Source organism: Microvirga calopogonii, from assembly GCF_003347665.1.
Lineage (GTDB): Bacteria > Pseudomonadota > Alphaproteobacteria > Rhizobiales > Beijerinckiaceae > Microvirga > Microvirga calopogonii.
On record NZ_QDGA01000036.1, the window covers coordinates 1 to 48,621 of the forward strand.

Below are 48,621 nucleotides of genomic sequence, written 5' to 3' on the forward strand. Positions count from 1 at the left end.
AGCGCTCCAGGCACATGGCCACGCCCATGCCGCCGCCGATGCAGAGGGTCGCGAGCCCCTTCTTGGCGTTGCGCCGGCCCATCTCGTGCAGCAGGGTCACGAGCACGCGGGCGCCCGATGCTCCGATCGGGTGGCCGATGGCGATGGCGCCGCCGTTCACGTTCACGATGGACGGATCCCAGCCCATGTCCTTGTTGACCGCGAGCGCCTGGGCGGCGAAGGCCTCGTTGGCCTCGACGAGTTCGAGGTCGGACACCTTCCAGCCGGCCTTTTCCAGCGCCTTGCGCGAGGACGGGATCGGACCCGTGCCCATGATGGCCGGATCGACGCCGGCGGTCGCCCAGGAGGCGATGCGGGCGAGCGGGGTCAGGCCGCGTTTCTCGGCTTCGGCTTCCGTCATCAGCACGACGGCGGCGGCGCCGTCATTGATGCCCGAGGCATTGCCGGCCGTGACCGTGCCCTCCTTCGAAAAGGCGGGGCGCAGCTTGGCGAGCGCTTCGAGCGTGGTGCCGGCGCGGATGTACTCGTCCTGGTCCACGATGATGTCGCCCTTGCGGGAGGCAATCGTCACGGGCGTGATCTCGTCCTTGAACCGGCCTTCCTTCTGAGCGGCCTCGGCCTTGTTCTGGGAGCTCGTGGCGAACTGGTCCTGCTCCTCGCGGGTGAGCTGCCAGCGCTGGGCCACGTTCTCGGCGGTGGTGCCCATGTGGTAGCCGTGGAACGCGTCCATCAGGCCGTCCTTGAGCATGGTGTCCGTGAGCTTGAAGTCGCCCATCTTGGTGCCGGACCTCATATGGGCCGCGTGGGGTGCGAGCGACATGGATTCCTGGCCGCCCGCCACGATGATGGCGGCATCGCCGTTGGCGATCTGCTGCATGCCGATGGCGACCGTGCGCAGGCCGGAGCCGCAGAGCTGGTTGAGGCCCCAGGCGGTCTTTTCCTGCGGCACGCCCGCCGCCATGGCGGCCTGGCGGGCCGGGTTCTGGCCCTGGGCCGCGGTGAGGATCTGGCCGAGGATCACCTCGTCCACCTCTCCGCCTTCCACCTTGGCGCGCTCGAGGGCCGCCTTGATGGCGATGGCGCCGAGCTCATGAGCCGGGGTATTGGCGAAGGCGCCGTTGAACGAGCCGACGGGGGTGCGCGCCGCGCCGACAATGACGATGCTGTCTCGGGCCATTCCTCTCTCCTCATGCTGATTATCTGATCGCAGAATGAATGTAGTGCCGGCTCGATCAAATCCCCAGGGGGTGGGATGTCAAGGACCGGATCGCGCAACCCTGCTCCGACGTGCCTTAGACTTTTGGCGCTTTGATCGTCCGGCATAAGACTTATAATCATGAATGGCTGGCAGCCCGCGGATCGGGATCGGGGATGTCGGCCATGGTGGTTTTCCCGGGAGCGTATCGGGCGAAATGGCGACGGACAAACAACCGACGGTCATCAAGAAATATGCCAACCGCCGCCTCTACCACACAGGCACCTCCACCTACGTGACGCTGGAAGATCTGGCCGGCATGGTGCGCAAGGGCGAGGACTTCGTGGTCTATGACGCGAAATCCGGCGAGGAGATCACCCGCTCGGTCCTGGCGCAGATCATCTTCGAGCAGGAAAACAAGGAGGGGCCGAACCTCCTGCCGGTCACGGTCCTCCGCCAGCTGATCCGCTTCTACGGCGACAGCATGCAGGCCCTGGTGCCGAGCTACCTCGAATTTTCCATGAACAACCTGTCCCAGGAGCAGCAGAAGCTCAGGGAGCAGATGGCTCAGGCCTTCGGTCCGGGAGCCTTCCAGGCCATGGAAGAGCAGGTGCGCAAGAACATGGGCTTCTTCACCGAAGCGATGCGCATGTTCTCGCCTTTCCCTCAACCCTCCTCGGGAACGCCCGAGACGAAACCGGCTGCCAAGAATGATGCTAAGGGCGGGGAGGCGAACGATCTCGACAGCCTGAAGCAGCAGATGGCCGACATGCAGGCCAAACTCGACAAGCTGGCGAGCAAGTAGGCAATTATTTCGATGTCATGGCCGGGCTTGTCCCGGCCATCGCGCTTCGGAAGAGCGCCGTATCTCATTCCATCGGGATCTCCGGCACAAAGCCGGCGATGACGTGGTGGTGAAGCTAGTAAGAACTCAGGCCCTGACTTTCTTCAGCATCCGCTGCAGATTCGAAGCCTGCAGCACGGCCTCAGGCTTCCCGAACAATCCGCCCTGCAGATAATCCACGCCCCACGACGTCAGAAGGCGTGCGGTAACCTCGTCCTCGACCCATTCCGCCGCCGTGGCAATGCCGAGATACTGGGCCCGGTCGATCAGGGTCCTGACGATGAGACGGTCGTCGGTCGAGCGCTTGAGCGGCTGGATGAAGACGCCGTCGATCTTGAGAAGATCGACGGGCAGCATCCGCAATTGGCCCGGCGTCACATAGCCTGCCCCGAACCCGGTGAGCGCGAGCCCGACGCCTAATGCCTTCATGGCATGGAGACGGCCCAGAATCGTCCGGCACTCGGCCAGGGCCGCCTCGGGAACCTCGAGGATGAGCCGCGACTCGATGCCGGGCCGGGCACCGAGATGGGCCGCCAGCATGGGCAGCCATTCGACATCCTGCAGGGTCCTGGCCGAGACCGGCAGCGTCAGACGCAGGCCGGGATGGTCTTTCAGGTGATCGGCCGCCAGCTCCAGCATGCGCCCGTCGACGAGGAGGGCGAGGTTCGTGTCCTTGAGCCTCGGCACCGGGCCGAGCAGGAGCGGGCGGCCTCCAGGACCCGCCAGGGAGGCACAGGCCTGCATCAGGGCCGGAGCACGGCTTTGGGCCTCTACCATCGGCTCGCAGGCGAGAATCAGGCTTCGGCTGTTGAGGGCGTCGACCCAGTCGAACGGGGCCTGATCGGCGGCCGGGGAGGGGAGCTTCGGGCGCGGGTCGTAGAGCTTGCAGGCATCGCCGTGCTCAAGACCCGAGGCCAATGCATGCTCGGCGAAGCGCAGCAGCTTGGTGGCCTTGAAGGTATGGTCCGGCGCGCAGGCCGCCCCCAGGTTCAGCGCGGCGACGGCCGGGTGATCCTTGATCAGCCCGGCGAGACGCCTCATGGCGCTCGGAGCATCGGCGGCTGGGCAGCATGTCAGGGTGAGGGCGAAGCGGTGGGGCCCAAAAACGGTGAAAAGGTCGTGGCGACGCATCATCGGGCGCACCTTCCGGGCGATCTCCGCCGTGACATCCGCCTCCCCATCGTCGAGGGTGCCGACGATCAGGGTGCAGGTCTGGGACACCCTCAGGGCTTCATTGATGCCGGTCTGGATGCTGCACAGAAGCTCCGAGCGCTGCTTCAGCATCGCGGGCAACAGGTCATGGGCTCCCGGAACCGGATCGAGCCGCAGCTGGCCGCGGGCGAAGGCCGGGCGCCCCTGGATGTCCGGCTGCCAGCGGCCCGCATCCTCGACCATCACCACCCGGTCGGGCTCGAAGCGCAGGGCGTACCGGGTTTCGTAGGGGCCGCTCGCAGCTTCCGCAGACGCGATGGCATCACGGGGGGATAGGCCGCAGCCGGGTTCGACCAGGTGAGCCAAGGCCTGGCCGGTCTTCGGCAGGTCTCTCGCCGGCAGGCCAAGGGTCTCGGCAGCGCCCGGGCCCCAGGTCAGGGCATCGGACACCATGTCCCAGGCATAGATGACGCTGACCGTCGGGCCGAGAGGGCTCCGCGAGGCTCGGCGTCGCGACCGGGAAACGCCCTTGAAAAGCCCGGTCCGGCCCTGCCCCTTCGTCGCCATCACACTCACCCTCGGAATTCGCACAACCCGGGGATGGCCCTTAGCGCCTTCACGCGCCCGACCACCCGGAAAATCAAGGGATACAGGATCCGCCCTCAGGCTTAATGAAGGGTAAAAAGCGCAGGAAATTCAGTCCCCTTGGGGATTGCGGGCATAAAAAAACCGGCGCTTGGGGCGCCGGTTCGGATCGTCGCATGTCGCGTCGATTACGCGTCGGTCTTCACCTTGAGGACCTGACGGCCACGGTACATGCCGGTCTTCAGGTCAACATGGTGAGGGCGGCGCAGCTCGCCGGAATCCTTGTCCTCGATGTAGGTCGGGGCCTGCAAGGCATCGGCGGAGCGACGCATTCCGCGCCGCGAAGGCGACGTTTTTCTTTTTGGAACGGCCATTTCTCGTCTCCGGTTAAAATAGCGGAGCGCCCGCTCAACCGGGGAACGCTCACATCTCAAACTTGATGAGGTTGCGCCTCATACAAGGTCTTTGGGGAAATATCTAGCCCTTTGACGCAATCGGAGGGGTTTTCGTTGCCGCAGGGATGTCTTCACGGCTTGAGACAATCGCTGAAGGGCGCGGCTCGCTCCATACGGGCCTGGAGCTGACCCGCCAGGGCCCGATGACCGGGCCGCGGGCGGGCCGGATTGCGCACCAGGGGATTGGGTAGGGCCCGTGCCAGAAGCGCCGCCTCCTGACGGGTCAGGCTCTTGGCCGGCTTGCGGAAATACTTTTGGGCGGCCGCCTCGGCACCGAAGACGCCGTCGCCCCATTCGGCCACGTTGAGGTAGACCTCCATCATCTTCCGCTTCGACCAGATCAGGTCGAGGTAGAGAGCGACCGGGATCTCCAGCCCCTTGCGGAAATACGAACGACTTGGCCACAGGAAGAGGTTCTTTGCCACCTGCATGGGAATGGTCGAGGCGCCACGGGACGGTCCGTCCTCATCGGCGGCCTCCACCACGTCCCAGAGTGCGTCCCAATCCACGCCGCCATGGTCGCAGAAGCGGCTGTCCTCGGAGGTCATGACGGCGAGCGGCAGGTTCGGCGAGATTTCGTTCAGGTTCACGAAGGTCCTCTCGACCGGCTGCAGGGTGAGCCAGCGGCCGAGCATCAGGGTCGAGACCGGCGGCACGGCCCAGTACAAAAGGCCTAGCCAAAAGACCGCCCCGACCCATAAGAGAATGAGACCAAGGCCGATCTGAACGAGTCGGCGGAAAAAGCGGGCGACCGTCATCGGCTTCCGCAGCCGCCCCGACCGCAGCGTCCATTTCGGCCTCGCTCGTTCATCAACGCTCCCCTCGGGCGGAGCGGCGGCTCCATCCGAATTCAGGCTCATCATGACGCCATCCACCAGCACTTTCACCACACGGCTCTCCGACGCCGCGAGGGTTGTCGAAGCAAGTCTCGAAGCCTTGCTATCAGACAAAGCCGCTCCCTGCGAGCTTGCCCGTCCGCCCCGCCTCATGGCCGCCATGCGTCACGCGGTCCTGGGAGGCGGCAAGCGCCTGCGTCCGTTCCTGACCATCGAGGCGGCACGCCTCTTCGGGGTGGAAGGGCAGGGCCCGCTCAGGGCAGGCTGCGCGGTCGAGCTCCTGCATTGCTATTCCCTGGTTCATGACGATCTGCCGTCCATGGATGACGACGACCTGCGCCGAGGGCGTCCGACCGTGCACAAGGCCTATGACGAAGCCACCGCCATCCTGGTGGGCGATGCCTTGCAGACCCTCGCCTTCGAGGTTCTCGCCGATCCGGCGACGGCCGGGGATGCGGCGGTCCGTTCCGATCTCGTGCTCGGCCTCGCCCGCGCCTCGGGGCTCGGCGGCATGGTCGGGGGACAGTTGCTCGACTTGACCGCGGAGGGGCGTTACGGGTCCGTCGCGATGGGCGAGGCCGATGTGCGGCTGCTCCAGATGATGAAGACCGGCGCCATCCTCACCTTCTCGGTCGAGGCGGGGGCTATCCTGGGCCGGGCCGATGCGGCGGCGCGCCGGAACCTCGTCGAATACGGACGGGCGCTCGGCGCGGCCTTCCAGGTCGCGGACGACATCCTCGACCGGGAAGCGACCCCGGAAGCGCTCGGCAAACGCACCGGCAAGGACCTCGAAAAGGGCAAGGCCACCCTCGTCGACCTCCTGGGGATGGAAGGCGCGCATCGCGAGTGCCGGCAGCTCGTGGAGAAGGCTGAAAGCGCTCTCGACGGGTTCGGCCCACAGGCTCAGACCCTGCGTGAAGCCGTGCGTTTCGTCGTCGAGCGGCAGGTCTAAGCAGCATGCCTCGATAGACGGACACGCGGCGGCGGATCCGAACAGAACAGGATTCGCCCACCGCTCTCCCGAGCTTATCGGTGTGCAAAGACGCCGTCGTCGTCCATCGAAGCTAAGCCGTTGAACTATTATGGATAATCGCGCGAACGCACGTTGAAAGCGTTGCAGTTGAGAGGATTGTCCAAGCTGCGATCGGGCGGACGGTTTCTGCAGTTTGTCGAGGAATCAATCCTGGCGTGTGATCACGTTCATGAATGCGGCGGATCCACAGAAATCGCTTGTGCTATGAGCGACTTCCGCTCTTCCGGCATGCCGATCGAGCATGCGAAACAATTTGGTCTCAGCAAAATGCCGCAACCGGCACCCTGCGGCTTCGCACCCGAAGATCACGCTACTCGATTACTTGCGACGAAGGCGTAACCCGGAAGCTACCGGGCCCTTTATTCCTGGGAAAATCGCGCGAGTTGCTTCACACTCTTCTCAGCCCGGCACCACCAGACGATGCAGTCACGAGGTGCATCCGATCATCGACGGAGCGCGTCAATCGGAGACAATGGGCGGGGCTTCTTACCCGGGGGTATGGATCAACGGGAGGAATAGATGGCCACAGCGTTCCGCGTAAACATGACCGGCGATCAAGTCGTGCTGCCGACGGATTCACCAGCGACCGCTGTCGGCACGGTGATCTATGACAGTCTTACTGTCACGGCAGCCTACACGTTCACCGTGACGGGACTCGACTTCGGGTCCGTCACGGGCACCGCGCCTCAGACGGACGATCCGAATGACGACGTCACGGGCTTTCACTTCCACATCGGCCCGACAGGCTTCAATGCGGATCTCGTCTTCGGTCAGATCAATCCCGACCAGGATCCCGATCTGCAGATTACCACCAACAGCGACGGATCCACGACCTTGAGCGGCGTTTGGAGCCCGACCGATCAGTCCAGCTTCTGGATCGTCGGGCTCGGCAGCATCCTCAACCTGAGCCCTCCTGGATCCGAAGCGCCCCTCTATACGGACGCCACGACCTCGGGCTTTCCGGATGGCGCGATCCGGGGGCAATGGGTCACGATCGCCAACGACAGCAGCAATACGATCAGGGGCACGGCCAGCGCCGATTTCCTGCCGGGGCTCGGTGGCGATGATCGCATCTTCGGCCAGGAGGGCGACGATCGCCTGGACGGCGGATCAGGCAACGACCGGCTGTTCGGTGAGATCGGCAACGATACCCTGATCGGTGGTTCCGGAAATGATCGGCTCGACGGAGGGATCGGCAACGATCGCCTGTCCGGAGGCAGCGGCAACGATGTCCTGAGGGGTCGCAGCGGCGATGACGTGCTCAACGGTGGCCCCGGCAACGACACCCTCAACGGCGGCCTCGGCAACGATGTGCTGATCGGCGGCAGCGGAGCCGATGCTTTCGTCTTCAACACCGCTCTGGGCAGCACCAACGTCGATACCATCCGGGGCTATAGCAGCGCTGCCGACACGATCCGGCTCGACAATGCCATCTTCGCCGGGTTGCCGACAGGCGTTCTATCGGCCGATGCGTTCCATATCGGAACGGCCGCCGCCGATGCCACCGACCGCATCATCTACGACAATGCGACGGGAGCCCTTTATTTCGATGCCGACGGCATCGGGACGGCCTCGGCGCCGATACAATTTGCGTTGATCCAGGGGGCTCCGGCCCTGACGCATTCCGACTTTCTCATCGTCTGAAACATCAGGCAGAACCTGCCGCGGGGTTGTCTCGACCCCGCGGCTTATCGCATCGTGCAGATCCGATTTTCCGCAAGGACGAGCGCTGCCCATTCTCAGGTCGTCGGCACCCAGAACTTCAGCTTGACGTGACCGGGGCGGCGGTTGTGCGCAACGGAGCCTGCAGGCACTCCGCCATTGACGAGAATGACCTTTCGCGAAGCCTCGTTGTCGTCGTCGCAGGTGATCAGCACCCGCGAGAAGCCCTCCGAGCGGCAGACCGGCAGGATCATGCGAAGCGCCTGTGTGGCGTAGCCGCGCCGCTGTTTCCAGGGCACGATTGTGTAGCCGATATGGCCGTAGATCGCGACGGGGAGATCTTCCGTTCCACGCTGGAAGCGAAAGCCGATCCTGCCGCAGAATTCCCCGTCGCTGATCCAGAAATCATGGGCCGGTAGACGCGGCACCTCGCGCCCGTCCGGCAGCAGGACCATGGGGCTGTGGTAAAGGTCGCGGAGAAAGCGCTCGGGATTGCGCCGGAGCTGGAGAAGCTGCTCGCGGCTGACATCCTGGTCCGTGTTGGGCGACCAGCCCCGCGCGAGGGCGTCAGCGTAGAATGGAAGCCAGTTCAGGCTCGGGCGGACGAGGGTGAGGTCGGTCATGGACCGACCAGACTGACATCACCCAATTGCAAGGGCAACAGGCCTACACGGTCACCTGCGTGCCGACTTCCACCACGCGTCCGGTCGGGATCTGGAAGAAGTCCGTGGCGTCGCTCGCCGACTTCGCCAGGCTGATGAAGAGCTTGTCCTGCCAGAGCGGCATGCCCGACTGGCTGGCGGGGCGGATCGAGCGGCGCGACAGGAAGAACGACGTCGCCATGATGTCGAACTTGAAGCCCTGCTTGCGCAGGATCGCAAGGCCGCGCGGGATGTTGGGCGTTTCCATGTAGCCGTAGCTCAGGCGGATGCGCCAGAACGAATCGCCCACATGCTCGAGGGTGACGCGGTCCTCGTCCTCGACACGGGGAACGTCCGCGCTGTTGACGGTGAGGATCACGTTCTTCTCGTGCAGAACCTTGTTGTGCTTGAGGTTGTGCAGGAGGGCGGCCGGTGCCGTGTCCGGGTCGCTGGTCAGGAACACGGCCGTGCCCTTCACCCGGTGCGGCGGGCTCTTCTCCAGCATCTGCACCAGCTCGAGGAACGGCACGTCGATCTTGCGGGTCTTGTCGAACAGGATCCGGGTTCCCTTCACCCAGGTCCACATGACCACGAAGAAGATGCCCGCGATGATCAGGGGGACATAGCCGCCGTCGAGAAGCTTGACCAGGTTCGACGACAGGAAGGTGAGGTCGATCAGCAGCAGGGGAATCATGACGAGACCGGTCTTCACAGGACCCCAGCCCCAGCTCCGGCTCATCACCAAACAAGCGAGCAGGGTGGTGACGACCATGGTGCCGAAGACCGCGATGCCGTAGGCGCTGGCGAGGCTGCTGGAGGAGCCGAAGAGCATCACGAGGCCGACGACGGCGGCCAGGAGAAGCCAGTTCACCCGTGGCAGGTAGATCTGCCCCTGGTGCGTCTCCGAGGTGAAGCGGACTTCCAGGCGCGGCAGCAGGCCGAGCTGCACGGCCTGCCGGGTCAAGGAAAAGGCGCCGGTGATCACGGCTTGGCTCGCCACGATGGTTGCGAGCGTCGCGAGGATCACGAGGGGCAGGAGCAGCCAGGGCGGAGCCAGCAGGAAGAACGGGTTGGTGATGGCCTCCGGGTTGGACAGGACCAGAGCGCCCTGGCCGAGGTAGTTCAGCGCCAGCGCGGGGAAGACGACGGTGCCCCAGGCCACCCGGATCGGACTACGGCCGAAATGGCCGAGATCCGCATAGAGCGCTTCGGCTCCGGTCACGGCAAGGCAGACGCTGCCGAGGATGGCGAAGGCTGTGCCCGGATGCGTCAGGAGGAACGACACGCCGTAATACGGGTTGAAGGCCAGTAACACTTCCCAATCATCGGCGATATGGATCAGGCCGAGGCCCGCCATGGAGATGAACCACAGGAGCGTGAGCGGGCCGAAGAAAGCCGCCACCTTGCCGGTGCCGCGGCTCTGGACGGTAAAGAGGGCGATGAGGATCACCAGGGCGCCGGGCAGGACATACGCGTCGAAGGCGGGCGTGACGAGCTTCAGGCCTTCGAGGGCCGACAGCACCGAAATCGCCGGCGTGATGGCGGCGTCGCCATAGAACAGGGCCGCTCCCGCCATACCCATCATGAGCACCGGCAGGCTTCGCCGTCCGAGGGCGCGCTGCGCCAAGGCCACAAGGGTCAGCGAACCGCCTTCACCCTTGTTGTCGGCCCGCAGCAGCAGACCCACGTACTTGACGGAAACCGTGAGGATCAATGCCCACAGCAGGAGTGACAGGATGCTGATCACCAGTTCGCGGGTCAGGGGAACGGGCGTTCCATGGTGCCCGCCGGTGGCGGCCATCACCGTCTCCCGCATGGCGTAAAGCGGGCTCGTGCCGATGTCGCCGTACACGACGCCGATGGCGCCAAGGGTCAGGGTCCAGAAGCTCGCCTTGGAATGGCTGTCCGGTAAGGTGGCCTCGGGGGCTGCGGAATCTGCATGTCCCGCGGCAACGGCGTGCTGTTCTGCCATGTGTGCTTTTCTTCGCGGACGTGCCCGCAGACGGCCCTTGTTGAAACACCCTGCAATCGACGAAGGGCGGCTTGATCTCCGCCCATTTCTCCAAAGAGCGCAGCGGCCGTCATTGCCGGCGCGGCGCGCTCTCTAGCACATCGCGCTTTAGCTTAAAAACGGAATTTCGCCTGAGGTTCCATGGCCCCGCTTGCTACCTCATTCGGCGGCATCGCGTCCCGGCTGGCCGTAGTTCTTCTCGATATAGTCGAGAACGATCTTCTGGAAGTCCTGAGCAAGCGTCGGACCGCGCAGGGTCATGGCCTTGCGGCCGTCGATGAAGACCGGGGCGGCCGGCTGCTCGCCGGTGCCGGGCAGCGAGATGCCGATATTGGCGTGCTTCGACTCGCCCGGCCCGTTCACGATGCAGCCCATCACGGCCACGTTCAGGTTCTCGACACCGGGATAGGTCCGGCGCCACTCGGGCATGGAGGTCGAGATCCAGCTCTGGATGTCCCGCGCCAGCTCCTGGAACACGGAAGAGGTGGTGCGTCCACAGCCAGGACAGGCGGCGACCAGCGGCACGAAGGTGCGGAACCCCATGGTCTGGAGCAGTTCCTGGGCCGTCTTGACCTCCAGGGTCCGGTCACCGCCGGGCTCCGGAGTCAGGGAATAGCGGATCGTGTCGCCGATGCCCTGCTGGAGCAGGATGCCCATGGCGGCGGACGAGGCCACGATGCCCTTCGTGCCCATGCCGGCCTCGGTCAGGCCGAGGTGGATGGCGTAATCGGACCGGCGGGCGAGATCCTGATAGACGGCGATCAGGTCCTGCACGGCCGAGACCTTTGCCGAGAGGATGATCCGATCCTTCCCCAACCCGATCTCCTCCGCGCGGGCGGCGGAGAGCAGGGCGGACTGGATCATGGCCTCGCGGGTCACCCAGCGCATGTCGCGAGGGTTCGCCGAGGCCGCGTTCTCGTTCATGAGATGGGTCAGCAATTCCTGGTCGAGCGAACCCCAGTTGGCCCCGATACGCACCGCCTTGCCGTACCGGATCGCCTGCTCGACGATGGCCCCGAATTGCCGGTCCTTCTTCTCCTTGAAGCCGACATTGCCGGGGTTGATCCGGTACTTGGCCAGCGCTTCGGCGCAGGCGGGGTGATCGGCAAGGAGCTGATGGCCGATATAGTGGAAGTCGCCGACGAGCGGCACGTCGATTCCCAGTCGGTCGAGCCTCTCGCGGATCTTGGGAACGGCAGCCGCGGCCTCGTCCCGGTCCACGGTGATCCGCACGATCTCCGAGCCGGCCCGGGCGAGCGCCGCGACCTGCTTCACGGTCGCGTCCACATCCGCCGTATCGGTGTTGGTCATCGACTGGACGACGATGGGCGCACCGCCTCCGACCACGACGGAGCCCACGCGCACGCCCACCGTGCGGTGGCGCGGGGCGGGACCGGCAAGGCTCTCAGGGGGCGAGGAGGTCTCGGGAGACGAGATGAAGGACATGCTGCAATCCACGACGGCAGCTCCGGGCTGCCGCCGTTTAGCTGATGCCAAAAGCCTTCTTCGTCAAGCGCGGCTTAATGGAGCGGAGGAGGCGCCGCTCAATGAACGTCCTGGCACTGGGTGCAGCGCCCGGTGATCTCCAGGATCCGCGTGCGGGGCTGGTAGCCCTGCTCCTGCAGGACCTTGAGCACGGTCTCGGCCACGTCCGGAGCCGTGATTTCGTTGACGTCTCCGCAGCCTTCGCAGATCAGAAAGGCCGAGGTGCCTCGACTCGCGGAGACTCCGGAGCTGGCGATGTAGGCGTTCAGGCTGGCCAGCCGATGGACCAGACCCTGCCCGATGAGGAAATCCAGGGCGCGATAGACGGTAATCGGAGCCATGCGCCTTCCATGCGATCCGAGGAGATCCACCAGATCGTAGGCGCCGAGGGGCTTGTCGGCGCCATGGAGCACTTCGAGGACACGGCGGCGGATCGGCGTCAGGCGCGCTCCCTTGGCCCGGCAGAGATCCTCCGACAGGGCCAAGGCCTGTTTCGTCTTCTCGGAAGTTCCGGAAGCGTGAACCGGTGCACTACCATAGGGGAGTTCCTGCGGGAGAGACGGTGAATGAGCCATCGGGTCGATCCTTGGTAAATCGCTGAAGTATTTCTCGCGGGCTCCGCATCCGGGACGCGGATCCACTTCATTCATATAGGTTATAACACTACTTGTTTGAAGAGGCAATCCGCTCGAGGAACCTATCGGCCCGCAGGCCCGCGATCAGGGCTGCCGGAAGCGCCAGACGTTGGATTTCTTGATATCAGCATCCTCGAGGGTACGGGTCACCGGAACTTCATAGGCGGCGAGACTCTCCAGCCGGCCCTTGGGAAGATAGCTGCGTCCCGGATCGCCGATCAGGACCGTGGCGCCCCTCCCGCTCAGGTCCGACAACCAACGGATGACCCGGTCTGCAAGATCGCGCTCGTAGCAGATGTCGCCTGCCAGCACCGTATCCCAGCCTCCGTCCTGTCCGACGATGTCCGACTGAAGCGGCGTGATCGAAACTGCATTGGCCGCGGCATTGATGCCCATGGCCGCGACGGCGAAGGGATCGATGTCGCAGGCGGTCACCTCCGCGGCGCCTGCCTTCATGGCCGCAATGGCGACGAGGCCCGAACCCGAGGCGAAATCCAGGACGCGCCGCCCTCGCACCATCTCCGGATGATCGAGGATGTAGCGGGCGAGCGCCTGTCCGCCCGCCCATGCGAACGCCCAGAAGGGCGGCGGCAGGCCGATCTCCCCCAGCTCCTCTTCGGTCTTCTGCCAAAGCTCCGTCGCCTCGTCGGCCACATGCAGGGAGATTTCCGGCGCGTGGGGTACGGGGCGGAGGCGGGTCTCGGACCGAATGAAGGCGACGGGATCGGGAATCATGAGGCCAGCATGGAGACGTAAAGCCGTTTGACGCTTTCGATCACGTCCCGTTCCGTGAAGCCGTCGAGAACCCGGGCGCGGGCAGCTTCGCCCATGCGGGCAACGCGGTCAGGCTCCCGAGCCAGGGCGACGAGCGCCTCGGCGAGGCTCCCGGCATTGCCGGGCGGGACGAGGCGTCCTTCGACACCATCCCGCACCAGGGTACGGCATCCGGAGACGTCCGTGGTGACGATGGCGCGGCCGCAGGCGGCCGCTTCCAGAAGAGTCCTCGGCAGGCCCTCGCCGCCCCGCGAGGGCAGACAGGCGACGTGGTGTTCGCGCCAGACGGAGGCCACGTCCTGCGTTGCCCCATGCCAGGAGATGCCGGGTTCGGCACTCCACTTGTTCAGGGTCTCCTCCGGGATCGCCTTCGGGTTCGAGGGGTCGGGAGCGCCGTAGAGGGAGAGTTCGACGGCCGCGCCCTGTGCCCTTGCGGCTCGCACCGCTTCCACCGCCACGTCGATCCCCTTGGACCAGAGCATGCGGGCCACCACCGCGACCTTGAGCGGCGGTTGCGGGGGGAGGGGACTGGGCCTGAGAAGGTCCGGATCGATGCCCGCACCGCCGAGGATGGTGATGCGGTCGCTCGCCGGGTCGAGGCCGAGGAGCTTGGGATCGTCCGTGTTCTCGAAGACGTAGCGGGTCTTGCCCGTCTCCAGGCCGCGCACGAGCAGGCGCACGGCCCGTTGCGACAGGCGCGCGACCATGTCCGCTCGCGCGCCCAGGAAGCCTGACCCGGTCAGCGCATAGACCCGGCGCGGGATGCCCGCCATGGCGGCGGCAAAGCCCCCGACCAGGATGCCTTTGAGAGCGATGCAATGGACGAGATCCGCCTTCTCGCTTTTGAGGATCGCTGCCAGCTGCCCGGCGGCATAGCCTGCCGCCATGGGGTTGAGGCTGCGCCGTTCGGCTTCGAGCGGGATCACCTTGGCGCCCGTGGCCTCGATCACATCCCGATGCGAGCGCACCCGGGCCACGACCGTGACGTCGAGCCCGAGCTCGCGCGCGGCCCTGGCCATGGGCAGGAAATGGGAGGCGAAGAACCAGTCCTCGGTGATCACGAAGACGAGCTTGCGGCCCTGGACGTCAGGCTTGGACAAGGAAGACAAGGTAGCATCCGGTTGAAACGGTTGCGCCCTTCTACCCTCCGCAAGGGCCAAAAGGGAACTCCCTCCATCGCGACCCGTTGCCGTCATCTTGAAACAGGGAGAAAAACAGACATGCCGGATTGGCTGCCAAATTTTCTGGCGACGATTGCGGGCATTCTCTCCACATCGAGCTTCGTCCCGCAGGTCGTCAAAGCGTGGCGGGAGCGGGATACGCGGGCGATCTCCAAGCATATGTACATCGTCACGGTCACCGCCTTCGTTCTCTGGTCGGCCTACGGGTTCATGATCGGCAGCTGGCCCATGATGGTCTTCAACCTGCTGAGCTTAGGGTTGAGCGCCACCATCCTGGTCTTCAAGATCCGCAACGACCGGCGCAGATCCCAGGGCACGCGGACGCACAGGGAACCCGAACTGGCGCGGCCCGGTTGACATCTTGCACCTGAATCAAGGCTTCCCATGCTGGACCCGAACGCCACCACCGAGAACATCGTCGATCCTCGCGATGCCGCCGAAACGGCGGGACTGCTTTACGTCTCCGACGAGGAGCCCGGCATAAGGCGCAAGAAGTCCGGCAAGGGTTTCACCTATACCAGGCCGGACGGCAAGAAGGTCGAGGACAAGGCGACGCTCGATCGCATCAGGTCGCTGGCGATCCCGCCCGCCTACACGGATGTATGGATCTGCGCGAAGGCCAACGGCCATATCCAGGCGACGGGCCGCGACGCGAAGGGCCGCAAGCAGTACCGCTACCATCCCGCCTTCCGCGAAGTCCGCGAGAGCACGAAATACGAGCACATGCTCGAATTCGCCAAGGGCCTGCCGGCAATCCGCAAGACCATCGACGAGCATATGAGCCTGCGCGGCCTGCCGCGTGAAAAGGTTCTGGCGACGGTCGTGCATCTGCTCGAGAACACGCTCATCCGCGTCGGCAATTCCGATTACGTCAAGCAGAACAAGAGCTATGGCCTCACCACCCTGCGCGACCCGCATGTGAAGGTGGAGGGCAGCGAGCTGCGCTTTCAGTTCAAGGGCAAGAGCGGCAAGACGTGGCGCCTGCAGGTCAAGGACAGGCGTATCGCCAGGATCGTGAAGGCCTGCCAGGACCTGCCCGGGCAGGATCTGTTCCAGTATCTCGACGAGACCGGCGAGCAGCAATCGATCGCCTCGGCCGATGTGAACGCCTACCTGAAGGAAATCACCGGACGCGACATCACGGCGAAGGATTTCCGCACCTGGGCCGGAACGGTGCTTGCGGCGCTCGCCCTCGCCGAATTCGAGGAATTCGACAGCGATGCGAAGGCCAAGAAGAACATCCGCGCCGCCATCGAGAAGGTCTCCTCGCGCCTCGGCAACACACCGAGCATCTGCCGCAAATGCTACGTGCACCCGGAAATCTTCGCGTCCTATCTCGACGGAGGCCTGCTTCTGGATGTCAAGGAAAAGATCGAGACGCAGCTGCGCGAGGATCTCTCCAGCCTCAAGCCCGAGGAGGCCGCCGTCCTGGCCCTGCTGGAGCAGCGCCTCTCCCGGGAAATCGAGAAGCACGAGGAGAAGAAGCCCTCGAAGAAGCGTCGGGTTTCTTCGGGACGAAAGCACAAGGCTCAGCCCGAGATGCGGGTTTGAGGAACCGGACGACTGAATGAGACCCACCCGTCATGGCCGGCCTTGTGCCGGCCATCCCGCTTTTGTGAAGCGCCGCGCCTTTCCCATCGAGATCACCGGCACGAGGTTGGTGATGACGAAGAGGGTGTTGGGCGCAGTTGTCGTGGCCTCCAAGTGACTGAAGGCAAATATACCCCAAGGCACGCACGGCCTTGACCCTTCGCGACGCGCGTGGTTGACCGCGTGACATGAGTCTACCATTGAAAACGATTGCCGCCACCGTGGCCCTCCTAGCCGGCTTTATTGCGGGCGGAGCGACACTGTCGGTCGCACAGGAGCCGCAACCTCAAAGCTGGCCCGAGGTGAAGTGCACCCGCTACCGGAAAGCGTGGTCGGATGCCCTGGCCCATCGCGGCACGAAGGGCTTGAGCCGGGAGTTCATCGATCGTCACGAAGCCTTCCTGGCTTCGGGCTGCACGGCGCAGGGCGATGTCTGCCCGCGCTCGGCGGAGGAACTCGAACTCGCCAACATGATGGTGGTGGCCGCCATGAATGCCGGGACGGCGAGCACGTTCCCGCCCTTCTCATGTCGCAAGTGACGGGAATGTCTGTCGGGATAAGCGGCGCGAACATTTCCCTGTCTCGCCCGTTAGGGCTTCGCCACCTTGATTCCAGCGAGGCCTCGCCATGCGCATCCATCACCTCAATTGCGGTTGCATGTGTCCTGTCGGGGGAAAGCTCTGGGATGGTGTCAGCCCTGGTCTCACGGGACATTTGATCTGCCATTGCCTGCTCGTCGAGACGGACAACAGCGGTCTCGTTCTTGTCGATACGGGCTTCGGCTCCAGGGACGTGGAGGATCCCTATGAGCGCATCAGCCCGCTCTTCATCCACACCAACCGGATTCAGCTGGAACATCGCTATACGGCGCTGGAACAGGTGAGGAGCCTGGGCTTCTCGCCCCGCGACGTGCGCCACATCGTGCTGACCCATCTCGATTTCGACCATGCCGGCGGCCTCGAAGATTTTCCGGAGGCGACCGTTCACATCCTGCGCGCGGAGATCGAAGAGGCGGAGGTGAGGCACGGCTTCATCCACCGCCGTCGCTACAGCCCTCGGCAATGGGATGAGGTGCGGGACTGGCGTTTCTACGACCCGACGGGTGAGGGGTGGTTCGGCTTCCGTTCCGTGCGCGACCTCGATGGATTGCCGCCCGAGATCCTGATGATCCCGCTTCCCGGTCACACCATGGGTCATGCGGGCATCGCCATCGAGACGCCGGAAGGGTGGCTTCTCAACGCGGGCGATGCCTACTTTCATCGGCACGAGATGGATGAGGACCCGTCCTGCACGCCGGGGCTTCGAGCCTATCAGAAGTTGATGGAGGAGGATCGGCCGCTGCGCCTTCACAATCAGGACCGACTGCGGGCTTTGGCAAACGACGGGCGCAGCAACGTCAAGATCTTCTGCAGCCATGATCCGGTCGAGCTTGAGGCTCTCCAGCGTCTGAGCACGGGCTGGCGGCCGATTTCCGGCCAATATCACCCCAATCTGCGGGCTCACTGAGCCACGGGAGCTTCTCGGCGAAGAGGTTCCGGCTCTCCGTTGAAGGTACGACAAGCCGAAAGGACAGCTGCTTCCGCGCCCGTGGAAAAAGCTTCTCCCTCTGGTCGCTGCCGACCATCGCCCTAAAAGCAGGCTGGTAGGCCGACGAGGGGAAGCGGAAAATGGAATTCGATGCCCTGTTGCTCTCGCGCATCCAGTTCGCGTTCACAATCGCCTTTCACATCATCTTCCCGGCCTTCACCATTGGTCTTGCCAGCTGGCTCGCGGCGCTGGAATTCAATTGGCTCCGTACGGGCGACCCGCTCTATCGCAATCTCTTCCGCTTCTGGGTCAAGGTCTTCGCCGTGTCCTTTGGGCTCGGCGTCGTGTCCGGGATCGTGATGAGCTATCAGTTCGGGACGAACTGGTCGCGCTTCTCCGAATTCACCGGCAACGTGCTCGGTCCCGTCATCGCCTACGAGGTGATCACCGCTTTCTTTCTCGAGGCGGCCTTCCTGGGCATCATGCTCTTCGGTTGGGAAAGAGTCGGCGACCGCCTGCACTTCTTCGCCACCTGCATGGTGGCCCTAGGCACCCTGATCTCGGCCTTCTGGATTCTGTCCGCCAATTCCTGGATGCAGACGCCCGACGGGTTTGCCATCGAGAACGGCAAGGCGGTGCCGGTCGACTGGTTCAAGGTCGTCTTCAACCCGTCCTTCCCGCTTCGCTATGCACATATGGTGATGGGCTGCTACCTGACCACGGCTTTCGCGGTTGCCGGCATGTCCGCCTGGATGCTGCTCCGGCATCCCCACGATGCGCCGGCCGCGAAGCTCGCCGCCTCGCGACGCTCCATGTCCATGGCGCTATGGTTTGCCACCATCTTCGTGCCCGTGCAGATCCTGATCGGGGATCTACACGGCCTCGGCGTGCTTAAATATCAGCCGACGAAACTGGCGGCCATCGAGGGTAACTGGGACAGGATGGCGAACATGCCGCTTCGCCTGTTCGCCTTGCCTGACGAGGTGGCGGAAACGAACCACTACGAAATCGCCATTCCGAAGGTCGGCAGTTGGGTTCTGACCCACGCCTTCGACGGCGTCGTGCCCGGCCTGAAGGAGGTGCCGCCGGACGAGCGCCCGCCGGTCTGGCCGGTCTTCTTCTCCTTCCGCATCATGGTCGCCATCGGTTTCGCGATGCTCGGCATCGGGCTGTGGAGCCTCTATCTGCGCTGGAAGGGCACGCTCTTCACCAACAGGACCTTCCTGACCGCAGCCATGATCATGACGCCGTCCGGATTCGGTGCCGTGCTGTTCGGCTGGTTCGTCGCGGAGATCGGCCGCCAGCCCTATGTGGTCTACGGCCATCTGCGCACGGCCGATGCGGTATCTCCCATCGCGGCCGGAGCCGTGACCGCGTCGCTCCTGATCTTCATCGTGGTCTATGCCTTCGTGTTCGGCTTCGGATCCTATTATCTCGCGAAGCTCCTTCGGCGCGGACCCGATCCCGTCGAGGACATTCGCGGAGACGATCTCAGCAAGAAGCCGAAACGTCCGTTCTCGGTGCCGGACGAGGCAGTCGAGGGACGGCCCGGCTACCGCGCGCAGCCGGCGGAATAGGAGGGCAGGGCATGTTCGGTTTCGGGACGGAACACGAAGGATTGGCTTTCTGGCTGCCGCTGATCTGGGCGGGGCTGATCGCGGTCGCCGTCGCCATGTACGTGATCGTCGACGGGTTCGATCTCGGCGTCGGCATCCTCTTCAAGGCGGCGGGCAGCGAGAACTGGCGCGACCGGATGATGTTTTCGGTGGCACCCATCTGGGACGGTAACGAGACCTGGCTCATTCTCGGCGGCGGCGGACTCTTCGCCGTGTTTCACATCGCCTATGCGGTGCTCATGCCGGCGCTCTACATTCCGATCATTCTCATGCTGATCGCGCTGATCTTTCGCGGCGTCGCCTTCGAGTTCCGATTCAAGGCGGATCGCTCCAAATTCCTGTGGGACAATGCCTTCTTCTTCGGCTCGCTGCTCGCGACCTTCTTCCAGGGCATGGTGCTGGGAGCCTTCGTGCAGGGCTTCCCCACCGATGGCCGCCAGTTCACCGGCGGCACCTTCGATTTCCTGACGCCGTTCAGCGTGCTCACCGGCATCAGCCTGATCTGCGGCTACGGGCTTCTCGGCGCGACCTGGTGCGTGATGAAGACCACGGGAGAGCTGGAGATCTGGGCGCGGCGCATGGCGGTGCGCTTTCTCCTCGCCACCATTCTCGCCATGGCCGTCGTGTCGGTGTGGGTGCCGTTCTTAGGGCGGCAGATCGAAACGCGTTGGTTCACCTGGCCGAACATCGCCCTCCTCGCGCCGATTCCGCTGATCACGGCTTATATCGCCTACAGGCTCTTCCGTGACCTTGAGGAGGGTCGGCACGTCAGGCCATTCTTCCTGTCGATTTCGCTCTTTCTGCTGGGCTATCTCGGCCTCGGCGTCAGCCTCTTTCCCTTCATCGTGCCGCCGAGCCTCACGATCTGGGACACCGCCAACACGGTTCATTCCCAGCTTTTCGCGCTGGTGGGCTTCGCCATCGTGCTGCCGATAACCTTCGCCTATACGGCCTATGCCTATTACGTCTTCCGGGGCAAAGTCGCCGAGGAGATCTCGGGCGGCGGCTACGGGTATCATTGATGCAGGTCGGAATGCAGCGCCCGCCGGAATCGCGCTCGAAACGCCTTCTCTGGTTCGTCTTCCTGTATGTCGCGAGCCTCGCGGTCTTCGCGGGACTCGTCTATGGCCTGAGGGGCATCATTCCCCATTAACGGTATGTGCCGATAAAGCCCTTGTCGGTGACGACGACCCAACGGGTGCCGCGACGCTCGATGGCCTCGATGCGGCCGACGCCGGGCAACATGCCGCCGGGCATGACCTCGTAGAGGCGTCGGCTGCGGTTCTCGACGAGGGCCGCGCCGTCATAGACTTCCCGGAGCACCCAGCCGTCGACGGGCTCGCTCTTCGCGGGCTTGGGCGCAGGGACTTCCTTGGGCGCAGGGACTTCCTTGGGCGCGGGGGCTTCCTCGCGCAAGGCCGCTTCTGTCACCGGAGGCGCGGCGGGAGCCGCCGGTTTCGTGTTCAGTTCCGCCAGGGCCGTCATGATCTGGCTTTCCATGCGCCCGAGTCTTTCCTCAAGAGAGGAGAGTTTCTTACCTGGCTCCTGCAGGCCGATGGTCAGGCGCTCGACCTTGTTCGACAATTCCGTCCGCTCCGAGGCCGACGATATGGATGCGGTGTGCTCGACGTCCTTGGACGCGACGACCGTTTCCCGAAGCGCGTCCAGCTGTGTGCTCAGCCGGGCGAGGATTTCCTGGCTACGGGCCGTTTCGGTCTCCAGGCGCCGGATGGCATCCTTGCTGGCGAGCGTTCCCATGTAGGACGCGGCCCAGCCGGCTCCGACGAGGACGAGGGCCATGGCGGCCTGTCCCAGGAACCTGGCGGGAGACGCCCGGCCCGCAGCAACCGGCCCGTCCGGTGTGGCTTTGGGAGAGGGGGCGGGCTTCAGGCCGAGCTTCGCGCTCCGGATAGCCTCTTCCAGGGCCGCGCTGGCCATAGGGTCGATCTGGGCGGGCTTGAGGAAGGACGCGCCGGTCTGCTTCGCCGCTTCGCTGCCAGCCTGAGAACGTATGTTGTTGTCCATATTCCGACCTCATTTCCAGGTCAGAGAACGTTAACCCTGAAAGTTTACCAAAGGGTTATCTTTACAGTTAAGTACTTACGTTACATGCCCTCTCGAAACGGAGAGGGTGTAATAAAATCATATTCAAATCGAACTTTTTGTTGACATAGTTACATATAATAGGGTTACAAAAGGTGGCGTAACGGAAAGTGACCATCTTAGGGGCACATCTCATACCCATAAGAGTGCTGATAAACCGGGCCTTCCAGGCCTCACTATAACGGGATACTCTTTGGGTCCATCTGCCCGCTACCGCAGCCATCGCCAGATGGCGAACATTGTGGTAAGGTATATCCTTGCACAATGGCTCTACCACCACGAAGGCGCCGGGTTAACTGGTCTGCCGATGGAAGAAGATTATGAAGCAGGCATCGAGAAATCGGGAAGAAAGCACAGAGGTCCAAGACGCTCTGAAGTCATGCCTTCCCTCCTTCACCGGGGTTGCCGTATTCTCGGCAGTGGTCAACCTTCTGGCCCTCACCGGCTCCCTTTACATGCTCCAGGTCTATGACCGGGTCCTGTCGAGCCGGAGCATCCCGACTCTGATCGGTCTGTCGCTGATCACGCTGGCGGCCTACTCCCTTTCGGGCGGCCTCGACATGCTGCGTGGCCGGATGCTGGCGCGCATCGGCGCCCGCTTCGACGAGCTGCTCTCGCACCGGGTCTTCGACCTCGTGGCCACGATGCCGCTCAAGGGCGCCAAGCAGGCCGAGAGCATGCAGCCGATCCGCGACGTCGACACCATCCGCGGCTTCCTGTCGAGCCTGGGACCGACGGCCCTGTTCGACATGCCGTTCATGCCGATCTTCCTCATCGGCTGCTTCATGATCCATCCCGGCATCGGCGTCCTGTCGGTCGTCGGCGGCGTGGTCATCATCCTCCTGACCCTCTACACGGATGCCAAGAGCAAGGCTCCCTCCTACGAGGTGACCAAGAGCGGCGCCGAGCGCCATGCCATGGCCGAGACCAGCCGCCGCAATGCGGAGACCATCCGGGCCAACGGCATGCTGGGCTTCCTGGCCAAGCGCTATGACGAGGTGCATGTCCGCCACGTCAATGACGGCCTGCGCGCCAGCGAATCCTCGGCCGGCATCAGCGCCTTCGCCAAGGTCTTCCGTATGGTGATCCAGTCGGCCGTCCTGGGCCTCGGCGCCTATTACGTGATCCAGGGACAGATGTCGGGCGGCCTGATGATCGCCGGGTCGATCCTGATGTCCCGCGCGCTCGCTCCGATCGAAATCGCGGTCGCGCACTGGAAGGGCTTCACCGCCTCCCGCCAGGCCTATCGCCGTCTCCAGCACATCATGAGCCTCGTGCCGGCCCAGGGCCAGCGCATGCCGCTTCCGGCCCCGAAGGCCGCCCTGTCGGTGGAAGAGGTCTATGTCGGAGCTCCCGGCGCCTCGCTTCCGATCGTCCAGGCCGCCTCGCTCAAGCTTCAGGCCGGCCAGGGCCTCGGCCTCATCGGACCGAGCGCTTCGGGCAAGTCGACCCTTGCCCGCGCCCTCGTCGGCGTGTGGCCGACCCTGCGCGGCGAGATCCGCCTCGACGGTGCGGCCCTCGACCAGTGGGAGCCGGACGCTCTCGGCCGCCATGTGGGCTACCTGCCGCAGGACGTGGAGCTGTTCGAAGGCACCGTTGCCGAGAACATCGCCCGCTTCCAGACGAACGCCAAGCCCGACGACATCATCGCAGCGGCGCAGACCGCCGGTGCGCATGAGCTGATCCTCAACCTGCCCGACGGCTACGATACCCGGATCGGTGAGGGCGGGGCCTCCCTGTCGGGCGGTCAGCGCCAGCGCGTGGCCCTTGCCCGGGCCCTCTACGGCAACCCGTTCCTGGTCGTGCTCGACGAGCCGAATGCCAGCCTCGACGGCGCCGGCGACGAGGCCCTGAACCAGGCCATCCTGGCGGTGCGCAAGCGCGGCGGCGTCGTCGTCGTCATCACGCACCGTCCGGCGGCTCTCGGCCAGGTCGATCAGGTCGCCATCATGGAAGAAGGCCGGATCAAGGCCATCGGACCGCGCGACGAGGTTCTGCAGTCTGTCATGAAACGCAATGCGACGCCGGCACCGGCACCGGTGCGGCCGCAGCAGGCGCCTGCCGCCCAGGCCACGAACCTGCGAGAGGTTGGTTAAATGTTGGTCATTCACGCCCCCCAAAAACCGTCCGTTCACCAGCGGATCCTGCGTCAGTCGACTATCGGCGGCGTGGCCATGATCGCCCTCTTCGCCGGGACCATCGGCCTCTGGGCAGCCACGTCGACCCTGTCCGGCGCCGTCGTTGCCGGCGGTCAGTTCGTGGTCGATACCAGCGTCAAGAAAGTCCAGCACTCGACCGGCGGAATCGTCGGCGAGCTGAAGGTCAAGGAAGGCGACCGGGTATCCCAGGGCGATCTTCTGGTCCGCCTCGACGAGACCATGACCCGCGCCAACCTTCAGGTCGTGGCCAAGCAGCTCGACGAGTATCTCGGCCGCCAGTCTCGCCTGGAGGCGGAGCGCGACGGTTCGCCCGAGGTCAAGACGCCCGAAGAGTTCGCCGCCCGTCTCAACGAGCCGGCCGTTCAGAAGATCATGTCGTCCGAGCGCACCCTCTTCACCGCGCGCGGCGCCTCCCGCGACGCGCAGAAGGATCAGCTCCGCAAGCGCATCGCGCAGTCGGAGGACGAGATCGTGGGCCTGAAGGCCCAGCAGACGGCCAAGGCCCGCGAGGCCGAGCTCATCGTGGCGGAACTCAAGGGCGTTCGCGACCTCTACGACCGGAACCTCGTTCCGATCACTCGCCTGAACGCGCTCGAGCGTGACGCCGCGAGCATCGAGGGCCAGCGCGGCCAGCTCATCGCTGCCGTCGCCCAGGCCGAGAGCCGCATTGCCGAGACCAAGTTCCAGATCATCCAGATCGACGAGCAGATGCGCGCCGAGGCGATGCAGGAGCTGCGCGAGATTCAGGGCAAGATCGCGGAATACACCGAGCGTCGCGTGGCGGCCGAGGACCAGTTGAAGCGCATCGACATCCGCGCGCCCAGCGACGGTTATGTCCACCAGCTGAACGTTCACACGATCGGCGGGGTGATCTCTCCGGCCGAGCCGGTGATGAACATCGTTCCGGTGAACGACAAGCTCGAGCTCGAAGCCAAGGTGCTGCCCAACGAGATCGACCAGGTGAAGATCGGCCAGAAGGCGACCGTGAAGGTCCATGCCTCGAACGCGCGCATGATCCCGGATCTGCACGGCTCCGTGAGCCGGATCTCGGCCGACGTGTCGCGGGATCAGCAGACCGGCGCGACCTTCTATACGATCCGGATCGATGTGCCTCAGGACGAGATCAAGAAGCTCGAGAACCTTCATCTGATCGCCGGCATGCAGGCCGAGGTTTTCGTCGAGGTGAACCAGCGCACCCCGTTCGAGTACTTCTTCAAGCCCATGGAAGAGCAGATCGCCCGCGCCTTCCGCGAGCACTGATCTCTTCTGGCCGGACGAATATCGAAAGCCGCGGTCGGGGCCATGAGCCTCGGCCGCGGCTTTCGTTTGTGGCCCCTGGCGAGCAGTGTCCAGGCTGAACGACGCGCGAGAGATCCATCCGATGCTCCACGCTTTGGCTGGCGCATCGTTCTTCGCGAACCCATAGGGCAGCGCCGGCGAAAACCGGGTCCACCTTTCCGCAGGATGCGCCAAGCCTGGAAAGTTCCGCGCGGGAACCCATAACAGGGGGCGAGGGCTGCGTTCTCCTGTGGCCCTCCATCGAGGGCAAAATCCGTGGTCCTGTTTCAGGACCGGCCCGCTTCGATGACAGTCTTGGCTTTCTTGAGGAACTTAGTGTTTTGAGGATCATCTTCCGCTTTGGCGGTATCGCAATGCTCGTCGCGGCCATCGTCATCCTGGCCGTGCTGCCCTTTGCTACATCCTTCGTGGAACAATGGTCGCGCCGCGACGTCGAGCTGCGATCCCGCCTCGTCTTCAACTCCGTCCGGGACCAGGTCAGCGGCCTCCTGGCCCGCAACGATACCCAGCAGGCCGGCATCCTGTTCGAGCGGATCGCAACCGACGAGCGGGTTCTCGCCATCGGCTATTGCGACGGGCAGGAGCTGCGCTTCCCCACCAGCAACATGCCTCCGTCCTTCTCCTGCAGCGAAGCCTCCCGGTCCGATGCGGAAAGCTTTTCCGTCGTCAGGAACCAGGATCACAACATCCTGGTCAGCTCCTTCCCGCTGACCGTCGGAGGGCGGACCGGGCATCTCGTGGTCCTGCACGACCTGAGCTATGCCGACCGCCGCGGCGGAGAGGCGCGGAATTATCTCTTCCTGGCGCTCGCGGGCGTCGCCTTCGGGGCCGCGGCCCTGGCGGCCATGATCGCGGCCATCATCATGCGCCGCTGGCTGGCCTCCATCCGGCAGGCCCTCGAGAGCGCCCGCGCGGGCAACGCGAACCCGCCCACGGAGGAGAACATCATCCCGCTCGGGCAGGAAATCCGCGACGTGCTCCAGGAGCTGGAAGCTTCGCGGCGGACCATCGATGCCGCACATACCGACTGGAGCCCCGAGACCCTGAGGGCGGCGCTCTCCAATGAGCTGTCGGGGTCGGAAGTCATCGTGGTGTCGAATCGCGAGCCCTACATCCACAACCGGACGGAGAGCGGCGAGATCACCCTGCAGATTCCGGCGAGCGGCCTCGTCTCGGCCCTGGAGCCGGTGGTGCGCGCCTGCGGCGGCACCTGGGTCGCCCATGGCAGCGGCACGGCCGACCGGGAGACGGTCGATGCCAACGACCGAGTGCCCGTGCCCCCGAATCACCCGTCCTACACCCTCCGCCGGGTCTGGCTCACGGACGAGGAGCAGGACGGGTATTACTACGGCGCGGCGAACGAGGGGCTCTGGCCCCTGTGCCACATCGCCTTCGTGCGGCCGATCTTCCGGGAGCCGGACTGGCAGTACTACCGGTCCGTCAACGAGAAGTTCGCCGAGGCGATCGTGGCCGAGGCCAAGCGCGAGGACCCGATCATCCTCGTGCAGGATTACCACTTCGCCCTGCTGCCGCGCATGATCCGCGACCGGCTGCCCCGGGCCACCATCGTGACCTTCTGGCACATCCCCTGGCCGAATGCGGAGACCTTCGGCATCTGTCCCTGGCGCGAGGAGATCATCGACGGGCTCCTGGGTTCCTCGATCCTCGGCTTCCACACGCAGGCGCATTGCAACAACTTCATGGACGCGGTCGATTCCTACGTGGAAAGCCGCATCGACCGGGAGAAGGATTCGGTGATCTTCGGCGGCGAGGAAACCATGATCCGGCCCTATCCGATCTCCATCGAGTGGCCGCCCACGGCCATGGAAGGCCAGAAGCCCGTGGAGGAATGCCGCAGGATCGTGCGCGAGCGTCTGGGGTTGCCCTCCGACATGCGCATCGGCGTCGGCATCGAGCGCTTCGATTACACGAAGGGCATTCTCGATCGCATGCAGGCCATCGATGCCCTGCTGACGGAGCATCCGGAATGGCACGGAAATTTTGCTTTCGTTCAGGTGGCGGCGCCTACCAGAAGCAAGCTTTCCAATTACCGGCAGCTCCAGGAAGAGGCCGAAGCCTTGGCACGGGACATCAATGAACGACATGGCGGCAATGGTTACGAGCCCATCAAGCTCCTCATTCGCCATCACGAGCCCGATCAGGTCTTCGAACTCTTCCGCGCGGCGGATCTGTGCATCGTGTCGAGCCTGCACGACGGCATGAATCTCGTGGCCAAGGAATTCGTGGCTGCGCGGGACGACGAGCAGGGCGTGCTCATCCTGTCGGCCTTTGCCGGCGCATCCCGCGAGCTGTCCGAAGCGTTGATCGTGAACCCCTATAATGCCCACGCCATGGGCGAGGCCATCAACCGCGCACTCACCATGCCGCAGCCCGAACAGCGCGAGCGGATGCGGTTGATGCGCGATCAGGTCAAGGAGAGAAACGTCTATCGCTGGGCGGGCCAGATGCTGCTGGCCGCTTCCCGCCTGCGCAAGCAGCAGCGGATCAGGCGATTGATCGCCAGGGGGCGGAAGCTTGCACCGGCCAATGCGTGAAACTCCTGCGAGACCCCATTCGATGCATGATGCGAACAACGACTATGCGCTTTTTCTCGATTTCGATGGAACCCTCGTCGACATCGTCGAACGGCCCGATGCGGTGGCCATAGACCCGGCCTTGCCGGATTTCCTCACCCGGCTGCAGGAAAGGCTCGACGGCGCGCTCGCGATCATCAGCGGGCGTCCGGTCGAGTTCCTCGATGCGCGCCTCGCGCCTCATGTCTTCGACATGGCCGGACTTCACGGGCTGGAGCACCGCATCGCCGGTCGCCTCTCCATGTGCGACCCCGACGAGCATCCCGCCCTGCGCGAGATGGTCGAGCGCCTGTGCAAGATTGTTGCGGACAAGGATGGCGTCCTGATCGAGGACAAGGGTTGCTCCGTCGCCATTCACTGGCGCCTTGCTCCGCACGAGAAGGATTTCGCGCTCGCTACGGCTCGCGCGGCCGTCGAGGCGCTGGGCTCGGATTACCGTGTTCAACACGGGAAAGCTGTGGCAGAAATCCTTCCCTCGGCAGCCGGGAAGGGCAAGGTGATCGAGAGATTTCTGCAGGAAGCTCCCTACAAGGGTCGGCGCCCGATCTTCATCGGCGACGATCTCACCGATGAGCACGGGTTCAAGACCGTCAATGCTCATGACGGAATGTCCGTGCGCATCGGTGCGGGGGACACCATTGCCAAGGTCCGCCTTGGAACGCCTGCGGATCTGCGACATTGCCTGTCCACGTGGGCTTACGAAGGGACGCTGCCTTTCAAAGGGGATGAATGCTGATATGAGTTCGCTAGATCTTGCCGTCATCGGCAACTGCACGATCTCGGCCCTTGTGGATCGCCGGGCGCAGATCGTCTGGAGCTGCTTTCCCCGCTTCGACGGCGACCCGGTTTTTTCCGCCCTGCTCGACAGCCCCGAGGACCGGACCGACGCGGAGCAGAAGGGAATCTTCGCCATCGACATGGTCGGCATGGTCTCTTGCGAGCAGACCTATCTCGAGAACACGGCCGTTCTCGTGTCGCGCATGACGGATTCTTTCGGCAACATTCTCGAGGTCACGGACTTCGCCCCGCGCTTCAAGCATTACGACCGCACCTTCCGCCCGCCGATGCTGATCCGCCGGGTCTATCCGGTGAAGGGCCGTCCGCGCATCCGCGTGCGCCTGAGGCCCCATTACGACTGGGGCGGCTGCCCGCCCAGCCTGACCCGCGGCAGCAATCACCTGCGTTTCGTCGGGCCGGCCTATTCGCTGCGTCTCACCACGGACGCCTCCGTGTCCTATGTGCAGGACGAGCGGCCCTTCGTGGTGGACCGGCCCCTGTCGTTCTTCTTCGGCGAGGACGAGCCGCTCCGGTCCGAGACGGATTCCACGGCCCGGGCCTTCCTCGACAGCACGGTCGATTTCTGGCGCGACTGGGTCCGCTCGCTCTCCATCCCGTTCGACTGGCAGGAGGCGGTGATCCGCGCGGCCATCACGCTCAAGCTCTGCAATTACGAGGAGACGGGCGCCATCGTGGCGGCGCTCACCACCTCGGTGCCGGAAGCGCCGCATACGAAGCGCAATTGGGACTACCGCTATTGCTGGCTGCGCGACGCCTATTTCGTCATCCAGGCGCTGAACAGGCTCGGCACCACCAAGACGATGGAGGAATACCTCACCTACATCACCAACATCGTCGACGACATGGAGGCGATTCCCGATCAGAAGGACATGCCGCCGCTCTTCAGCATCACGCGCTCGCCGGATCTGGAGGAGCGGGAAGCGACGGCGCTCGCGGGCTATCGCGGCATGGGTCCCGTGCGCGTGGGCAACGCGGCCTATACGCAAATCCAGAACGATGCCTATGGCAGCATCGTCCTGGCATCCGTTCACGCCTTCCTCGACAAGCGCCTGATCCGCACCGGAAACAGGGCCCTGTTCTCCCATCTGGAGAAGCTGGGGCAGCGCGCCATCGAGGTGTTCGACCAGCCTGACGCCGGTCCCTGGGAGCTTCGCACCAAGGCGGCCGTGCACACCTTTCCGAGCGTGATGTGCTGGGCGGCCTGCGACCGACTGATCAAGATCGCCGAGGCCATGGGCCGTGAGGATCGGGCCGCGTTCTGGCGCGAGAACGCCGAGCACATGCACAGGGTCATCAACGAGCGCGCCTACAATCCCGAGAAGGGGACCTTCGTTTCGTCGTTCGGCGGCGAGGATCTCGACGCGACGCTTCTCCTTCTGGCCGAGCTCGATTTCGTGAAGGCCGACGATCCGCGCTTCATCGCGACCGTGGAGGCCGTCGGCGCGAAGCTGCGGCGCGGCGACCTTCTCCTGCGTTATGATGTGGAAGACGATTTCGGCCTCATGCATACGGCTTTCATGATCTGCGGCTTCTGGTACGTGGATGCGCTGAGCGCCATCGGGCGCAAGGACGAGGCGAAGGAATTGTTCGAGCACATCCTGAGCTTGCGCAATTCCTTCGGGCTCTTCTCGGAGGATGCGGATTTCACGACCGGGGAATTGTGGGGGAATTTCCCGCAGACCTATTCCATGGTCGGCCTCGTCAACTCCGCCGTGCGCCTGAGCCGGAGTTGGGAGGAGGCGTTCTGATCGCAGTCGCGGGGCGTATCGTGCGAAAAAGTGGATCCTTTTTTCGCGTCGAACGATATGCCAATCGGGAACTGAGCACCGGATCGATCCCGAAAGTGCAAATCGCCTTTCGGGATCGACGCTCAAGCGCGTAAGAGGCAGAAAGGACGATAGGCTTCGATGTTTGCATTTCCTGTTCTGCTCGGGGACATCGGCGGGACCAATGCCCGCTTCGCCGTGCTGCCCGCGCCTGGTGCGGCTGTTCAGCTTCTGCCGCGCACGCTGACGGCGCAGACGCCCGACCCGGTCGGAGCGATCAGGACCGCCCTCGAAGCCTATGAGGGACCAGCGCCGCGCTCGGCCATCATCGCGGTGGCGACCCGCGTGGATGCGCCCGCGATCCGCCTCACCAATGCCCATTGGGTGATCGACGCGGAAGCCATCGGCAAGGCACTGAACCTGGGGCGCGTCACCCTCGTCAACGATTACACGCCGGTCGCCGCTTCGGTGACGGTGCTCGACGAGGCCAAGGGCGATCTTGCCCCCATCGGCAGCGGGCGCCCGGAATCGGGCGCTCCTCTCGTGGTCCTTGGACCGGGCACCGGCCTCGGCGTGGGTGCCCTCGTTCCGGTGGAGGATCGCTGGGCGATCGTGGCGACCGAGGCGGGGCATATCGCTTTCGGTCCTGCGACGGAGGCGGAAGCAGATCTTTGGCCGCATCTGGAAAGGGTCGGCGGACGTGTTTCCGCCGAAGTCGTTCTCTCCGGTCCCGGCCTGTTCCGCATCGCAAGAGCGATTGCCGCCCATCGTTGCGTGAGCTGCCCCTATACCAAGCCGAACGATGTTCTCGCCTCGGCCCGTGAGGGGGACGAACTGGCCCAGGCCGCCCTTGATCTCTTTGCCCGGTGGCTGGGACGCTACGCGGGCGACATGGCGCTGACCTTCGAATCCTCCGGCGGCGTGTTCATCGCTGGCGGCATCGCGCCGCGCATGGTGGATATCCTTCAGAACGGCGGCTTCCGGGAGGCCTTCGACGAGAAAGCACCACATGACGCCTGGGCCCGGAAGGTGCCGGTCTACGCCATCGTCAATCCGGAGCCGGCCCTGCAGGGACTGGCCGCGATCGTGTCGAATCCGCAGCGTTTCATCTTCCAATCGCAAGGGTGGCAGGCTACCTGAGGGACCTATCGAAGACGCAACGGAACGCCTGAGTGTCTCCTGCGTCGGAACCTCTTGGTTGCAAATGAAAACAGAACAGATTGCTCTTTCGCCCCTCGCGCCCGGTGTCGACCTTTCCCTGACGGTTCAGCGCTTCGGACAGGAGGGGGCACGTCCCCGCATCTACATCCAGGCTTCGCTCCATGCCGACGAGATCCCCGGCATGATCGCGGCCCACCATCTGCGCGAGCGCCTGGGGGCTCTCGAGGCCGAGGGGAGGATCAAGGGCGAGATCATCCTCGTGCCGGCCGCCAATCCCATCGGCCTCGCCCAGCGGGTCATGGGCGACCATATCGGCCGCTTCCACCTCGCCGACGGCATCAACTTCAACCGCGGCTATCCGCACCTGGTCCCGAAGGTGGCCGAGCGGATCGAGGGCAAGCTCACCCAGGACGGGGACGAGAATGTCCGCCTGATCCGGGAGGCCCTGCGGGCCGAGCTGGAGGCCTGGCAGCCGTCCAATGCCGCCGAGGTCATGAAGAAGGCCCTGCTGGGCCTCGCCCAGGAGGCGGACATCGTCCTCGACCTGCACTGCGACTCGGAAGCCGTGGTGCATCTCTACACCCATACCCGCTCGGCGGAGGAATTCGCCCCGCTCTCGGCGCTCCTCGGCTCCCATGCCTATCTCATCGCCGATGTCTCCGGCGACGAGCCCTTCGATGAGGCCTGCAGCCGCCCCTGGGCGGAGCTGGCGGAGCGGTTTCCCGATCACCCGATTCCGTTCGCGTGTCACTCCACCACGCTGGAGTTCCGGGGCGAGCGTGACGTGACTCATGAGACGGGCCGGGCCGACGCGGCCGCCATGGTCGATTACCTGGTCCTGCGCGGCGCCATCGCTGGCGATGCGCCGCAGGTGCCCGAGGCTCTCTGCCAGGCCACCCCTCTGGCGGCCTCCGAGCCGGTCCAGGCTCCGGAGAACGGCATCCTGGTGTTCAGGGCCGAGATCGGCACGAAGGTGAAGGAGGGTGACGTCCTGGCGGAGGTGATCGATCCGCTGACCGGCGCCGTGACCCCAGCCAAGGCGCCCACCGACGGCGTGATGTTCGCCCGGGTCGCCGTGCGCTTCGTCACGAAAGGTATGCGCATCGCCAAGGTGGCCGGAACCACGGCCAAGCGGACGGGCAAACTGCTCGGGGCGTAAAGTTCGTCGAATCAAAAAGAAAGGCCGCCCCTCGGGGCGGCCTTTCCATTGTCGGTTCCACGGCCCATAAGGAGCCGCTCCTTGACGTGCGTTACGCACCGATCTCGGCAGAGGCCAAGATCCAGGTCACGGCAACCGGGGACCGTAGGGTATGACAATGAGACACTGGATCACCTCCTTTCGCTGTTGACGGGAAACCCCCATATGGGGTGAGAAGAGGCCAGCAAAAGGGCGGGGCGCTGCGGCGTTCTGTCCCCACCGTCGTTCCCAGAGAATTTTTGACCGCCATGACCGATCTCCCGGCCCCCGTGGGCCGCCGCCGCACCTTTGCGATCATCTCCCACCCCGACGCGGGTAAGACCACGCTGACCGAAAAGCTCCTGCTGTTCGGCGGCGCGATCCAGCTCGCCGGCGAGGTGAAGGCCAAGAAGAACCGCGTTTCCACCCGGTCCGACTGGATGGGCATCGAGAAGGAGCGCGGCATCTCGGTCGTGACCTCGGTGATGACCTTCGAGTACGGCGGCTGCGTCTTCAACCTGCTCGACACGCCGGGCCACGAAGACTTCTCCGAGGATACCTACCGGACGCTGACGGCGGTGGATTCCGCCATCATGGTGATCGACGCCGCGAAGGGCATCGAGGCGCGCACGCGCAAGCTCTTCGAGGTGTGCCGCATGCGCGATATCCCCATCGTGACCTTCATCAACAAGATGGACCGCGAGGCGCGCAGCCCCTTCGACCTCCTCGACGAGATCGAGAAGACGCTGGCGCTGGACACCGCACCCGTCACCTGGCCGATCAGCCAGGGCAAGAGCTTCGCCGGCACCTTCGACCTGCGTCGCAATATGGTCCGGCGCATCGATACGGACGAGGAGCCGACGGAGGTGTCGGGTCCGGAGGATCCGAGGCTGATGAGCCTGCTGCCACTGGGCGAGGCGGATGCGTGGCAGGAGGAGGTCATGCTGGCGCAGGAAGCCTGCAAGCCTTTCGACCTGCAGGCCTTCCGCGAAGGCCATCTCACGCCCGTGTTCTTCGGCAGCGCCCTGCGCAATTTCGGCGTGCGCGATCTCATCGACGCGCTGGCCTCCTATGCGCCGCCGCCGCGCGGCCAGGAGGCGGACAAGCGCCTCGTCGAAGCGGGCGAGCCCAAGATGTCGGGCTTCGTGTTCAAGATCCAGGCCAACATGGATCCGAACCACCGTGACCGCATCGCCTTCATGCGCATCTGCTCGGGAAAACTTCAGCGCGGCATGAAGGTGAAGCTGGTGCGCACGGGCAAGCCCATGAGCCTGAACTCGCCGCAATTCTTCTTCGCCCAGGACCGCGCCATCGCGGACGAAGCCTGGGCCGGCGACGTGGTCGGCATCCCGAACCACGGGACGCTGCGCATCGGCGATACGCTGACCGAAGGCGAGGACATCGTGTTCCGCGGCGTGCCGAGCTTCGCGCCGGAAATCCTGCGCCGCATCAAGCTGCAGGACGCCATGAAGGCGAAGAAGCTGCGCGAAGCGCTGCAGCAGATGGCGGAAGAGGGCGTCGTGCAGCTCTTCGTGCCGCAGGACGGCTCCGGCGCCATCGTCGGCGTCGTCGGCGCGCTGCAGCTAGATGTGCTGAAAGAACGGCTCGCAGCCGAGTACGGCCTGCCCATCGATTACGAGCCGACCCGCTTCTCCATCTGCCGCTGGATCACGGCGGACGATCCGCGCGAGCTCGACAAGTTCATCGAGAGCCACCTGTCGTCCATGGCGCGGGATCTCGACGAGGCGCCGGTCTTCATGGCGCCGAACATGTTCAATCTTCAATACGAGGTCGACCGCTACAAAGCGATCCAGTTCTCGGACGTGAAGGATTATCAGAAGAAGGCGGCCTGACGGCCGCCAGCAACAAGGAGGCGTCCGGCCGCAAGTTTGCGGCAGGGCGCCTCGTTTTGTATAAGGTCGCCGGACGCCCGAGAGGCGTTTGTTTCGACAGGATGTGTGCCGCAATGGATTTCAACCGGACAGCAATGCCGACCTGCCTTGCCACCGGGGACATCCATATCCATGCCTGCTTCGATCACTCTCTCCCATCTCTCATGGTCCGCGCCTGACGGGCGTACTCTTCTTTCCGATCTCGATCTGAATTTCGGTCCGGAGCGCACAGGGCTTGTCGGACGCAACGGCGTCGGAAAGACCACGCTCCTTCGGCTGATCGCCGGCGCGCTGCAACCCCATTCCGGTAGCGTCACCGTTCACGGCAGCCTGGGTCTTCTGCGCCAGACGGTGCAGGTCGATCCGGCCGGGACCATCGCGTCCCTGTTCGGTGCCGTCGATGCGCTGGCGCTCCTGCGCCGCGCCGAGGCCGGCGACGCGTCGGCCGAGGAACTGGCCAACGCCGACTGGACGCTGGAGGCGCGAATGTCCTCCTGCCTCGCGGAAGTCGGTCTCCACGTGCCGCCGGACACGCCTCTGTCGAGCCTGTCGGGCGGGCAGAACACGCGGGCCCGCCTTGCGGCGCTCATCTTCTCGGAGCCCGATTTCCTGCTCCTCGACGAGCCGACGAACAACCTCGACCGGGACGGGCGCGACGCGGTGCTCGACCTCCTCGCCAGCTGGCGGGGAGGGGCGATTGTCGTCAGCCATGACCGCGAACTGCTCGACACCATGGATGTCATCGTCGAGCTGACTTCGCTCGGAGCCACACGCTACGGCGGCGGCTGGAGTCGCTATCGTGAGCGCAAGGCGCTGGAACTCGCGGCGGTTCGGCGCGATCTGGCGGATGCGGAAAAGCGCGTGGCCGAGGTCGACCGCAAAGCGCAGGACACCGCCGAGCGGAAGGCGCGCAAGGATGGGACAGCCAAGAGAAAGCGCGCCAAGGGAGACATGCCGCGCATTCTCATGAACGGGCTGAAGAACCGCAGCGAGGAAACGGCTGCCAGCAATGCGCGTCTTGCCGAGCGCCGCCGCGTGCAGGCTCACGAGGAGGCCGCTTCCGCGCGTGAGCGCATCGAGGTCCTTCTGCCGTTCTCCGTGGTGCTTCCGCCGACGCATCTGCCGGCCGGCAAGACGGCTCTCTCCATCGACGGCGCGAGCGTCGGCTACGGGCCGGGACGGCCGATCCTGCGCGACATCTCGTTCGCCATCGTCGGTCCGGAGCGGATCGCCGTCACCGGGCCGAACGGCTCGGGCAAAACCACGTTGCTGGCGCTGATCACCGGGCAGCTGCAGCCCTGGAGCGGGAATGTGAAGGTCATGACGGAGTTCGCGCTGTTCGACCAGCAGGTTAGCCTGCTCGATCCGTCCCTCACGATCCGCGACAACTTCCGCCGCATCAATCCGGACGCGAACGAGAATGCCTGCCGGGCGGCCCTGGCCCGGTTCATGTTTCGGGCCGATGCGGCTTTGCAGCTCGTCTCAACGCTGAGCGGCGGGCAAGTGCTGCGCGCGGGCCTCGCCTGCGTGCTGGGCGGGCCGAGGCCGCCGGCTCTCCTGATTCTGGACGAGCCGACGAACCATCTCGATATCGATTCCATCGAGGCCGTCGAGGCGGGGCTGCGGGCCTATGACGGCGCGCTGCTGATCGTCAGCCACGACGAAGCCTTCTTCGATGCCGTCGGCATCACGCGTAGGTTGGATCTCACGGAGCATCGGACTTGAAGGCGGATCGTCACTGTGCGGCCGATGCTCTCGCGTATCACGCGGAAAACCCGACATGGCTTTCCGCGTGAAGGATGCGACCCAGCAAAGAACGGCGACGATCCGATGCGAGTGCAAGCGGTTCCAGTACTCGCACCTGTCGAGCGGCCATGATCAGGCGCTGTGCCGCACGACCCGCGCAACCCGATGTGAGGCTGGGTTGACGATCACGAGCCGATCATCGGGCGAGACGAAATAGCCGTAATGCCCGTAATGCCGAAGCCGGCGAATGGAGACATTCCTCATGGGCGACGTTTCCACCCAATTCGGGATCACGCTGCCGCGTCCGATGCGCACGCCACTCGGCTCATCGTACCTCTCGCCTGTCGTCCAGAGATCACTTACCGGGACGCGCTCCCATGTTCCTTCGCGATCCGTGAAGACCCTTGGTGCGCTCGGACTCACTCTCAAGGTGAGCGGTTGCGCGGAGGCGTTCAAACCTGTGCAGCAAACGGAGGCGAGCCCGATCAACAGGGTTGCACTGAGGTTTCGAGGTATATTGAGCATGTGCCTCTCCCTTCAGCGATCAAAGGGTATTAGGCCGCAGACCGACACATTCCGTGTTGATTTATGTCAAGTCTGGCGCATCGCTGACCCAAGGCCGCGCCAGCGACTCGAAGGGTTACGTCCGTGGAGACGGACCCAGTTCTGCGTGAGCAGTCAAGCGAAACGAAAACTTAAGAGCATCGGACGCAGCTGCGAAGTGACGTCCGATGCCTAAGCCCGGAGAAGGGGGTAGCGCTCAAGCCGCCAGCTTGCGCTCGGTGTAGCGCTCCTGCACCTGTGAGATGTCCTCGATACTCGGCAGGCTCGCCTCGTTGCCGAGGTGCTGGATCGCATGGGCGGACGCTGCGCGGGCGAAGATGAAATGCTCGCGCCAGGGCAGGTCGGGGCGGGCCATGGCGGAATAGACATAGGCGCCGTGGAAGATGTCGCCGGCGCCGTTGGTGTCCACCACGGCTTCGCCGGGAACGTTCAGGGCCGGCAGGACGCTTTCCTGCCCGGTCTCGTCGTACCAGACGAGACCGCGCTCGCCCAAGGTCACGCCGCCGATCTTGCAGCCGCGGCTCTTGAGGTACTCCAGCATCCCTGACGGGCTGAGATCCATCTGCTCGCAGAGACGTTCGGCCACGATGGCCACGTCGATGAACTCCAGGAGCTCATGGGTGTTGGAGCGCAGGCCGCCGCCGTCGAGCGAGGTGAGGATGCCGGCTTCGCGGCAGATCTTGGCGTAATGCATGGCCGCATCCGCCTGGTGGCCGTCGAGGTGCAGGGCCTTGCAGCCCTGGATGTTCAGCGGCGGCACCGGATGCAGGTAATGGTCGTCGCGGCAGCGGACGATGGCGCGCTTGCCGCCCCTGGGCATGATGAAGGACAGGGACGATTCGTGGACCTTCCGGTGGTGGACCGAGATGCCGTATTTCGCCGCCATGTCGATGAACATGCGGCCAAGCCAGTCATCGGCGATGGAGGTCAGCAGGTCGGGGGCGATTCCGAGCTTGGCGCACGCGAAGGCGGCCGTGACCGCATTGCCGCCGAACGAGATCGCATAATCCCGCGCCACGGTTTTCTCATCCCCCGTCGGAAGCTCGTCCGCCAGGAAGGTCACGTCGATATAGGTCTGGCCCACGAAGAGAGCATGCATCGCTGAAATCGTCTCGGATCTGGATACGATGCCGGAAGTCTTGGACGAGCAGGGCCGATTAGGCAAGCTCTTCCGGGCTAGGGGCACGAGGAGGCAGGCTTGCGCGACGGACTGTAAGAGGCGGGAGGCTCGCCCTTCCACGTCATCACCGGCCTTGTGCCGGTGATCTCGATTGGAGAGACACGACGCTTTTCCTTATCGGGATGGCCGGCACAAGGCCGGCCATGACATTGGAGGGTGTCACTTCAAAAGACTAATGCGAAGGGGCAGCCAGTCCGTGAAGGCCATCACATCCTGTTGATCGTCGCCGCCAGTCGGGCCGCCGTGAGGGCCGCGTCCAGGTCGGTGGCAATGAACTCGACCGGGGCCACCAGCTGCTTCCGGAAGGCGTCGGACAGGACTGGGTGGAGCCGCGCCGAGCCGCCCACCAGGGCCACGGGCCGGGGGCCGAGGCGCTTGATCAGCGCATTGGCGAGGCGGGCCAGCTCCTCGCCCGCGTCTTTCAGGATCCCCAGGGCGGTTCCGTCGCCGGTCTGGGCCGCTTCGCCCACGGCGCGGGCGAGCGACCCGATCTTGCCGCGGTCGCCGCCATAGACGAAGGATCGCACGATGTTCCAGTCCGTGCCGCCTAGGGCCTTGGCGAGGCAGGTGCCGAGAATCGTCGTCCAGCCCGCGCCGGGGCTCTCCTCCTCGGCCCGCAGCACGGCCTTGAGGGCCTCGCGGGCGATCCAGAAGCCGGAGCCGCCGTCGTCGATCAGGTTGCCGCGCCCGCCGACCCGGATGACCTCCTTGTCCTCCGACAGGTAATAGCCGATGGAGCCGGTGCCGCTATAGACCAGGATGCCTTCGCCCAGGGCGAAATAGGACAGGTAGGCGATCCACATGTCCTCCGCGACGAAGACCTTGTCGGGCGCGAGCTCGAAGGTCTCCGCGAACAGGGCCCGCATGGTCGCCTCGGCGGGGGTGTCGCGGGTCAGCCCCGTGATGCCCGCGATGATGCCCAGCGGCCGGCCCTGCTTCATCACCGCCTGGGCCATGTCGAGGACGATCTGGCGGGCGCGCTCTTCGGCGGCGGCGGAGAAGAGGTGGCCGGTCAGGGGAGCGACGGAGCCTTGGGCCACGCATTGACCGCTCGTATCCGCCAGCCGCCAGCGCGTGGCGGTGCCGCCCGCGTCGATGCCAAGCCCCAGCCCCATGACCCGTTGCCTCTTTTTTCAGCCGGATGACCGGCTGACTCGTTATTCTGTCTTGGTGAAGTCTGCCAGGGCTTTGCGCAGATTGCCACCGTTTCGCTCGAGCGCACCGCGCGCCTCGGTCGGACTTGCGCCGAGCGCGATGAGAACAGCCGTTTTCAGGTCGCCGTCCGATTGCCGGATCGCCTCGACGGCGGTGGCGTCGTCGCAATCGGTGATCTGCGAGACCATGATCTCGCTGCGGCGGCGCAGCTTGGCGTTCGTCGCGCGCATGTTGACCATCAGGCCGCGATAGACCCGGTCCATCCTGACCATGATCAGGGTGGACAGGAGGTTGAGGATGACCTTCTGCGCGGTGCCCGCCTTCATGCGGGTCGAGCCGGCGATCACCTCCTCGCCCGTATCGGCGAGAATCGGATGGGAGCAGGCGTCCAGAATGGGCGTGTCGGGATTGTTGGAGATGCCGATGGTCTGCGCGCCGCGCGAGGCCGCCTCCTTCAGGGCCGCGATGGTGAAGGGCGTCCGGCCACTGGCGGCGACCCCGATCACCACGTCGTCCGGGCCGATGCCGTTGTCGCGGATTCCCGCGATGCCTTCCTCGACCGAATCCTCCGCGTTCTCGACCGCCTGCATGATGGCGCCCGTGCCGCCGGCGATCAGATAGACCACCCGGTCGTCTGGCCAGTTGAAGGTCGGCGGCAATTCCGTTCCGTCCTGGACGCCGATGCGGCCCGAGGTGCCGGCCCCCGCATAGACGAGCCGCCCACCCCGGCGTAGGCGCTTCACCGCCTCTTCCGCCGCGGCCGCGATGGCCGGAAGGGAGGGCCGGACGGCGGCCACCGCCGCGAGCTGGCCTTCATAGAAGGCCGAGAGGACGTCGAGGCTCGGCCAGGTGTCGAGATCCTGGTAACGGGTGCTGAAATGTTCTGTCGCCATTGTGCCAACTTTCTTCCAGACCAGTATAGGACCAGTTGACGATGCTTCACAACGACCCGAATGAACCCGGATCGGAGCGGCGATCAACTTTCTGTTGGCATCCTTAAAGTCGCGCGGTTTGGTCGAACAACGCGATCACCTGCTCGCCCGTTGCACGGCGGAGGGCCAGAATCCCGCTGTCCGTGTGACGGCTCGGGTGAACGCGATTTGTGAGCAGCGACCAGGCGAGGCCGCGCTCGAAATCGAGCCATAACCCGGTGCCTGTGAAACCCGTGTGACCGATGGTGCCGGGGGAACAGGAATCGCCGCCATGCCAGCCGGGATGAAAGCCTTCCCATCCGACCGTGCGCTTCTCCGATTCGCGCGTGCGGATGGCCTTGATGGACTCGGGCGAAAGGACGGAGCCGTTGAGAATCGACCGGGCGAAATCGAGCACGCCGTCGATGGTGCCGAACAATCCCGCATGGCCCGAAGCCCCGCCGAGGGCGAAGGCGTTCTCGTCATGCACTTCGCCACGAACGACGCGCCCGCGCCATGTGTCCTTTTCGGTTGCCGCGCAAAGCTTCGGGTCGGGCCGGAACGAGAAGCGTTCAGGCAGCGGCTGATCGATCAGCGCCTGTCCGGTGATGCGCTCGATGGCGATGCCGAGCAGCATGAAGTTGATGTCGGAATAGACCGGAGGCCCGCTTTGCCAGACGCGCTGCAGGATGAAGGCGCGCAAGGTGTTCGGATCCTGGCCGTAGGTGTAGAGCGGCTCGACGGCGGGCAGATGCGTCTGGTGCGCGAGGCATTGGCGGAAGGTGAGCCGTCGCTCCGCCGCGTTCATGTCGTATTGGCGAAGGTCCGGGATGACGGTCACGAGGGGATCGTCGAGCGCGATCCTGCCTGCTTCCACGAGATGCAGGATGCGTGTCGTGGTGAAGATGACCTTGGTCAGGGACGCGAGATCGAACCATGTTTCACGAGAAACGCTTTCGCGTTCCGGCTCGATCTGTGCATGGCCGGCCCATTGCACGGCCCGCTCGCCGTCGGCGGTGACGATGCCGAGCACGGCACCGGGAATCCTGCCGTCGCGAACGGATGCGGCGGCAGGCGCGAAGGCCCGTTCGATCGTTGCTGTCAGGGGCATGGCAGGTTCACGCGGCGCGGTGCAGTTCGCCGCCGGGCATGGGATGTGGCACGCCGGTCGTCGTGGGAAGGCTCAGGGGCAGGCCGAGCGTGGAGCGCACGGCCAGATACCCGAAGGCCTGCGCCTCCAGGAAATCGCCGTCCCATCCCACGGCCTCGACGGGATCGACGGGCACTCCCAATTCCTCGTGCAGGCGCTTCATGAAATGCGCGTTGCGCCGTCCGCCGCCGGTGACGAGCCAGCGCTGCGGCGCGCGCGGAACGTGGCGCAGGGAGGCAATGACGGACTGGATCGTGAACTCCGCCAGAGTCGCGGCGCCATCCGCATCGGACAGCGCCTCCACGCCCTTGGCGCGGGCATGGAAGTCCTGACGGTCGAGGGATTTCGGGGCGGGGCGGTCGAAGAACGGGTTGAGCATGAACTCCGCAACGAGGTTCGCGTCCGCCTTTCCGGAGGCCGCGAGCTGTCCGTTCTCGTCGAAGCTCAGACCGCGGCGGCGCAGGATGAAATCATCGAGCAGCGCGCTCGCGGGGCCGGTGTCGAAGGCGATCACCGTATCGCGGTCGATATAGGTCACGTTCCCGACGCCGCCGAGATTGAGGATCATGACCGGCTGTGACAGCTCGCTCGCCAGGGCCCGGTGATAGAGCGGCACGAAAGGCGCGCCTTCGCCGCCCGAGGCCACATCCGCATGACGGAAGCGATAGACGGTGTCGATGCCGAGCGCCGCTGCCACCCGGTCGCCGAGGCCGAGCTGGCGCGTGAAGCGAACCTCCGGCCGGTGATAGACGGTCTGGCCGTGGAAGCCGATCAGGCTCACGTCAGCGGCGGGGATGCCGGTTTCCGTCATGAAACGCCGGATCGCCGCGATATGCGCGTCCGTCACTGCCCGCTCGAGATCCTCCAGCGGCTCGCTCTGCGCCCGTGCCGGCTCGGCGATCAGCGCCTGGAGCGTCTTCCTCAGATCCTCCGGATAGGAGAAGGTCCGTCCCGGCCCCAGCTTCACGACGGTGTCGCCGTCCGTTTCCACGATGGAGACGTCGATCCCGTCCATGGACGTGCCGCTGATCACGCCGATGGCTTTGACGAGGGGGCGTTGCGACATGGGCTGCTCCGGGATGCTTCGATTGTGCGAGAGACCATAGCACAGGCGCTGAACTGGTCCAGAGTGGTATGAGATTGGACCATGACAGGCTCCCGGCGATGGCCTATAAATCCTCGGCGGCTTCCAAGGGAGAAAAGACGCATGGTCAGGTCAGCACTGCGCAGCGCAATCGGTGCAGGTTTCATGGTGGCGGCGATGGCCTCCGCCTCGGCTCAGGTTCTGGAGATCGGAGCGGACAATGGCCCCACGGGCCTCGATCCGCATCTCATCACGGCTTTCCCGAGCTTCATGGTGGTGAACGGCAACATCTATGAAGGTCTGACGGCCGTCGACAAGGACCTGAAGATCGTCCCGGGCCTCGCCGAATCCTGGACCGTCGCCCCGGATGGCAAGGCCTATACCTTCAAGCTGCGCTCGGGCGTGAAATTCCATGACGGCTCCGCCATGGAGGCCAAGGACGTGGTCGCCTCGATCAACCGCGTGCTGAGCAAGGATATCGCTTCACCGCTCGCAAGCCGCCTCTCGGCTGTCGAGAAAGCCAACGCGGTGGATGCCACGACCGTGGAACTGAGGCTCAAGGAGCCGTCCGCCGCGCTCCTCAGCTCGCTCGCCACCATCGCCATCGTGCCGGGAAGCATGGAGGCGAACAAGGACGCCCTGCAGAAGGCTCCCGTCGGCACGGGACCGTTCAAGTTCCAGGAATGGCAGCCGAACGGCTTCATTCTTCTGACCAAGAACGAGGCCTATTGGGACAAGGGCATGCCGAAGCTCGCAGGCCTCAAGTTCAACATCGTGCCGGAATCGGCGACCCGTCAGGTGGGTCTGAGCAACGGGCAATATGCGCTTCTGCCCAACATCGATGCGGCCACCGCCCTGCAGCTCAAGGGCAAGCCGAACGTGAAGCTCTCCGAGACCATGGATCTCGCCTACACGCTCATCGGCATGAACGTGTCGAAGCCGCCCTTCGACAATCCGAAGGTGCGCGAGGCCGTGAACTACGCCATCAACCGCCAGGAGATCGTCGACGCGGCCCTCTTCGGCGCCGGCGTGCCCGGCGGTCCGCTGTCGCCGGCCCTGAAGAACTGGGCGCTCGATGTGAACCAGTTCGCCTGCTACAAGCCCGACCCCGCCAAGGCGCAGGCGCTGTTGAAGGAAGCGGGCGTCGCCACGCCGGTCGCCGTCACCATGAAGGTCCTGCCGCGCCAGGACATCAAGGACGTCGCCCAGGTGGTACAGGAGCAGCTGAACAAGGCCGGCTTCAAGGTCGAACTCGTCAACCAGGAGCAGGGCCAGTTCATCCAGGATTGGCGCAACAGCAACTTCGACCTGTTCGCTTCGATCAATGCCGGCCAGCCCGATCCGGACGACTACTTCTACCGCACGTTCCGCACCGGCGGATCGACCAACGTGTTCAAGTATTCGGATGCCGAGATCGATGGGCTGCTCGACCAGGCGCGCACCCAGCAGGACCAGGCGGCGCGGAAAGCCGCCTATGACAAGGTGCAGCAGAAGCTCGCCTGCTCGGGTCCGGTGGCGCACCTGACCTACGGCACCCTGTTCTCGGCCATGAACAGCAAGCTGCAGGGCTTCGAGACAATGCCGAACCGCTCGCTCCTGATGCTGCGCAACGCGTCCTACTGATCATCTGCCGCCATCCCGGCGCCGCTCTCGCGCGGCGCCGGGATGCTCATTTGAAGAGAGCCCGTCCGTATGAACCGCGTCCTGCTCGCACGCCTCATCGATCTCGTCATCGTCCTCTTCGGCGTGTCTGTCATCGTGTTCCTGATGATCCGGATGATCCCCGGCGACGCGGTTGCGATCATGCTCGGAGCGAATACCGAGATCACGCCCGAGCGCATGGCTGAGCTCAACCGCCGCGTCGGCCTCGACCGTCCGATCATCGAGCAGTACCTGCTCTGGGCCGGATCGGCGCTTCGTGGTGATTTCGGCACCTCGCTCTGGACGGGCCGGCCGGTCTCGACCGAGATCCTCCTGCATCTGTGGCCGACGCTTGAGCTCACCTTCCTGTCTCTCCTCGTCGGGGCCGTTCTCGCCGTCCCGGTCGGCTGCCTGATGGCGCAGACGCGCGGCGGCGCGGCAGACGTGGCCATGCGCGTTTCCGCCATCGCGGGCCTGACGATCCCGTCCTTCTGGCTCGGGATCGTGCTGATCCTTCTTCTTTCCAGCTGGGCCCCGGGGTTCGCGTCGCTCGGCTACGTGCCCTTCTCGGAGGATCCCGTCGGCAATCTCCAGCGCATGGTGCTGCCCGCCTTCGCCCTGGCGCTGCCGATCCTCGCCAATCTCTCCCGCCTCGTGCGCTCGGCCATGCTCGATGCGCTGGGGCAGGATTACGTGCGCACCGCCCGGGCCAAGGGGCTGCCGGAGCGGCGCGTGGTCTATAAGCACGCCCTGCGCAACGCGCTGATCCCGTTTCTCACCAGCGTCGGCATCATGACCGGCTATCTGCTCGGCGGCGCCATCGTGGTCGAGCAGGTCTTCGCCATTCCGGGTCTCGGCCGCCTGATCCTCGGGGCCATCGCCGAGCGCAATTATCCGCTGATCCAGGCCACCATCCTGGTGGTGACGGCAGGCTTCGTGTTCGTGAACTTTCTCGTCGACTTCCTCTACATCGTCGTCGATCCCCGTGTGAGGGCCTGAGCCGTGAAGCAGCTGGCCAAGAACAAGCTTCTGACCTTTGCCGTCATCCTGGTGGCGATCCAGCTCATCCTCGCCATCGGGGCGCCGCTCTTTGCTCCCTACGACCCCATGGCGCAGAGCGTCGCGCGGCGCCTGCGCCCCCCGTCCGAACTCAACTGGTTCGGCACGGATCAGCTCGGCCGGGACGTGCTGACGCGTATCCTCTACGGCTATCGTACCTCGCTCATCGCGTGCCTGCTCGCCGTGGGCATCGCGCTGCTCGCCGGCGGTGCGCTCGGCCTCATCGCCGCCTATTACCGCGGCTGGCTCGACCGCATCATCATGCGCGTCATGGACGTGCTCTTCGCCTTCCCGGTGATGCTGCTCGCCATCGGCATCATCGCCGTCCTGGGACCTCACACCTACAGCGCGGCCGCCGCCATCGCGGTCGTCTACACGCCGATCTTCGCCCGCCTCCTGCGCGGCCCGGCGCTCGTTCTGTGCGAAAGCGAATATGTGGCGGGCGCGAAGGCGATCGGCGCGTCGGACGCGCGCATCATCTTCCTGCACATCCTGCCGAACCTCGCTTCCGTGATCCTGGTTCAGACGAGCCTGCTGCTCTCCGCCGCCATCCTGGTCGAAGCCTCGCTCTCGTTCCTCGGCCTCGGCACGCAGCCGCCCACGCCGTCGCTGGGCCTGATGCTGTCGGAGGGCCGCAACTTCCTCATGCTCTCGCCATGGAGCGCGATCTTCGCCGGCTTCGCCATCCTGTTCCTGTCCTTCGGGTTCAATCTCCTGGGTGACGCCCTGCGCGACACGCTCGATCCGCGCCTGCGGGGCCAATCGTGATCGCGCGGCCTGCCGGGGCCGATGATATTCCGGCTCTGGCAGCCATCGCCGAGCGGTCCTATCGGGCGGCCTTCGCGGATATTCTGGAGCCGGACGTGCTCGTGGGCCGGGACGCCGCCTTCTTCGCCGAGCGGTTCACCGCTTCATGGGAACGCATGCTGGTCGCGGTCTCCGACGGAAGCCCGGTCGGATTCCTGCTCATGACGGACCACCACATCGACATGCTGTTCATGGATCCCGTCGCCAGCGGCAGGGGCGGCGGTGCGCTTCTGTTGCGTGAAGCCGAAGCACAGGGCGCGAAGAGCCTCGAATGCTTTCGCGACAATCACGCCGCGCGCCGGTTCTACGAGCGGCATGGCTGGCGGATCGGGCGGGAATACGAACGTGAGTTCGCAGGGCGAAGCCGCCACTTCGTGCTTTATGCCAAAGACTGAATCTTCGGCGGGCGCTGCCATCGCCCTGAATATACGGCTCTCGCGGGAATTCCGGTGGCCTCCGACCCGACCCGCTCAAGTCTTCCGACCAATCTGGCAAGCATCCAACGGGGCTGATCCATTGTCAGGCCGATGTGATCCATTTGACAGACCGAAGATGTTGCCCCGCATAAACATGATCAAGCAGCTGAATGACAGAACAGATCTTTTTGGAAGCTGGACATAGGTAGCTGCAAACATGGCATGTTCAAGAATCTAAGGTCTTGGACAAGACCTAATAGTAAGTACATAAAGTACTAGCCAATTTTATATAGATCTATGTTAATTTTTCTTATCATTGCAGGCATGACTTCCAAGTTTTCGCCATTTTTCACGGGAAAATCCATGTAAATTGAGAATCTGCCCACAATATCAAAGTCTGGGGAGAGAGCTCATGTTTCCACAAATTTTGCTAGACAGAATTATGGTCGACCCAGTGGCGACCTTAAAGTCAAGCCTGATCATCGGTCATCTTATCGGATTGGTGTTTGGGCTTGGAACAGCAACATTGCTCGATATATTCATACTTAGATTTGTTATCCCCCATAAGGTCAGCAAAGATCATTACGACGTTATTCATCTATTTTCCAGGATCGTTGCCTTCGGCTTGCTTCTTCTCTGGATAACAGGGTTGGGATTCCTCGTCTTCTACAGCTATTTTGACCCCATCAAGCTGTCGAACCAGAAAGTCTGGGCCAAGCTGATTGTCGTCAGTGTCCTGACCCTGAACGGAATTTTCATCCACCGAACCGTCTTGCCCCTGATCCATGATCACATCGGGCGCCCTCTGTTCGATGGCTTGGGCCCAAGCCAGCGCTTCCTGCTGCTCACATCCGGTGCCATTTCCGGAACGTCTTGGTATGTGCCGTTCGTCCTCGGCGCATTTCCTCAATTCAACTTCCTGCCGGCGCTACCGCTCGTGCTGACCTATTTGTTCGTCCTGGCGGCGACGATCGTGACAACGCAGATCTTTACACTGGCGGTCACACCTTCTGAGCCCACGCGGACGTCCACGCGCGCGGAGGACACCGACCGGAAGCCTTTGGCATCCTTTTCCGGAGGTGATCCTGCCGTACTCACTTCGCAGGTTTAGCCGTTCCTATTCACCAGAGTTTGCTGCATTGACCTGATTTGCGGCGAGGCGAGCCAATCCGTTGCGTCTCTTTCACCGCAGCGAGGTCTGGCACGTGGGGAACGCGTTGGCAGGGGCAGGATAGAGCGATCAGGGCGATGGCGGCCCCGTCTCTCAGGGCGAGGCTGCTCGCGGGCTGGGCAGGAGTGTCGCCGCTACGGCGCGGAAGAGGTCAGCGTCCGGGCAGCCGGAGGCGAAGGCCAGTCGGATGCGGCTCGCCGTTTCCTGCACCCGCACGGCGATCTTGAGCAGGCGCAACCGCAGCGTGGCGAACTCAGCCCGGGCGAGATCGCGTGCAGCCGGGATCGCCTCCCGCACCGCCAGCATCAGCCAGTAGGCGGCCGTGTGCAGCACCAGCCGAACTTGGTTGGCCACCGCGCGCCGGCACGAGGTTCGGTCGGACGCGAGGTGCGCCTTGTGGAACTTGATCCAGTTCTCGGCTTGGCCCCTGGCACAATATAGGCTCTCATAGATGACCCGCGCGCTGGTCCCGATCAGGTTGGTGACCACACAGCGGATGTCGAGCCCCAGGCGGGTGGCTTCGATGCGGGCGATCGCGCGACGCTCGCACGACCAACTCTTGGCCCGGTGTGTCGTCTCGGCAAAGCCACGCACGACCTCGCAGTCGTCCACCGCCCGCTGGGTGCGCACCGCATCCGCCTCGTTCTGGACTTTGGCGGTGAGCGGCCGGGTGCCGGCCAGCCCGAACAGATAGCTGACGCCGTTCTGCTCGCAGAAGTCCATGGCCTCGGGGCGGGCATAGTGACTGTCGCCGCGGATCGTGATCTGCGTGAGAGGCCAACGTGTGCGGATGCGGCGCACGAGGCGTCGCAAGTAAGCCCGCACCTCACGGCCGGAGGGCGTCTTGCCCGGCCGCAGCACGATCGCCACCGGGCGGCCGGTGCTGTCATAGACATGGATCGGCAGAAAGCAGCGCTCGTCATAGTGCGCGTTGAACAAGGACAGTTGCTGGTGCCTATGCACCACGTCGCAGGTGTCGTCGATGTCCAGCACCACTCCGTCAGGGGGCGTGACATAGCTGTCCATCCACTGATCGACCAGAGCATAGGTCAACCGGATCGCATCGCGGATCGTCGGCGCATTCTCCAGCCGCGAGAGGGTCGGCTGCGAGGCCAGATCCGCTCCAGTCTCCGGCAGGTGCCCGCAGGCGAGCTTGAACGCCGGATCGGCGCGCAGCGGGCCGAAGTCATTGCAGTCCTCATAGCCACACGCGATGGCGAAGATGCGGGCGCGGAGCATGTCTGTGATCGCGTGCGTCACGCGGACGGGATCGCGCCGATCCGGGATGAAGCCGGCGAGCCGCTCGGCGATGCCAAGGCGGCGCTCGGCCTGGGCCAGAAGCATGACGCCGCCGTCGGACGACAAGCGCCCGCCGTCGAACGCGGCGGTGATCTTCTTGCGGGACACGGCTGGAAACGGGAAGGTGGCAGGTGTATCGTCCGGCATGGCGGGTGTGGCAGCCTCGAACGGAGAGCAGGATCGGCTTCAGCAACCAAATCCTACGCTGCTTCAAGTGCTTAAGCTACATCCGCCAGCCCTCATCCCTCTTCCGATGCATAAGAACGG

Annotated in this window: 41 protein-coding genes; 23 read left to right on the plus strand and 18 right to left on the minus strand. The window is 64.5% G+C overall.

The features are described 5' to 3' along the window. Positions 1-1,177, minus strand: a 1,177-nt coding sequence (locus tag DDF70_RS21485) for an acetyl-CoA C-acetyltransferase (protein ID WP_162820562.1), incomplete at its 3' end; no start/stop codon positions are given. A gap of 235 nt (positions 1,178-1,412) precedes the next feature. Between DDF70_RS21485 and phaR the strand changes: the two genes are divergently transcribed. Next, complete coding sequence (gene phaR / locus DDF70_RS21490; protein WP_114946868.1) at positions 1,413-2,000, plus strand: polyhydroxyalkanoate synthesis repressor PhaR; 588 nt, start codon at positions 1,413-1,415, stop codon at positions 1,998-2,000. Positions 2,001-2,126: 126 nt separating this feature from the next. Here phaR and DDF70_RS21495 read toward each other — a convergent pair whose 3' ends face one another. From DDF70_RS21495 to mtgA, 3 genes are all read right to left on the minus strand, one after another. Further along, positions 2,127-3,758 carry an EAL domain-containing protein gene (locus DDF70_RS21495; RefSeq protein WP_114946869.1) on the minus strand — a complete coding sequence of 544 codons (1,632 nt, stop codon included), beginning with the start codon at positions 3,756-3,758 and terminating at the stop codon, positions 2,127-2,129. Positions 3,759-3,964: 206 nt separating this feature from the next. Continuing rightward, complete coding sequence (gene rpmF / locus DDF70_RS21500) at positions 3,965-4,150, minus strand: 50S ribosomal protein L32 (RefSeq protein ID WP_009493255.1); 186 nt, start codon at positions 4,148-4,150, stop codon at positions 3,965-3,967. A 152-nt stretch (positions 4,151-4,302) separates the two neighbouring features. Beyond that, positions 4,303-4,989 carry a monofunctional biosynthetic peptidoglycan transglycosylase gene (gene mtgA, locus DDF70_RS21505; protein WP_114946904.1) on the minus strand — a complete coding sequence of 229 codons (687 nt, stop codon included), beginning with the start codon at positions 4,987-4,989 and terminating at the stop codon, positions 4,303-4,305. A gap of 103 nt (positions 4,990-5,092) precedes the next feature. Between mtgA and DDF70_RS21510 the strand changes: the two genes are divergently transcribed. Next, positions 5,093-6,019 (plus strand): polyprenyl synthetase family protein, encoded by a 927-nt coding sequence (locus DDF70_RS21510; RefSeq protein WP_170316104.1) that lies wholly within the window; start codon positions 5,093-5,095, stop codon positions 6,017-6,019. A 600-nt stretch (positions 6,020-6,619) separates the two neighbouring features. After that, positions 6,620-7,744, plus strand: a complete 1,125-nt coding sequence (locus DDF70_RS38790; RefSeq protein ID WP_114946870.1) for a CHRD domain-containing protein — start codon at positions 6,620-6,622, stop codon at positions 7,742-7,744. 95 nt (positions 7,745-7,839) lie between these two features. On the opposite strand, the gene DDF70_RS21520 is transcribed toward DDF70_RS38790, so the two are convergent. The 6 genes from DDF70_RS21520 to DDF70_RS21545 form a co-directional block, all read right to left on the minus strand. Then, positions 7,840-8,385: a GNAT family N-acetyltransferase gene (locus DDF70_RS21520; RefSeq protein WP_114946871.1), complete on the minus strand. Its 546-nt coding sequence runs from the start codon at positions 8,383-8,385 to the stop codon at positions 7,840-7,842. 43 nt (positions 8,386-8,428) lie between these two features. Further along, positions 8,429-10,375 carry a potassium transporter Kup gene (locus DDF70_RS21525; protein WP_114946872.1) on the minus strand — a complete coding sequence of 649 codons (1,947 nt, stop codon included), beginning with the start codon at positions 10,373-10,375 and terminating at the stop codon, positions 8,429-8,431. A 198-nt stretch (positions 10,376-10,573) separates the two neighbouring features. Continuing rightward, positions 10,574-11,860 carry a flavodoxin-dependent (E)-4-hydroxy-3-methylbut-2-enyl-diphosphate synthase gene (ispG, locus tag DDF70_RS21530; protein ID WP_114946873.1) on the minus strand — a complete coding sequence of 429 codons (1,287 nt, stop codon included), beginning with the start codon at positions 11,858-11,860 and terminating at the stop codon, positions 10,574-10,576. Between the two features lie 98 nt (positions 11,861-11,958). After that, on the minus strand, positions 11,959-12,474 hold the full coding sequence (locus DDF70_RS21535) for a Fur family transcriptional regulator (protein WP_114946874.1): 516 nt from the start codon (positions 12,472-12,474) through the stop codon (positions 11,959-11,961). A 144-nt stretch (positions 12,475-12,618) separates the two neighbouring features. Continuing rightward, positions 12,619-13,269 carry a class I SAM-dependent methyltransferase gene (locus DDF70_RS21540; RefSeq protein WP_114946875.1) on the minus strand — a complete coding sequence of 217 codons (651 nt, stop codon included), beginning with the start codon at positions 13,267-13,269 and terminating at the stop codon, positions 12,619-12,621. Then, positions 13,266-14,417: a glycosyltransferase family 4 protein gene (locus DDF70_RS21545; protein WP_114946876.1), complete on the minus strand. Its 1,152-nt coding sequence runs from the start codon at positions 14,415-14,417 to the stop codon at positions 13,266-13,268. Before DDF70_RS21545 ends, DDF70_RS21540 begins: the two co-directional genes overlap by 4 nt. Before the next feature lie 111 nt (positions 14,418-14,528). Between DDF70_RS21545 and DDF70_RS21550 the strand changes: the two genes are divergently transcribed. The 6 genes from DDF70_RS21550 (at position 14,529) to cydB (ending at position 20,244) form a co-directional block, all read left to right on the plus strand. Continuing rightward, positions 14,529-14,846 carry a SemiSWEET family sugar transporter gene (locus DDF70_RS21550; RefSeq protein WP_114946877.1) on the plus strand — a complete coding sequence of 106 codons (318 nt, stop codon included), beginning with the start codon at positions 14,529-14,531 and terminating at the stop codon, positions 14,844-14,846. A 27-nt stretch (positions 14,847-14,873) separates the two neighbouring features. After that, positions 14,874-16,040, plus strand: coding sequence for a DNA topoisomerase IB (locus DDF70_RS21555; protein ID WP_114946878.1), 1,167 nt, complete (start codon positions 14,874-14,876; stop codon positions 16,038-16,040). Between the two features lie 239 nt (positions 16,041-16,279). Further along, positions 16,280-16,618: a hypothetical protein gene (locus DDF70_RS21560; RefSeq protein ID WP_114946879.1), complete on the plus strand. Its 339-nt coding sequence runs from the start codon at positions 16,280-16,282 to the stop codon at positions 16,616-16,618. An 88-nt stretch (positions 16,619-16,706) separates the two neighbouring features. Continuing rightward, positions 16,707-17,585, plus strand: a complete 879-nt coding sequence (locus DDF70_RS21565; protein ID WP_114946880.1) for an MBL fold metallo-hydrolase — start codon at positions 16,707-16,709, stop codon at positions 17,583-17,585. A 161-nt stretch (positions 17,586-17,746) separates the two neighbouring features. After that, positions 17,747-19,183, plus strand: a complete 1,437-nt coding sequence (locus DDF70_RS21570; RefSeq protein ID WP_114946881.1) for a cytochrome ubiquinol oxidase subunit I — start codon at positions 17,747-17,749, stop codon at positions 19,181-19,183. A gap of 11 nt (positions 19,184-19,194) precedes the next feature. Beyond that, the gene (gene cydB / locus DDF70_RS21575; RefSeq protein ID WP_114946882.1) at positions 19,195-20,244 is read left to right on the plus strand and encodes a cytochrome d ubiquinol oxidase subunit II; all 1,050 of its coding nucleotides are present in this window, start codon (positions 19,195-19,197) and stop codon (positions 20,242-20,244) included. A 127-nt stretch (positions 20,245-20,371) separates the two neighbouring features. Here the strand turns inward: cydB and DDF70_RS21580 are convergent, their stop codons facing one another. Continuing rightward, a complete protein-coding gene (locus tag DDF70_RS21580; protein WP_114946883.1) occupies positions 20,372-21,247 on the minus strand; it encodes a hypothetical protein in 876 nt (291 codons plus the stop codon). Between the two features lie 398 nt (positions 21,248-21,645). On the opposite strand from DDF70_RS21580, the gene DDF70_RS21585 reads away from it, so the two are divergent. From DDF70_RS21585 to DDF70_RS21625, 9 genes are all read left to right on the plus strand, one after another. Continuing rightward, a complete protein-coding gene (locus tag DDF70_RS21585) occupies positions 21,646-23,421 on the plus strand; it encodes a type I secretion system permease/ATPase (protein ID WP_114946884.1) in 1,776 nt (591 codons plus the stop codon). Continuing rightward, positions 23,422-24,744, plus strand: coding sequence for an HlyD family type I secretion periplasmic adaptor subunit (locus DDF70_RS21590; RefSeq protein ID WP_114946885.1), 1,323 nt, complete (start codon positions 23,422-23,424; stop codon positions 24,742-24,744). A 359-nt stretch (positions 24,745-25,103) separates the two neighbouring features. After that, entirely contained in the window at positions 25,104-27,338 is a 2,235-nt protein-coding gene (locus DDF70_RS21595) for an alpha,alpha-trehalose-phosphate synthase (UDP-forming) (protein ID WP_114946886.1), read from the plus strand. A 22-nt stretch (positions 27,339-27,360) separates the two neighbouring features. Further along, positions 27,361-28,113 (plus strand): trehalose-phosphatase, encoded by a 753-nt coding sequence (gene otsB / locus DDF70_RS21600; RefSeq protein WP_114946887.1) that lies wholly within the window; start codon positions 27,361-27,363, stop codon positions 28,111-28,113. A gap of 1 nt (position 28,114) precedes the next feature. Further along, entirely contained in the window at positions 28,115-29,923 is a 1,809-nt protein-coding gene (locus DDF70_RS21605) for a glycoside hydrolase family 15 protein (RefSeq protein ID WP_114946888.1), read from the plus strand. Between the two features lie 216 nt (positions 29,924-30,139). Continuing rightward, positions 30,140-31,081, plus strand: coding sequence for a glucokinase (locus DDF70_RS21610; RefSeq protein ID WP_425374100.1), 942 nt, complete (start codon positions 30,140-30,142; stop codon positions 31,079-31,081). A 64-nt stretch (positions 31,082-31,145) separates the two neighbouring features. Next, on the plus strand, positions 31,146-32,261 hold the full coding sequence (locus DDF70_RS21615; protein WP_114946890.1) for a succinylglutamate desuccinylase/aspartoacylase family protein: 1,116 nt from the start codon (positions 31,146-31,148) through the stop codon (positions 32,259-32,261). Between the two features lie 287 nt (positions 32,262-32,548). Then, entirely contained in the window at positions 32,549-34,132 is a 1,584-nt protein-coding gene (locus DDF70_RS21620) for a peptide chain release factor 3 (protein ID WP_114946891.1), read from the plus strand. 171 nt (positions 34,133-34,303) lie between these two features. After that, positions 34,304-35,896 carry an ABC-F family ATP-binding cassette domain-containing protein gene (locus DDF70_RS21625; RefSeq protein ID WP_114946892.1) on the plus strand — a complete coding sequence of 531 codons (1,593 nt, stop codon included), beginning with the start codon at positions 34,304-34,306 and terminating at the stop codon, positions 35,894-35,896. A 153-nt stretch (positions 35,897-36,049) separates the two neighbouring features. On the opposite strand, the gene DDF70_RS36790 is transcribed toward DDF70_RS21625, so the two are convergent. The 6 genes from DDF70_RS36790 to DDF70_RS21655 all read right to left on the minus strand — a co-directional run bounded on the left by DDF70_RS36790 (position 36,050) and on the right by DDF70_RS21655 (position 41,943). Further along, positions 36,050-36,442 carry a hypothetical protein gene (locus DDF70_RS36790; RefSeq protein ID WP_162820563.1) on the minus strand — a complete coding sequence of 131 codons (393 nt, stop codon included), beginning with the start codon at positions 36,440-36,442 and terminating at the stop codon, positions 36,050-36,052. Between the two features lie 235 nt (positions 36,443-36,677). Beyond that, positions 36,678-37,580 (minus strand): sugar kinase, encoded by a 903-nt coding sequence (locus DDF70_RS21635; protein ID WP_114946894.1) that lies wholly within the window; start codon positions 37,578-37,580, stop codon positions 36,678-36,680. 287 nt (positions 37,581-37,867) lie between these two features. Then, on the minus strand, positions 37,868-38,776 hold the full coding sequence (locus DDF70_RS21640; RefSeq protein WP_114946895.1) for an N-acetylglucosamine kinase: 909 nt from the start codon (positions 38,774-38,776) through the stop codon (positions 37,868-37,870). 42 nt (positions 38,777-38,818) lie between these two features. Beyond that, the gene (locus DDF70_RS21645; RefSeq protein WP_114946896.1) at positions 38,819-39,709 is read right to left on the minus strand and encodes an N-acetylmuramic acid 6-phosphate etherase; all 891 of its coding nucleotides are present in this window, start codon (positions 39,707-39,709) and stop codon (positions 38,819-38,821) included. A gap of 103 nt (positions 39,710-39,812) precedes the next feature. Further along, complete coding sequence (locus DDF70_RS21650) at positions 39,813-40,838, minus strand: serine hydrolase domain-containing protein (RefSeq protein ID WP_114946897.1); 1,026 nt, start codon at positions 40,836-40,838, stop codon at positions 39,813-39,815. A 7-nt stretch (positions 40,839-40,845) separates the two neighbouring features. Next, positions 40,846-41,943, minus strand: coding sequence for an anhydro-N-acetylmuramic acid kinase (locus DDF70_RS21655; protein ID WP_114946898.1), 1,098 nt, complete (start codon positions 41,941-41,943; stop codon positions 40,846-40,848). Positions 41,944-42,084: 141 nt separating this feature from the next. Between DDF70_RS21655 and DDF70_RS21660 the strand changes: the two genes are divergently transcribed. The 5 genes from DDF70_RS21660 to DDF70_RS21680 all read left to right on the plus strand — a co-directional run bounded on the left by DDF70_RS21660 (position 42,085) and on the right by DDF70_RS21680 (position 46,995). Continuing rightward, positions 42,085-43,584: an ABC transporter substrate-binding protein gene (locus tag DDF70_RS21660; protein ID WP_114946899.1), complete on the plus strand. Its 1,500-nt coding sequence runs from the start codon at positions 42,085-42,087 to the stop codon at positions 43,582-43,584. A gap of 69 nt (positions 43,585-43,653) precedes the next feature. Then, positions 43,654-44,601, plus strand: coding sequence for an ABC transporter permease (locus DDF70_RS21665; protein ID WP_114946900.1), 948 nt, complete (start codon positions 43,654-43,656; stop codon positions 44,599-44,601). Positions 44,602-44,604: 3 nt separating this feature from the next. Beyond that, positions 44,605-45,429 carry an ABC transporter permease gene (locus DDF70_RS21670; RefSeq protein ID WP_114946901.1) on the plus strand — a complete coding sequence of 275 codons (825 nt, stop codon included), beginning with the start codon at positions 44,605-44,607 and terminating at the stop codon, positions 45,427-45,429. After that, a complete protein-coding gene (locus DDF70_RS21675; RefSeq protein WP_114946902.1) occupies positions 45,426-45,863 on the plus strand; it encodes a GNAT family N-acetyltransferase in 438 nt (145 codons plus the stop codon). The genes DDF70_RS21670 and DDF70_RS21675 overlap by 4 nt, the downstream gene beginning before the upstream one ends. A 433-nt stretch (positions 45,864-46,296) precedes the next feature. After that, a complete protein-coding gene (locus DDF70_RS21680; RefSeq protein ID WP_114946903.1) occupies positions 46,297-46,995 on the plus strand; it encodes a hypothetical protein in 699 nt (232 codons plus the stop codon). Between the two features lie 153 nt (positions 46,996-47,148). On the opposite strand, the gene DDF70_RS21685 is transcribed toward DDF70_RS21680, so the two are convergent. Beyond that, positions 47,149-48,501 (minus strand): IS1380 family transposase, encoded by a 1,353-nt coding sequence (locus DDF70_RS21685; protein WP_114946366.1) that lies wholly within the window; start codon positions 48,499-48,501, stop codon positions 47,149-47,151. Positions 48,502-48,621: the final 120 nt, after the last annotated feature.

Bases quoted from the DNA above. Each gene is read 5' to 3' on its own strand.
- cydB (WP_114946882.1), top strand. From the start codon at position 19,195: ATGTTCGGTTTCGGGACGGAACACGAAGGATTGGCTTTCTGGCTGCCG.
- DDF70_RS21580 (WP_114946883.1), bottom strand. From the start codon at position 21,247: ATGGACAACAACATACGTTCTCAGGCTGGCAGCGAAGCGGCGAAGCAG.
- ispG (WP_114946873.1), bottom strand. From the start codon at position 11,860: ATGTCCTTCATCTCGTCTCCCGAGACCTCCTCGCCCCCTGAGAGCCTT.
- DDF70_RS21635 (WP_114946894.1), bottom strand. From the start codon at position 37,580: ATGCATGCTCTCTTCGTGGGCCAGACCTATATCGACGTGACCTTCCTG.
- DDF70_RS36790 (WP_162820563.1), bottom strand. From the start codon at position 36,442: ATGCTCAATATACCTCGAAACCTCAGTGCAACCCTGTTGATCGGGCTC.
- DDF70_RS21605 (WP_114946888.1), top strand. From the start codon at position 28,115: ATGAGTTCGCTAGATCTTGCCGTCATCGGCAACTGCACGATCTCGGCC.
- DDF70_RS21540 (WP_114946875.1), bottom strand. From the start codon at position 13,269: ATGATTCCCGATCCCGTCGCCTTCATTCGGTCCGAGACCCGCCTCCGC.
- DDF70_RS21590 (WP_114946885.1), top strand. From the start codon at position 23,422: ATGTTGGTCATTCACGCCCCCCAAAAACCGTCCGTTCACCAGCGGATC.
- DDF70_RS21570 (WP_114946881.1), top strand. From the start codon at position 17,747: ATGGAATTCGATGCCCTGTTGCTCTCGCGCATCCAGTTCGCGTTCACA.
- mtgA (WP_114946904.1), bottom strand. From the start codon at position 4,989: ATGACGGTCGCCCGCTTTTTCCGCCGACTCGTTCAGATCGGCCTTGGT.
- DDF70_RS21645 (WP_114946896.1), bottom strand. From the start codon at position 39,709: ATGGCGACAGAACATTTCAGCACCCGTTACCAGGATCTCGACACCTGG.
- DDF70_RS21495 (WP_114946869.1), bottom strand. From the start codon at position 3,758: ATGGCGACGAAGGGGCAGGGCCGGACCGGGCTTTTCAAGGGCGTTTCC.
- DDF70_RS21640 (WP_114946895.1), bottom strand. From the start codon at position 38,776: ATGGGGCTGGGGCTTGGCATCGACGCGGGCGGCACCGCCACGCGCTGG.
- DDF70_RS21660 (WP_114946899.1), top strand. From the start codon at position 42,085: ATGGTCAGGTCAGCACTGCGCAGCGCAATCGGTGCAGGTTTCATGGTG.
- DDF70_RS21550 (WP_114946877.1), top strand. From the start codon at position 14,529: ATGCCGGATTGGCTGCCAAATTTTCTGGCGACGATTGCGGGCATTCTC.
- DDF70_RS21650 (WP_114946897.1), bottom strand. From the start codon at position 40,838: ATGCCCCTGACAGCAACGATCGAACGGGCCTTCGCGCCTGCCGCCGCA.
- DDF70_RS21535 (WP_114946874.1), bottom strand. From the start codon at position 12,474: ATGGCTCATTCACCGTCTCTCCCGCAGGAACTCCCCTATGGTAGTGCA.
- DDF70_RS21585 (WP_114946884.1), top strand. From the start codon at position 21,646: ATGAAGCAGGCATCGAGAAATCGGGAAGAAAGCACAGAGGTCCAAGAC.
- phaR (WP_114946868.1), top strand. From the start codon at position 1,413: ATGGCGACGGACAAACAACCGACGGTCATCAAGAAATATGCCAACCGC.
- DDF70_RS21510 (WP_170316104.1), top strand. From the start codon at position 5,093: ATGACGCCATCCACCAGCACTTTCACCACACGGCTCTCCGACGCCGCG.
- DDF70_RS21615 (WP_114946890.1), top strand. From the start codon at position 31,146: ATGAAAACAGAACAGATTGCTCTTTCGCCCCTCGCGCCCGGTGTCGAC.
- DDF70_RS38790 (WP_114946870.1), top strand. From the start codon at position 6,620: ATGGCCACAGCGTTCCGCGTAAACATGACCGGCGATCAAGTCGTGCTG.
- DDF70_RS21655 (WP_114946898.1), bottom strand. From the start codon at position 41,943: ATGTCGCAACGCCCCCTCGTCAAAGCCATCGGCGTGATCAGCGGCACG.
- DDF70_RS21685 (WP_114946366.1), bottom strand. From the start codon at position 48,501: ATGCCGGACGATACACCTGCCACCTTCCCGTTTCCAGCCGTGTCCCGC.
- rpmF (WP_009493255.1), bottom strand. From the start codon at position 4,150: ATGGCCGTTCCAAAAAGAAAAACGTCGCCTTCGCGGCGCGGAATGCGT.
- DDF70_RS21565 (WP_114946880.1), top strand. From the start codon at position 16,707: ATGCGCATCCATCACCTCAATTGCGGTTGCATGTGTCCTGTCGGGGGA.
- DDF70_RS21525 (WP_114946872.1), bottom strand. From the start codon at position 10,375: ATGGCAGAACAGCACGCCGTTGCCGCGGGACATGCAGATTCCGCAGCC.
- otsB (WP_114946887.1), top strand. From the start codon at position 27,361: ATGCATGATGCGAACAACGACTATGCGCTTTTTCTCGATTTCGATGGA.
- DDF70_RS21620 (WP_114946891.1), top strand. From the start codon at position 32,549: ATGACCGATCTCCCGGCCCCCGTGGGCCGCCGCCGCACCTTTGCGATC.
- DDF70_RS21520 (WP_114946871.1), bottom strand. From the start codon at position 8,385: ATGACCGACCTCACCCTCGTCCGCCCGAGCCTGAACTGGCTTCCATTC.
- DDF70_RS21555 (WP_114946878.1), top strand. From the start codon at position 14,874: ATGCTGGACCCGAACGCCACCACCGAGAACATCGTCGATCCTCGCGAT.
- DDF70_RS21680 (WP_114946903.1), top strand. From the start codon at position 46,297: ATGTTTCCACAAATTTTGCTAGACAGAATTATGGTCGACCCAGTGGCG.
- DDF70_RS21625 (WP_114946892.1), top strand. From the start codon at position 34,304: ATGCCTGCTTCGATCACTCTCTCCCATCTCTCATGGTCCGCGCCTGAC.
- DDF70_RS21665 (WP_114946900.1), top strand. From the start codon at position 43,654: ATGAACCGCGTCCTGCTCGCACGCCTCATCGATCTCGTCATCGTCCTC.